The organism is Pseudoalteromonas sp. PAB 2.2, assembly GCF_001938575.1.
GTDB classification, from domain to species: domain Bacteria; phylum Pseudomonadota; class Gammaproteobacteria; order Enterobacterales; family Alteromonadaceae; genus Pseudoalteromonas; species Pseudoalteromonas lipolytica.
In genome coordinates, this window is the sequence record NZ_LYPI01000017.1 from 57,672 (window position 1) to 115,342 (window position 57,671).

44 protein-coding genes, 1 other RNA gene and 1 pseudogene (2 of these 46 cut by a window edge) are annotated in these 57,671 nt (G+C 39.9%); 28 read left to right on the forward strand and 18 right to left on the reverse strand.

The genetic code is table 11. The features are described from left to right. On the reverse strand, positions 1–949 hold the 5' portion of the coding sequence (locus BWD47_RS15520; protein WP_036971648.1) for a patatin-like phospholipase family protein. 197 nt of this gene lie to the left of the window's left edge; 949 of the gene's 1,146 nt are visible here — the first part of the coding sequence; the start codon lies at positions 947–949; its stop codon lies off the left edge, out of view. Between the two features lie 139 nt (positions 950–1,088). On the opposite strand from BWD47_RS15520, the gene BWD47_RS15525 reads away from it, so the two are divergent. From BWD47_RS15525 to BWD47_RS15560, 7 genes are all read left to right on the forward strand, one after another. Beyond that, entirely contained in the window at positions 1,089–1,952 is an 864-nt protein-coding gene (locus BWD47_RS15525) for a DUF3014 domain-containing protein (RefSeq protein ID WP_075594267.1), read from the forward strand. A gap of 136 nt (positions 1,953–2,088) precedes the next feature. Continuing rightward, positions 2,089–2,185: signal recognition particle sRNA small type (gene ffs / locus BWD47_RS15530), an RNA gene on the forward strand. A gap of 615 nt (positions 2,186–2,800) precedes the next feature. Next, complete coding sequence (locus BWD47_RS15540) at positions 2,801–5,749, forward strand: SusC/RagA family TonB-linked outer membrane protein (RefSeq protein ID WP_075594269.1); 2,949 nt, start codon at positions 2,801–2,803, stop codon at positions 5,747–5,749. A gap of 27 nt (positions 5,750–5,776) precedes the next feature. Then, a complete protein-coding gene (locus BWD47_RS15545; RefSeq protein ID WP_075594270.1) occupies positions 5,777–7,489 on the forward strand; it encodes a RagB/SusD family nutrient uptake outer membrane protein in 1,713 nt (570 codons plus the stop codon). Between the two features lie 51 nt (positions 7,490–7,540). Continuing rightward, on the forward strand, positions 7,541–8,878 hold the full coding sequence (locus BWD47_RS15550) for a sugar porter family MFS transporter (RefSeq protein ID WP_075594271.1): 1,338 nt from the start codon (positions 7,541–7,543) through the stop codon (positions 8,876–8,878). Continuing rightward, the gene (locus BWD47_RS15555) at positions 8,865–10,874 is read left to right on the forward strand and encodes a glycoside hydrolase family 32 protein (RefSeq protein ID WP_075594272.1); all 2,010 of its coding nucleotides are present in this window, start codon (positions 8,865–8,867) and stop codon (positions 10,872–10,874) included. The genes BWD47_RS15550 and BWD47_RS15555 overlap by 14 nt, the downstream gene beginning before the upstream one ends. Before the next feature lie 62 nt (positions 10,875–10,936). Next, positions 10,937–12,142, forward strand: coding sequence for an oligosaccharide MFS transporter (locus BWD47_RS15560; protein ID WP_075594273.1), 1,206 nt, complete (start codon positions 10,937–10,939; stop codon positions 12,140–12,142). On the opposite strand, the gene BWD47_RS15565 is transcribed toward BWD47_RS15560, so the two are convergent. After that, on the reverse strand, positions 12,123–13,118 hold the full coding sequence (locus tag BWD47_RS15565) for a LacI family DNA-binding transcriptional regulator (RefSeq protein ID WP_075594274.1): 996 nt from the start codon (positions 13,116–13,118) through the stop codon (positions 12,123–12,125). The genes BWD47_RS15560 and BWD47_RS15565 overlap by 20 nt on opposite strands. A gap of 1,352 nt (positions 13,119–14,470) precedes the next feature. Between BWD47_RS15565 and BWD47_RS15575 the strand changes: the two are divergent. Beyond that, positions 14,471–15,034: pseudogene (locus BWD47_RS15575) on the forward strand (cytochrome b); the annotation flags it as partial. 371 nt (positions 15,035–15,405) lie between these two features. Here BWD47_RS15575 and BWD47_RS15580 read toward each other — a convergent pair. Continuing rightward, a complete protein-coding gene (locus BWD47_RS15580) occupies positions 15,406–16,785 on the reverse strand; it encodes an alpha-amylase family glycosyl hydrolase (protein ID WP_075594277.1) in 1,380 nt (459 codons plus the stop codon). 272 nt (positions 16,786–17,057) lie between these two features. Beyond that, positions 17,058–17,258 carry a hypothetical protein gene (locus BWD47_RS15585; protein WP_075594278.1) on the reverse strand — a complete coding sequence of 67 codons (201 nt, stop codon included), beginning with the start codon at positions 17,256–17,258 and terminating at the stop codon, positions 17,058–17,060. Positions 17,259–18,262: 1,004 nt separating this feature from the next. Between BWD47_RS15585 and BWD47_RS15590 the strand changes: the two genes are divergently transcribed. From BWD47_RS15590 to BWD47_RS15605, 4 genes are all read left to right on the forward strand, one after another. Beyond that, the gene (locus BWD47_RS15590; RefSeq protein WP_036969673.1) at positions 18,263–20,902 is read left to right on the forward strand and encodes a TonB-dependent receptor; all 2,640 of its coding nucleotides are present in this window, start codon (positions 18,263–18,265) and stop codon (positions 20,900–20,902) included. A 77-nt stretch (positions 20,903–20,979) separates the two neighbouring features. Further along, positions 20,980–22,497 carry a glycoside hydrolase family 10 protein gene (locus tag BWD47_RS15595; RefSeq protein ID WP_075594279.1) on the forward strand — a complete coding sequence of 506 codons (1,518 nt, stop codon included), beginning with the start codon at positions 20,980–20,982 and terminating at the stop codon, positions 22,495–22,497. Between the two features lie 62 nt (positions 22,498–22,559). Then, positions 22,560–23,312, forward strand: a complete 753-nt coding sequence (locus BWD47_RS15600; protein WP_083633678.1) for a hypothetical protein — start codon at positions 22,560–22,562, stop codon at positions 23,310–23,312. A 49-nt stretch (positions 23,313–23,361) separates the two neighbouring features. Then, entirely contained in the window at positions 23,362–23,595 is a 234-nt protein-coding gene (locus tag BWD47_RS15605) for a hypothetical protein (RefSeq protein WP_075594280.1), read from the forward strand. Here BWD47_RS15605 and BWD47_RS15610 read toward each other — a convergent pair. From BWD47_RS15610 to BWD47_RS15620, 3 genes are read right to left on the reverse strand one after another with little or no spacing between them, the layout of a single operon-like run. Further along, positions 23,592–23,972, reverse strand: a complete 381-nt coding sequence (locus tag BWD47_RS15610; protein WP_075594281.1) for a diacylglycerol kinase — start codon at positions 23,970–23,972, stop codon at positions 23,592–23,594. The two genes, BWD47_RS15605 and BWD47_RS15610, sit on opposite strands and share 4 nt — an antisense overlap. Before the next feature lie 20 nt (positions 23,973–23,992). Continuing rightward, a complete protein-coding gene (locus tag BWD47_RS15615; RefSeq protein WP_075594282.1) occupies positions 23,993–25,618 on the reverse strand; it encodes a phosphoethanolamine transferase in 1,626 nt (541 codons plus the stop codon). 15 nt (positions 25,619–25,633) lie between these two features. After that, entirely contained in the window at positions 25,634–27,577 is a 1,944-nt protein-coding gene (locus BWD47_RS15620; protein WP_065979770.1) for an LTA synthase family protein, read from the reverse strand. 174 nt (positions 27,578–27,751) lie between these two features. On the opposite strand from BWD47_RS15620, the gene BWD47_RS15625 reads away from it, so the two are divergent. From BWD47_RS15625 to BWD47_RS20280, 5 genes are all read left to right on the forward strand, one after another. Then, positions 27,752–28,426, forward strand: a complete 675-nt coding sequence (locus BWD47_RS15625) for a response regulator transcription factor (protein ID WP_036969661.1) — start codon at positions 27,752–27,754, stop codon at positions 28,424–28,426. After that, positions 28,426–29,835 carry a cell wall metabolism sensor histidine kinase WalK gene (locus tag BWD47_RS15630; protein ID WP_075594283.1) on the forward strand — a complete coding sequence of 470 codons (1,410 nt, stop codon included), beginning with the start codon at positions 28,426–28,428 and terminating at the stop codon, positions 29,833–29,835. The genes BWD47_RS15625 and BWD47_RS15630 overlap by 1 nt, the downstream gene beginning before the upstream one ends. A 63-nt stretch (positions 29,836–29,898) precedes the next feature. Next, a complete protein-coding gene (locus tag BWD47_RS15635) occupies positions 29,899–30,087 on the forward strand; it encodes a DUF3185 family protein (protein WP_065979772.1) in 189 nt (62 codons plus the stop codon). Between the two features lie 68 nt (positions 30,088–30,155). Next, positions 30,156–31,145: a hypothetical protein gene (locus BWD47_RS20275; protein ID WP_256719388.1), complete on the forward strand. Its 990-nt coding sequence runs from the start codon at positions 30,156–30,158 to the stop codon at positions 31,143–31,145. A 39-nt stretch (positions 31,146–31,184) separates the two neighbouring features. Continuing rightward, a complete protein-coding gene (locus BWD47_RS20280; protein WP_256719389.1) occupies positions 31,185–32,330 on the forward strand; it encodes an exonuclease domain-containing protein in 1,146 nt (381 codons plus the stop codon). A 29-nt stretch (positions 32,331–32,359) separates the two neighbouring features. Here the strand turns inward: BWD47_RS20280 and queC are convergent, their stop codons facing one another. Continuing rightward, positions 32,360–33,031: a 7-cyano-7-deazaguanine synthase QueC gene (gene queC, locus BWD47_RS15645; protein WP_141687275.1), complete on the reverse strand. Its 672-nt coding sequence runs from the start codon at positions 33,029–33,031 to the stop codon at positions 32,360–32,362. 131 nt (positions 33,032–33,162) lie between these two features. Here queC and queE point away from each other — a divergent pair, with 131 nt between their 5' ends. Next, entirely contained in the window at positions 33,163–33,828 is a 666-nt protein-coding gene (queE, locus tag BWD47_RS15650; protein ID WP_036969649.1) for a 7-carboxy-7-deazaguanine synthase QueE, read from the forward strand. A gap of 90 nt (positions 33,829–33,918) precedes the next feature. On the opposite strand, the gene bcp is transcribed toward queE, so the two are convergent. Together bcp and BWD47_RS15660 are read right to left on the reverse strand one after the other, a co-directional pair. After that, complete coding sequence (bcp, locus tag BWD47_RS15655; RefSeq protein ID WP_036969646.1) at positions 33,919–34,401, reverse strand: thioredoxin-dependent thiol peroxidase; 483 nt, start codon at positions 34,399–34,401, stop codon at positions 33,919–33,921. A gap of 10 nt (positions 34,402–34,411) precedes the next feature. Beyond that, the gene (locus BWD47_RS15660; protein ID WP_036969643.1) at positions 34,412–34,945 is read right to left on the reverse strand and encodes a glycine cleavage system protein R; all 534 of its coding nucleotides are present in this window, start codon (positions 34,943–34,945) and stop codon (positions 34,412–34,414) included. A 367-nt stretch (positions 34,946–35,312) separates the two neighbouring features. Between BWD47_RS15660 and bamC the strand changes: the two genes are divergently transcribed. Next, positions 35,313–36,374, forward strand: coding sequence for an outer membrane protein assembly factor BamC (gene bamC, locus BWD47_RS15665; protein WP_036969641.1), 1,062 nt, complete (start codon positions 35,313–35,315; stop codon positions 36,372–36,374). A 71-nt stretch (positions 36,375–36,445) separates the two neighbouring features. Next, positions 36,446–37,813: a YjiH family protein gene (locus tag BWD47_RS15670; protein WP_036969639.1), complete on the forward strand. Its 1,368-nt coding sequence runs from the start codon at positions 36,446–36,448 to the stop codon at positions 37,811–37,813. Between the two features lie 30 nt (positions 37,814–37,843). On the opposite strand, the gene BWD47_RS15675 is transcribed toward BWD47_RS15670, so the two are convergent. Then, the gene (locus BWD47_RS15675) at positions 37,844–37,987 is read right to left on the reverse strand and encodes a DUF2897 family protein (RefSeq protein WP_074988602.1); all 144 of its coding nucleotides are present in this window, start codon (positions 37,985–37,987) and stop codon (positions 37,844–37,846) included. 249 nt (positions 37,988–38,236) lie between these two features. Further along, entirely contained in the window at positions 38,237–38,773 is a 537-nt protein-coding gene (locus tag BWD47_RS15680) for an acyloxyacyl hydrolase (protein WP_036969637.1), read from the reverse strand. Positions 38,774–39,010: 237 nt separating this feature from the next. Here BWD47_RS15680 and BWD47_RS15685 point away from each other — a divergent pair, with 237 nt between their 5' ends. Continuing rightward, a complete protein-coding gene (locus BWD47_RS15685; RefSeq protein ID WP_036969635.1) occupies positions 39,011–39,604 on the forward strand; it encodes a phospholipid-binding protein MlaC in 594 nt (197 codons plus the stop codon). Positions 39,605–39,860: 256 nt separating this feature from the next. Beyond that, positions 39,861–41,198 (forward strand): ankyrin repeat domain-containing protein, encoded by a 1,338-nt coding sequence (locus tag BWD47_RS15690; protein ID WP_036969633.1) that lies wholly within the window; start codon positions 39,861–39,863, stop codon positions 41,196–41,198. Between the two features lie 281 nt (positions 41,199–41,479). On the opposite strand, the gene BWD47_RS15695 is transcribed toward BWD47_RS15690, so the two are convergent. Genes BWD47_RS15695 through BWD47_RS15715 form a run of 5 tightly spaced genes read right to left on the reverse strand, consistent with a single transcriptional unit; the run spans position 41,480 to position 45,019 of the window. Further along, positions 41,480–41,941 carry a DUF2069 domain-containing protein gene (locus BWD47_RS15695; protein WP_036969630.1) on the reverse strand — a complete coding sequence of 154 codons (462 nt, stop codon included), beginning with the start codon at positions 41,939–41,941 and terminating at the stop codon, positions 41,480–41,482. Continuing rightward, positions 41,938–42,492: an NAD(P)H:quinone oxidoreductase gene (wrbA, locus tag BWD47_RS15700; protein WP_065979779.1), complete on the reverse strand. Its 555-nt coding sequence runs from the start codon at positions 42,490–42,492 to the stop codon at positions 41,938–41,940. Before wrbA ends, BWD47_RS15695 begins: the two co-directional genes overlap by 4 nt. After that, positions 42,492–42,839 (reverse strand): arsenate reductase (glutaredoxin), encoded by a 348-nt coding sequence (gene arsC, locus BWD47_RS15705; RefSeq protein ID WP_065979780.1) that lies wholly within the window; start codon positions 42,837–42,839, stop codon positions 42,492–42,494. The genes wrbA and arsC overlap by 1 nt, the downstream gene beginning before the upstream one ends. Before the next feature lie 55 nt (positions 42,840–42,894). Continuing rightward, positions 42,895–44,352: a M48 family metalloprotease gene (locus tag BWD47_RS15710; protein WP_075594284.1), complete on the reverse strand. Its 1,458-nt coding sequence runs from the start codon at positions 44,350–44,352 to the stop codon at positions 42,895–42,897. Between the two features lies 1 nt (position 44,353). Next, positions 44,354–45,019, reverse strand: coding sequence for a hypothetical protein (locus BWD47_RS15715; protein WP_036969618.1), 666 nt, complete (start codon positions 45,017–45,019; stop codon positions 44,354–44,356). Positions 45,020–45,387: 368 nt separating this feature from the next. Here BWD47_RS15715 and BWD47_RS15725 point away from each other — a divergent pair, with 368 nt between their 5' ends. Both BWD47_RS15725 and BWD47_RS15730 read left to right on the forward strand, forming a co-directional pair. Further along, on the forward strand, positions 45,388–46,455 hold the full coding sequence (locus BWD47_RS15725) for an AI-2E family transporter (protein ID WP_036969615.1): 1,068 nt from the start codon (positions 45,388–45,390) through the stop codon (positions 46,453–46,455). 118 nt (positions 46,456–46,573) lie between these two features. Further along, positions 46,574–48,844 (forward strand): aminotransferase class V-fold PLP-dependent enzyme, encoded by a 2,271-nt coding sequence (locus BWD47_RS15730; RefSeq protein WP_075594285.1) that lies wholly within the window; start codon positions 46,574–46,576, stop codon positions 48,842–48,844. A gap of 262 nt (positions 48,845–49,106) precedes the next feature. Here BWD47_RS15730 and BWD47_RS15735 read toward each other — a convergent pair whose 3' ends face one another. Next, complete coding sequence (locus BWD47_RS15735) at positions 49,107–50,141, reverse strand: LacI family DNA-binding transcriptional regulator (RefSeq protein ID WP_074988595.1); 1,035 nt, start codon at positions 50,139–50,141, stop codon at positions 49,107–49,109. Between the two features lie 349 nt (positions 50,142–50,490). Here BWD47_RS15735 and pgi point away from each other — a divergent pair, with 349 nt between their 5' ends. The 4 genes from pgi to BWD47_RS15755 form a co-directional block, all read left to right on the forward strand. Further along, positions 50,491–52,137: a glucose-6-phosphate isomerase gene (gene pgi, locus BWD47_RS15740; protein WP_075594288.1), complete on the forward strand. Its 1,647-nt coding sequence runs from the start codon at positions 50,491–50,493 to the stop codon at positions 52,135–52,137. Between the two features lie 268 nt (positions 52,138–52,405). Continuing rightward, positions 52,406–53,878 (forward strand): glucose-6-phosphate dehydrogenase, encoded by a 1,473-nt coding sequence (gene zwf, locus BWD47_RS15745; protein ID WP_036969609.1) that lies wholly within the window; start codon positions 52,406–52,408, stop codon positions 53,876–53,878. A 5-nt stretch (positions 53,879–53,883) separates the two neighbouring features. Next, the gene (gene pgl, locus BWD47_RS15750; protein ID WP_036969607.1) at positions 53,884–54,594 is read left to right on the forward strand and encodes a 6-phosphogluconolactonase; all 711 of its coding nucleotides are present in this window, start codon (positions 53,884–53,886) and stop codon (positions 54,592–54,594) included. 609 nt (positions 54,595–55,203) lie between these two features. Then, a protein-coding gene (locus tag BWD47_RS15755) for a TonB-dependent receptor (protein WP_036969601.1) crosses the window boundary here: on the forward strand, positions 55,204–57,671 show its 5' portion. 181 nt of this gene lie beyond the right edge of the window; 2,468 of the gene's 2,649 nt are visible here — the first part of the coding sequence; the start codon lies at positions 55,204–55,206; its stop codon lies beyond the right edge, outside the window.

Genomic DNA, 57,671 nt, shown 5'->3' on the forward strand with positions numbered 1-57,671 from the left:
CAATCATATTAAAGTTTTGCGATGGATTGATAATACAGGTTTCAATTTGTTTCAGTTCTTGGTGCTTGTCACGCGCTGGTAATAACCCAAGCGTACGATTAATACGCTGTAAACGTTCTAAATCAGACTGCAATGTGTCGGTAAAAACACTATCTAACAGGTGACCTGCAATATTAGACAGCCCCGGATAGTGGGGTTGATAACCAGGTGGGTGCAACTCTTTGGGTGCATCGACACCAATAATAAATATTTTTTCAGCCCCTAAATGCACAGAAGGACTTAACGGCGACAATTGGTGAATTGAACCATCGCCAAAGTAATGGTTGTACACATTAACACTTGGAAACACCATTGGAATGGCACTGGATGCCATTAAGTGTTCAACATTAATGCGGGTCGCTTGTCCCTCGCGTTTGGCTCGCTGCCAAGGCTGTTGGGTTAACGACTGAAAAAACGCCACAGAGTCACCCGTTGTATAACTAGAGGCTGTGATTGATACCGCATCAAGGTAGTTTTTGTGAAGATTACGCTCAATGCGTGCTAAATCGAGTATCTCGTTAAGCAGCTTTCTTAACGGTTGATTATTTAACAAGCTTGCGGGTGGGTGGTTAATATGTTCAGACTGAAAGCTCGTTAAAATATTGCGAGTGAGGTGTGAAAATACACTTAAAAAATCACTTTTATAAACTTGCGAGGTGGAAAAGTTGCGCCATACCCATTCAAGCTTTTTACTTGCTAAGTGAGCACAAGAAGCATAACAGGCAAGCGCAGCGGAATTAATTGCGCCGGCTGATGTCCCATTAATAATGGTAAAAGGTAAAGGCGCAGTACGAGGCATACTTTGTGTGATGGCTTTAAGCACACCCACTTGATAAGCCGCTCGGGCACCACCACCTGTTAATAATAAAGCGATTTTTGAGTGTTGTGTTTTTTTTAACTTACTGCTCATGGTTGCATTTAAATCGTTGTGCGTCTTTACTTTATTTATCAACTGTAAGTCTTTAAGCTAGAAGAAGCAAAGTTTACCTTACTGGTAATATTAATTTTGTCGTGTTTTTTTGTCTGTTTTTTATATTAAGGGAGTGTGTATGTCAGAGCATTCGTCAGATACCGAATTAGAAAAGCGTCCTGGGAATAACAACCTCATTTTTGCAGTTGTTATTGTTATTATTGTAGCCTGTGTTGCGGCGTTTATTTTTTTACAGCCAGACGACAAACCGACGCAAGTAGTCGAAGACGTTGTTATCGAAGAAACGCCAATGGCTGAATATAACGAGCCAGCGCCAGAACCCGTAGTAACAGAGCCAACCCCAGAGCCTGTTGCGGTTGAACGCCCAGAGCAACGAGCTGTTGAACCTGAGCCAGAGGTTAAGCCTTTGCCTACATTAAACGACAGTGATGAGGTCGTGGTGGCTCGTATGGATGAATTATTAACAGATCAAGTCATGAGTTTAATGGTGACCGATGATCTTATTCGCCGTGGTGTGGTTTATGTTGATAACCTAGCCAAAGGCAAAGTTGCATTGAGCCATGCGCCCGTTGAGCGCCCTAAAGAGTCATTCATGGTTATCGAAGGGGATATTTTAACGATTGACCCAAATAGTTATGAGCGTTACACCCCGTATGTAAAATTATTTACCAGCTTAAGTGCTGCACAAGCGATTCGTATTTATGACGAATACAAACCGCTTATTAATGAAGCATACGCAGAAATTGGTTATCAAGGTGATGCCTTCACGCAAACACTTGAAGAAGCGATTGATGTACTACTCGATACCCCAGAACCCAAAGGTGATATGCCGTTAGTGCGTAACTCAGTGACTTATCAATATGCTTATTCAGAATGGGAAAACTTACCCGATGCGCAAAAACAATTATTGCGTATGGGCCCAGAAAATATGAAAAAAGTAAAAGCAGCATTGCGTAACATAAAAGCTGAACTTGAAAAGTAAGCATAAAAGCCCCTAAATACAGTGCGATTGTATACCAAGTATGCAATCGCACTTTCTTTTTCGAATACCCCTTGAATAACGAGCCAAAAGTAGAGATAATCCCTCCCGCGCCAAACAAGGCCCTCAATGGTAGTCTTATTGGTCCTCTCGCAACACTAGCAGGTGAACCTGGTCAGGCCCGGAAGGGAGCAGCCACAGCGTGTGACGTGTGTGCCGAGATGTGGCTGGTAAGACTGCCACCCAAATTCTTCTTGGGTGTCGTTTTAATAAAAGATGACATAAATTGAAAGTATAAAGTGACATGGCTTTGTACCTAACTAAGTACTAAATAACTCATTCACATGTACAGAAAAAATAAACACCGCCTGTTAAATCCTCCAGTAGTTATAAACAAAAAATAAATCTAGCTGTTTAGTTGAATCACTTTTAGAGTTTGATACGTTTTTTAATTATGAGTTTTCGTTATCAACACCCGAAATTGAAGCCCAACTCTCAAACTCCACTGTTGCCCGCTAGTGTGTATCACTCATCATGATATTTTTAAAAATATATTTAAATCAATCTATTATATAAATAGAAAGCTGATCTTCGAGACTTTTTTACTCAATGTGCACTGTTTTGTCAGCCAACTTAAACATATTTCTTTCAATTAAGAGTGTAAAAAAAATGTTGATCAACGTAATTTTTTTAGCTATAAAGACAACGTTGTTTAAATCGTTTTCAACATAATAATTAACATTACACATTGTGACTGCAATAAGCCTAGCTAATAAGCTGGGCTTTAAAATAAAACAAAAAGACAACGTTGTTTATTTGCAGGAGCCTTTCATCTATAACGAGGACACACCATGCGGAGATACCATAAAAGTCAGCTCGCGCTATGTATTCAGGCACTTTTGTTCGGTTCAATATTATTACCTAAAGTGACAATAGCGGCTGAAGAAGCCCAAGAAGATGTAGCAAAAAAAAGTAGCGGCATTGAAGTAATCGAAGTTTCTTACGGTTACGGTAGCGTCAAAAAAGAAGATCTTACAGGTGCTGTAAGTACTGTGGAACTTGAAGATGTTGCTGATTTACCAGCTGGTAACATCATGCAAAACCTTCAGGGTCGAGTTCCAGGTCTTCAAATAACAACCAATGGTTCTCCCGAATCGACGGCGACAGTTAGAATTCGAGGTCAAGGACTAGGCCCGCTTGGTAATAATGACCCTTTATACGTAGTAGATGGTATTCCAACTAAATCGGGAATGCATGAATTGAATTCGCATGATATTGCCGATATTCAGGTTTTAAGAGATGCTGCAGCGGCTAGTATTTTTGGCGCGAGATCGGGCAATGGTGTCATCGTTATTACAACAAAAAAAGGCCAAGAAGGACTGAATTTTGATTTCTCATTCAATCAGTCATACGATGATTTTGACTATGATTTAAATCCTTTAAATACTCAGCAGCGTGGTGAAGCAGTGTGGAGAGCAGCAGTAAATGATGGCTCTGATCCAAATGCCGCAAGCCCGCTATATAGCTTTGATTGGAACGGTGATTTTAATAATCCACAATTAAATGGCATTTCTCTTCCAACATATACCGATCCCAATCAAGTCCAGCGTCCTGCAGATACAAATTGGTTCAACGAGGTAACTCGTTCGGCAAAGGTTACGGATATTAACTTTTCCTTATCTGGTGGGTCAGATCGTGCGTCTGTATATAGCTCATTAGGTTACTTCAATTCTGAAGGTGTTGTAGATGGCTCTGAGTTCGAACGTATTAATTTTCGTGTAAATTCAGAATTTCAAGTCACTGATAAGCTAAGAATAGGTGAAAACTTCACAATCACCAATCAGGAATCAAATTTAGTTAACACATTGGCGGGACAAATCTTGGGCTTAGCTATTGAGCAACAATCAATAGTACCAGTTTATAACGATGAAGGCGGTTGGGGTGGTCCTGTTCCAGGTGTAACGGATCGTGATAATCCCGTTCGCATTATTGAAATGAATCGAGATAATGTCAGTCGCTTTAATAAAGTGATGGGTAATATCTTTGTAGAGTATGAGCCGGTCGAAGATCTAACTTTGAAAAGCTCATTAGGCATCGATTATGGCCAGTATTATTTTAGAAACTTCACGCGTGCATTTCAGGCCGGCTCTTTAAATTTTGGTGATCAGTTATCTGTTACAGATAATTGGAATAGAAGTATTACTTGGACTAATACGGCTGAATATAAGTTCGATATTAATGACCTACACCAATTTACGGTGCTAGCAGGTACTGAACAAATAGATTATGAGTATGAGGGTGTAGTTGGTTTTGGCTCTGGTTTTGCTTCAGATGAACGAAACTATGCTCATTTATCCCAAGCAACAGGTGATGTGCGTGTTGAGGGTGATGGTGATAAATGGTCTTTAAATTCATATTTTGCACGATTGGATTATAACTACGATAATCGATATCTTGCTGGATTGACTATTCGTAGAGATGGCTCTTCTCGCTTCGGTAGTAATAATCGGTATGGTAATTTCCCTGCTATTTCAGCAGGTTGGGTGGTAAGCAATGAATCATTTTATGATTTAGAGTTTTTATCAACACTTAAGTTTCGTGCCAGTTGGGGTAAAACAGGTAATCAAGAAATCCCTACAGATGCGACATATACAACCTATTTAAGTCGCTATGCAACTCAATCTTTATTTACAGACCGCCAAGATGAAGGTACTGCGTACGATATAACTGGTGCAAATGGCGGCAATTTACCATCTGGGTTTGTCAAAGCGCAAACTGGTAATCCTGATTTGAAGTGGGAGACATCGACTCAAACTAACTTTGGTATCGATTTTGGTATGCGGTATGACACCATCTACGGAAGTCTAGATTGGTTTGAGAAAACAACCGATGACATTTTAACCCTAACTAATCCGATTGCTACGCTAGGTGAAGGTGCCCAAAAATGGGTTAATGGTGGGACAATTGAGAACTCAGGTATCGAGTTTATCGTTGGATATGCAGATTATTTGACGTTTGACAGTTTAGACGGTGATATTGATGTTGATGTTAGTTTTAATGTGTCATCAGCTAAAAATAAAGTGGTGTCTCTTCCTGAAGATGTTGTGAATTCTTTTGGTGGTAATGGAACGGATAAAACTATTTTAGGGCACTCAATTAACTCTATTTATGGGTATGTAGCTGATGGCTTATTTCAAAGTCAAGCGGAAATAGATGCGCATGCTACTCAAGCTGGAGCTGGTTTAGGCCGTGTTCGTTGGAAAGACCTTGATGGAAATGGGGTCATTGATGAAGATGACCAAATGTTCTTTGCAGATACAGATCCAGATTATACCTACGGCTTTAATTTAAGTCTTAAATATAAAAATTGGGACTTCAACATGTTTTGGCAAGGCGTTGAAGGCGGTCAAATCCGTAACGGTTGGAGAGGGTTTACGGACTTCACATCATTAAATATCGGTTCAAATTACGGTGACCGTGTACTAAATGCTTGGACAGTCGATAACACAGACTCAAATGTACCCGCTCTCACGCTTATTGATAATAACGGTGAAGGACGTCAATCAAGTTTATTTTGGGAAGAGGGGACTTATTTAAAGCTGCGTAACCTGTCGATTGGTTACACCCCTGACGAGCAGTGGTTAAACCAATACGGTATATCTTCTGCCCGTATATATCTGCAGGGAAGTAATTTAATCACTATTACGCCTTCAGGTACGTTAAGTCAGGATCCTGAAACACCTGATGGCAATTTCCCTATTCCAAGACGTATCACACTTGGCGTGAACCTTTCATTTTAATTACTGGCAACAATAAGAGTACAAACTATGAATAAATTAACCACCATGTTTGCTGCCACAGCATTTACTCTCGCTCTCGCCTCATGTGGAGGAGCCGATTTAGACACTCCTCCTTCTGGGGTTTTGACTGAAGATCAAGTCTCGACAACAGATAACGTTGACTCTTTGATCATCGCAGCGTATTCGTATTTAGGAAATGACCATTATACCGCGCCAAATTTCTTATGGCCTACTGGCAACTTACGAGCTGGAGATGCGCATAAAGGAGGGAATGGCCCAGGTGATATTTTTGCTTATCACGCATTATCATTATATCAACCGATAGTACCTGATATGGAGTCTTTCCCGCCTGATTTGATTGATTTAAATAATAAAAAATGGACACGTAATTATACCGGTATTTCACGGACAAACGCAGCACTGCAGGTGATTGCTAATGCTGCTGCTGATGCTGTTGATAATCGAGAAGCAAAGCAGGCTGAGTTGCGTTTTATCCGCGGTATTTTTTATTTTGACTTAAAGATTCACCATAAGTTTATTCCTTGGATTGATGAGTCGATGACTCAAGAACAGATATTAACAGCGACTAACCGTGACTTTAGTGATCAAGAGTTATGGGACAAAATTGCTGCTGATTTCGAATTTGCAGCGAACAACTTACCAAACATTCAAGAGGATGTTGGTCGTGCTTCCGCACTCTCTGCAAAAGCGTATTTAGCAAAAACTCTTTTATATCAAGCGTATGAGCAAAATGAAAAACATCAAGTAGTCAAAATAAATCAGCAAAAGTTAGAACGAGTTGTGAACTTAGTTGATGAAATTGAGCAGTCTGGTGTTTACGGCTTATTTGATGATTATGCAGATAATTTTTTATTTGAAAGTGAAAATGGTATTGAATCTGTATTTGCCATCCAACGCTCTTTAAATGACGGCTCTCCTGATGGTCGTGGTAGTTGGCCTAGTGCGTTGAATGCGCCAATGGCCGGTGGTTTTGGTTGTTGTGGTTTTCATGTGCCAACAGAAAACTTCGTTAATGTATTTAAAACAGATCAGCAAGGCTTGCCTATGTTCGATACATACAATGACATGAACTATGACATGACCCTTGATGCTGTAGACCCTCGTCTTGATCATACGGTCGCGATGGAAGGAAAACCATTCAAATATGATGAAGACCTGATTCATGGTGGTGATAGCTGGGCTAGAGCGCCAGGGATTTATGGAAACTTCACTGCTATGAAAGACCTTGAGCATCCACAGTGTAGCTGTCGTGGTGAAAATGGTCCATTTCCAATATTTTCATTGAATACACCGCTAATTCGATACTCTGATGTTTTGCTTTGGAAAGCTGAGGCATTAATTGAATTAAACCGTCTTGATGAAGCATTAGTGATTATTAATCGTATCCGATCTCGCGCTAAGCAAAGTACTGCAAAGCTGCACAACGCGAGCATTTATAACATTGGCCTATATGACGAGTTTTTAACCCAAGAGCAGGCCCGTAAAGCATTACGTTTTGAACGTCGCTTGGAATTAGGGTTGGAAGGACATCGATTCTTTGATCTTGTTCGATGGGGAATTGCTAAAGAAACGATAGATAAGTACTTATCTGTTGAGGCTGTTCGTAAGCCATATTTAGTTGAAGCGTTATTCACAGCAGGAAAGCATGAGTATCTACCTATTCCAAATCAGCAAATGATTTTGAGTGGTGGTTTATACGTTCAAAACTCAGGGTATTAACGTGAGTGGGCGAAAGCCCACTTAACTGTTGATTCATAAGAAGAAGTTGTTATGAAAAAAATTATTTATTGGTCTATTACTGTTGCTGTAGCTGGTTTTTTATTCGGTTTTGATACCGCTGTAATTTCAGGTGCAGATAAACCTATCCAAGCACTGTGGGAAACGAGTTCGCTGTTTCATGGTTTATTTATTATGTCTTCGGCATTGTGGGGCACTTTACTAGGTGCACTGATGGGTAATTACCCATGTGATAAGTTAGGGCGTAAGCCAACACTTGTTTTGGTGGGAATACTATTCTTTATTTCTGCTTTAGGTTCTGCTGTCGCGCCTGATCCATATAGCTTTGCGTTGTTGCGTTTTATTGGTGGTGTGGGAGTGGGAATTTCCTCTATTGTTGTCCCTGCCTATATTTCTGAAATTGCCCCTGCAAAATTTAGAGGACGTCTTGTTGCGCTCTATCAGTTTCAAATTGTATTTGGGATATTGATTGCGTTTGTTTCAAATTTTTTAATATCGGGTACATCATCAATTGATTGGCGATTAATGTTGGGTGTTGAGGCTATTCCAGCATTGATCTACTTAGTCATGATATTAAAAGCGCCTGAAAGCCCTCGTTGGCTTGTGCAAAAAAAGCGTGAGAACGACAAAGCACGTCAAATTTTGGTGAATCTTGGTGAAGAGAATCCCGATATAGTTTTGAATGCTATTGAGCAAGATCACAAACAGCACAAAGAAACAAAACTGTTTGGTGGAACTTATAATAAAGCAGCATGTTTTGCGTTTCTATTTGCGGCTTTTAATCAACTTTCAGGTATTAACTTTATTATCTATTATGCTCCACGAGTATTTGAATTAGCAGGTTTAGATGTCGATCAATCACTACTTTCGGGTGCAGGGATCGGGATTGTTAATTTGTGTTTTACGATGTTAGGTTTGTCATTGATCGATAAGTTTGGTCGTAGAGCACTTATGTTTATAGGCTCATTTGGCTACGTTATATCTCTTTCTGTAGTTGCATGGGCATTTAGCTCTGGTTCAGGTGGTTTTACAGTCGTTGCATTTGTCTTCATTTTTATTGCTGCTCATGCAATTGGACAGGGGACAGTTATTTGGGTTTTTATTGCAGAAATATTTCCAAATAAAGTTCGGTCAAAAGGGCAATCACTCGGCTCAGGAACGCACTGGTTCTTCGCTGCAGCTATCACATTATTAATGCCTTTCTTTTTGGAGCAATTCACTGCATCTGAAGTATTTACTTTTTTCACCGTCATGATGCTAGGTCAGCTCATTTTTGTTACTTGGTTTATGCCTGAAACAAAAGGGCGTGCTTTAGAAGCTATTTCAATTGATACAGATAATAAACACGGAGTTTTAAATGCGAGTCGTTAACTTAATCGTAATTTCATCATTTATGGCAGCATGCGGCATGACAGATAAAGTACAAAAAACGGGCGTTGATCTAGTGGCAAATTCAGCTGCAGAAGCATTTCGCCCCGCCTATCACTTTACACCTCCTCAAAATTGGATGAACGATCCGAATGGAATGGTGTACTACAAAGGCGAATATCACTTATTTTATCAGCATAACCCAAATGACACTGTATGGGGGCCTATGTATTGGGGCCATGCTATAAGTAAAGATATGGTTAATTGGGAACATCAGCCAATTAAACTATTTCCTGATGAGCATGGCACTATTTTCTCAGGCAGTGCAGTCATTGATTGGCAAAATACAAGTGGTTTAGGCAGTAAAGAAAATCCACCAATGGTTGCAATTTTTACCTACCATAACGAGGAAAAAGCCAAAGCAGGTGATATCGATTTTCAAACTCAAGGTATTGCCTATAGTTTAGATAAAGGCCGAACTTGGACTAAGTATGAAGATAATCCAGTATTAAAAAATCCAGGCATTCGTGATTTTCGCGATCCTAAAGTGAGCTGGGACCTACAGACAAATAGCTGGATAATGGTATTAGCACAAGACGATCATATTGGTTTTTATTCATCGAAAGATTTAAAAAATTGGCAGCAGGAAAGTACTTTCGGCGCTGATTGGGGAAGTCATGCTGGTGTATGGGAGTGTCCTGATCTAATACGAGTTAGAATTGAAGGAACGGATAAATATAAATATGTTTTACTTGTAAGCATAAACCCTGGGGCACCAAACGGAGGTTCTGGTACACAGTACTTTGTCGGTGACTTTGATGGTAAAAAGTTTGTTTTGGATAAACAGTACCAATCGATGCTGAAATCAACTCCAGCGACATTCCCAGAAGGTCTGAGTTTTAGTGATTTCGAAAAGGGAATTGAAAGTTGGAACGTAACAGGTGATGCATTTCACGTTGAACAAGGAGAGCAATCTATAGTTAGCTCATTTAATGGCACGGACGAATCAACAGGGAGCATGTTATCACCAGCTTTTGACATTAATAAACCATTTATAAATTTTAAAATTGCAGGCGGTAAACACCATAATAGAACAGCGGCACAACTGATTATTGATAATAAAGTTGTTCGCACTTCAACTGGAAATAACTCCGGAAATTTATTAGAGAAATCTTGGAGTGTCAGTGAATTCGAAGGTAAGAGCGCTCAAATTAAAATTGTAGATAATGAAATATCTCATTGGGGACATATTAAAGTCTCTGACATTATATTTTCAGAACACGCAGCAAATACTAAAATCGAACCATCCGTATGGTTGGATTATGGTACAGATAACTATGCTGGCGTAACATTTGCTGATGTGAAGGATGGTCGTCATTTGTTCATGGGATGGATGAGTAATTGGCAATACGCTAATACTGTACCTACAGAGTCATGGAGAGGTGCAATGACAATCCCAAGAGAGTTGAAGCTTTTACAAACAAATGAAGGACTACGAGTGGCGTCTGTTCCTGTTAAAGAGCTTGATACATTATTAAGTGGTGAACAAAAACAAGCTATCCTTGAAGGGCGAAAAAGTTATGCTTTACATGAGCTTTTTAAAATCGCTTCTGGGCAGTTTAGGGCGCAATTCGGTGCAAATAGCAAAAACCAAGAGCTTATAGAAATTAAGTTAAGTTCGATTAACCAAGAAAGTGTAAGCATACTGCTGAATCCAAAAACAGGCCTCGTTTCTCTAGATAGAAGTAAATCGGGTTTAAGTGATTTTGATCAAGAATTTACGCGTTTACAAAAAGCGCCGGTGATTGCTAATCTTGAGAATTATCAATTTGATATTTGGGTTGATAAAGGCTCAATAGAGGTGTTTATCAATGATGGACAGACAACATTGACATCTGTTGTGTTTCCAACTGAACCATATAGTCAGCTGTCCATTTTGAGCTCACAAGAACTTACTTTAAATGATGTAAGCGTCACTAATATTTCAGTCACCAAGTAACTTAACCATTCCATCGACCTTATAGTAACATAAGGTCGATAGATTTTAAGGCGTAATAAGTTATGGGTCGCAATTACGGGCTACTAAGTGCCATATTTTTCGTTTATTTTATAGCGTGGTCGTTTTCCTTTTCTTTGTACCCAATTTGGTTGAGTCAAGAAGTAGGCCTCAATGGCGAGCAGGTAGGGATCGTGTTTAGTGTGAATGCGCTTACTGCTTTAGCTATTATGCCTTGGTACGGTTATATTCAAGATAAGCTTGGATTAAAAAAAGGTTTATTGTATTTCATAGCAATCGCAATGATTTTACTTGGGCCATTTGTTAGCTTAATTTACGAACCTTTCCTTAAATCTCATTTTTACTTGGCTGTTTTTATTGGAGGGGCTTTTTTTTCCCTCATATTTCTTGCAGGTGTGGGGGCATTAGAAAGTTATATAGATAAACAGAGCCGAATTGTTCAATTCGAGTTTGGTAAAGCTCGTATGTGGGGGTCATTAGGATGGGCCTTCGCAAGCTACTTTGCCGGACTGTCGTTTAATATCACGCCAAGTTTAAATTACTGGTTAACAAGCATTGCTGCAGTCTGCTTTTTAGTTTTGCTAAAATTCGTAAAAGTAACAACAGATGATGGGCAATTAAATAGTTCTCCGAGTCTTTTAGAAAACAAAAGGATTTTGTCGTTTTTTAAAGTACCGGGGCTTTGGCGGTTGAGTACGTTTGTTATTGGGGTAACGTGTATTTACGCTGTTTTTGACCAGCAATTTGCTATTTATTTTACAACATTTTTTGAGGACCGTAACACAGGAAGAGAATACTACGGCTATTTGATGTCTGCGCAAGTTGTCTTTGAAGCACTCTTTATGTTTCTAGGGGTGAAATGGGTTAATCGTTTAGGAATTAAACGTGCTTTGTTATGCAGTGGTGTACTTATGGCTATCCGTATCTTCCTTTCAGGAATTGTTGCTGATAGTTATAGTATAAGCCTGCTTAAATTATTGCATGCCGTCGAACTTCCATTGATGATTATAGCGATATTTAAGTATATTAATATGCATTTCGAAGCTCGATATTCTGCTATGATTTATATGATTGGTTTTCAGTTTACGACTCAGTTTATGGCCTCAATTCTTGCAATAGTAGTTGGGGTGCTCTATGACCAAATAGGATATGCTCAAACTTATCGTTATTTGGGCTTCCTTGTAACACTATTTCTAATAATCTCTTACTTTACTCTTGCACATGATAAACCTAAAAAGAGTTGCGACTAATTAGCTCAAAGGGCAAGTGGTGATGCACAATATCGCTACGCTGATCTATTAAATATTCCATTGCCCATTTACCCATTGCGTAGTGAGGTAATGCCATTGTTGTTAAGGTTGGCTTCAATAATTCAGGGATATCACCCCAGTTATCGAAACTAGCGATACCAATGTCTTTGCCTATTTCCATACCTTTGTCATGTACAATAAAGTAAATCTCAATAGCCATAGGGTCTTGGCCACAGATAATTGCATCTGGTTTAAATTCATCAATAATCCTTGACGCGGCAACTCTAGAATTTGAAACTTCACTTCCATCGGGCTGACAGTGAATAACAGATTCAATAAGTAAATTAGATAAAGGCAGGTTATGACTTTTGAATGCACTAATAACGCCTTCTTTACGGCCTTTTGCAGCTACAATATCTTCGTTTAAGTTTAGAAATGCGATACGCTTATATCCCTTACGAATCAGAGCGGAAGTAATCTCTTCACCTGCTTGTTTTTCATCTGGTACTACACAAGGAAAAGTTGATGTTTTAGGGAAGCAATTAGCTAAAATTGTAGGTATCCCCTTTAGTTCATCCGCCATCGAAACTTCGCGGTGATACATTGCAGAGTAAATAACACCTTCAACCCTGTATTCAAACAAACTTTCTATCGCCTTATTTATACTTGCTTGGGTTTCATTGACATTGAGTATCAGCAATTCTTTATTCTGCTGCCAAGCAACCTCTTGAGCACCACGAATCATATCGAAAGTGTAAGGAATATTTAGTAATTCATCCGCAATAATGGCGTAAATGTTAGATTTTTTTCGGCGTGTTAAGCTTGCAGCTCTATTTGGCCTGTAACCTAACTCTTTAATGGATTTTAATACTTTCTCTCGGTTGATACTTTTCACAGTAGGATCATTGTTCACTACCCTAGAAACTGTCTTAAATGATACACCTGCATGAGTAGCAACTTGTTTGATAGTAACCATCGTAACTAGTTTATTCCTTTTGTACTAAAATATCTTTTGTAAATCTCAGGGGGTATGATCTTACTACATTTATAGAACTTACCATCGTAGTAAACTAATGGATTAACGTTATTTTTGACATAATTTATTTCTTCAGTATACCTAATAAATCACTATTTTGAAGCTGTTGTATTCAGATCTAAAGTGAATGATAGCGTTTATTTATAGAAGTAAATCATATCTTAAGTGATTACTAGGCTATCTAGCTTTAAAGTTAACTTAGAATACAACGTTCACTATTTTAGCGTAAGAGGGTCTTAATGTTTGTCCCTTTTGTAAGTTTGTTAGCTCATTCTCTTAATTTAAGGTGGAAATTTTGAGAGTGTAAAAAGAACAACATTAGTTTTTCAACAGATTAAAGGCTGGAGGGGTATAAGAATCTAGTAAACCTTGGGGGATATTTATATGAAAAACTGAATAATAATCTTAGTGTCATTCACCTTTTTGTGTACATGCTCTTTAAGGGTAGGGTGTTGGTTTTAAGGAATAATATGTCTTGGTTTATCTGCTTACAAGTCGAGTTAGTTTTAGGTTTTATCTGGTACGCAACTAAGAGCGAATTTGAGACTTTTGACTAAAGTCAAAAAAGTGGCAACAACTTATATTATTTGATACATGTACATCAATCACTAAAAGTGAGCACGAGTGTGTAGAAAAATACATTACCTGCTCGCTATAAACATGACATTTTTTAGCGCATATGAGTAACTACAAAATACTTTTTGAATTTCAGCGACCTTGGTTTGTCAGCGATTTAACAACTAGAAAAAACAGCCTTGAAGGGGAGTTGGCACTCTGTTTTCAAGTTGAGTGTGATAATGAATCCAAGACTATAGAAATAGAGGGCTTGGATGATCTAGATCTAGTTTCTAACCTACTTCAATCTGAGAAAGTAATCATATCCCAAGCACTAAACTCACAAAGAGAGTATGGAACGATTCGTGTTGAGTGTTGGATTGATGGTAGTTATTCAGAATTTTGGTGCAATAAAATAAAGTAGATCTGACATCTTTGTTTGCTTCAACCTCAGTTGTTTATAGCCCTTAAACGCACGTTATTTTTTTAAAACGGTCACTTAAGGTTATCGTTTTTATCCTCGATATTTAATTTTAATAACATACATAAGGTTATTTTAAGTTTAATAAATTACAGTTAAGTGCCAGCAAAGTAGTAAGCAAGAAAGTAGTAAACAAAAAAGTTAAAAGTAACTCATTTTATGTTTTAGAACATGAAAACAAGGATGAGTATACGCTAGGCTAATTCTGCACATTTATTACGCATAAAAAGAGCACTTATCTGAATGCGTTTTTTACACAAGAGGCATTATGAATTTTAAAAATACAACAACTCATTACAATACACTCTCTATTGCCTTGCACTGGCTAATGTTTATATTAATTGTCACTGTTTTTGGCAGTATTGAACTACGTGAGTTATTTGAAAAAGGCACTGAAGCCCGTGATGCCTTTAAAATGTGGCATTTTATGTTGGGTTTATCGGTTTTAGTTTTAGTGTGTGTGAGGGTAATTGTGCGTTTGGCGAGTGGCTCGTTACCTGCTATTCAGCCTGAACCTGCAAAGTGGCAAAGCACACTCGCTAAATGTGTACACGTTTTGCTGTATATCTTTATGTTTACTATGCCGATAGCGGGTTGGTTAATATTGAGTATGGCAGGTAAACCTGTGCCATTTTTTGGGGTAGAGCTCCCCCCATTGGCAAGTGAAAACAAAGAGCTTGGTAAAACCATAAAAGAAATACACGAAACAGCAGGTGAGGTTGGTTATTACTTAATAGGCTTACATGCTGCGGCTGCATTATTTCACCATTACGTTTTGGCAGATAACACTTTTAAACGTATGTTGTTTTCTAAAAAATAAACACATTACAAAAGCCAAAAAGGTGGAGCTTTAAGGTCTGGTATCACAATTATCAAGGTCTGCTCATGCGTGTGAGCTTAATTTAACGACGCAATAAGTCGTTTAAGTCGGCCCGTTGGCTCGCTCTACATTGCCAACGTTTACAAATTATAGTTGGCCTTTTTAGTCACTTTATCGTTGATTTTATTGCGAAACCGCTGTGCTTTAATTTGTTTTTAGCACGGCTAAATCAGCGATGCATAACAGCCAAGCCATAACAGCCAAGCTATGAGAACCAAGTTTTAAAGAGCGAAACTTATTTTATCAACACCTTGTTTTTGAACCTTAAAACAGCCCTCTTAATTAAGAGAGCTGTTATGTACCTAAGGTCATTATTTTTCGAATACCTTAAATCCCCAAGCGGGCAAACTTAACGTTGTGTCGTTGGTAAAGTTAACCGTTTTCCCCGATAGCGCCTCTTTATATTCACCGATAAATAATGGTTCTTTAAAGTTCACTGTTTGCGGTTCTTTGGATAGGTTAAATACTGCAAAGACTTTATCATCGCCTTTTGCGCGTACAAAGCTAAGAACGTGTTTTGGAGCCGTGTTTGGTACGTGTACCATACGCCCACCAAATTGGCCATTCCACAGCGCTTCGTTACGATGTTTGAGTGCAAATAGTGATTTATATAAATCACCGATTGGGTGGGGTTGCCACTTAATCGGATCGCGTTCAAAAAAGGCGAGTCGTCTATCGTTTCCTGCTTCTTGTCCGTTATAAATCATTGGGAAACCTTCACCTACGACCGATAACGTAATGACCGCTTCAAGTGCGTCACCGTAGGTTTCAAACATAGTTCCTTCCCATGCATTCGAGTCGTGATTGGCAACCCCTACAAGCCGATAAGCCTCTACAGGGAATGCGCTTTCGTTCCAAGAATAGTAAACAAATAGAGCGCTGACATCGGCATGGCCATTAACTATTTTGTGCATGTGTTCTGACCATGACCACGCATAGGTCATATCAAAGGCTTCAGCGTGTAAATCACGAGATTCCCATTCTGCTAGCATTAATACGGGTTTTATTTCATCGAGTTCGCGACGTACATTATTCCAAAAATCAACGGGAACGAAACCGGCTACGTCACAACGATAGCCATCTACACCGACTTCTTTTACCCAGAACTTCATAGACTCTGTCATGTATTCACGCAGCGCAGGTTTTGAGTAATCGAAGTCGATTATGTCAGACCAATCCCACCAAGGCGTTGGTCTAAATTGTCCTTGGTAGTCACGCTCGTACCAATCAGGGTGCTCATAGCGCAGCCAGTTATCCCATGCACTGTGATTCGCCACCCAATCTAAAATAACGTACATGCCCATGTTATGCGCTTCACTTACAAAGGTTTTTAAGTCATCAAGGGTGCCCAGTTCAGGGTTTACTTTTCTGTAGTCTTTGACTGAATATGGGCTGCCGAGAGTGCCTTTACGGTTTTCTTCGCCAATTGGGTGTACGGGCATTAACCAGATTATGTCGACACCTAACTCTTTTAAACGAGGTAACTGCTTTTTAGCTGCGTTAAAGGTGCCTTCGGGCGTAAATTGACGGGTGTTTAGTTGATACATTACCGCATTTTTTGACCAGTCGGGGTGAGTGATCTTTACATAGGGCTTTGGCTCGTAAACATGGGATGTTGACGTGGTTTGCGTACAGGCAGTGAGCACACACAGTGTGAGTATTAGTAAACTTTTTTGCAGAAATGAATTCATGTGATTCCTTAAACACAGTTGAATAACAGCATGTGATTAAAATATATACTTCAAATCGCGGTGCAACAATAAAGTGCATACGTATTCACTTTTAATTTACATAATCGATTAAGTGATATATTTGCTGTGTTTTCGTAGTTATTTTTTGATGTTTTCTGGAATGGTTAAGTTTATTTAGGGGTGCCTTTATCAATAAACAATACGGGTAGTATCAATAAATAAAACGGCTAGCTAACATTAAGCACTGCTAGCCGTTATGTGATCTTGGGAAATTAAGCAGAGATGAAAAATGCAGATTTATTGGGATCCCAGCTGACGAGCTGTTTGATTTCAAGCTCTTTCATAATGGTTAATAATTCAAACTCGCTCAGGCAGCAATCTTGTTTGAGTTTTTCCAGTGAAATTTCTTTGTTACGGCTACGAAGTTTAGAGGCCAACATAATACGGTAAATTAATTTTGATTTACGGCTCATAACATTCTCCCTCCTTATTTTTTTATGCAATGACACTGCTTATTGAGAGTGTTTTACTGTTTTGGATTAAAGCATGGGTTGAATGACTATGGCTCATCATTTTTATCTCGTCAATTTATGTCTAAATGTTAATGCGTCAGTGGTAAAAAACGTTCAAAAACCTGTTTTATATTCGCAAAATAATGCATTGAAAAATAAGCTGTTATTTATCTAAAAACAGTAATAGGTAGGCTGCATATTTAATTGAATTAACTAACAAGCTTAGTATCTCATTGTTTTAGCTTGATTTTTACTAAAAGATTTGTTCAATGCGTTTTGTGTATTTAATGGCTATGTGTTTAGTGAATGGCATACAGAGTAAGCTAGCAAGCGTTTTAAAAGAGGCGGTTGCAACTATGTTATCGGGCATTTTTTAAGGCTGATAAAACGCTTTTTGTAATCGAACAAAAAGTTAAAGTTTATGTTTAGGTATTTATACATTACGGCGAGCACAGAGAGCGAAAGCCGATAAGTGCCGAAGTAAAGGGGCGGTACTATGGTGACAACGGCCCTTGCAATCAGTTTTCTGTGTACTGTATTTACTGAGTTATGAGTTAAGCATACTCTTTTTAGGAGGTGTGTATACCCACTGTCTCATCAGCACTTTTTGGTTACCCAATAACAGCAACCCGAGCGCGAATTTCTCTGTTTTAGGCGTTATAAAGGCGTATTCATCAGGGGGTGTTAAGCGATATAGCCTTTTCTCGTTTTCTATAACGTTGATTAATGGATAAAAAATAATGTGGCAAAAATTCAGCTAAACACTTTTAGTCCCTTTTATAGAATTTTATATTTTTAAAAAAATAAATATAAAGAATAAAATATCTTGATTTTAAAGTTTATTACGAATATTGTAGCCGCAATGTAACAATAAAGTTGTTACCGTTTGTTGTTCTAAAGAGCATTTATGTAGTTTGTAGTCACAAAATCTCTCACTTTATAAAAAACGATAGGGTTACAGTTTCATGAATAAAAAATTCTCTGCGTTAGCTATTTGTATTAAAAAAGCGCTCGTTCCATCACTTGTTTTAGGGGCTTCAGCATCGGTTTTCGCAGCCGATGAACAAGCTGATAAAAAGAAAGTCACCAAAGAAGACATTGAACAAATAGAAGTTCGTGGGTATGCGGCTTCCGTTGAAAAAAGTATCAATATGAAGCGCTTTTCAAATAGCGTAGTTGATGCTGTGTCTGCAGAAGACATCGGTAAGTTTCCAGATCAAACGGTCGCAGACGCACTTCAGCGTATTCCAGGTGTTCAGGTTGAAAAAGACTTGGGTGGCGAAAGCGACAGAGTAAGTATCCGTGGTACTGCACCTCATTTAAATATTACGTTGTTGAACGGGCAAAACGTGGCATCAGCGACAGCTTCAGCCTCAATTACGCGCCCATCACGAGGTTTTAACTATTCGTTATTACCTGCAGAGCTTGTTGATACGCTTGAAGTATATAAATCGGCTGAAGCTGACATTGACGAAGGCTCAATTGGTGGAACCGTTGTTGTTAAAACACGTAAGCCGTTGGATAGCGAGGCAAATTATGCCGCGTTATCAGTAAAGGCTTTCCATTTTGAAAATGCTGATGAAACAAAACCGTATTTATCGGGTTTATACTCGTGGAAAAATGAAGCACAAGACTTTGGCTTCAATGTGGGTTTTATTCACAAAGAAACAGCGACGCAACGTGACAGTAAAGAAGTACGTTTTGGCTACCGTAGTACTGATGCAAACCAAGACGGCAATGCTGAGTTTTATCCGGGTGCTGTGGGTTACAACCGTTATGCTAGTGACAGTGATTTAGACACCGCAACCGTGACGCTGCAATATGCTGCAAATGATAATCTGGATTTTGTATTTAACAATTTATATTCATCGTCGGAGCACAAGTCGTTTGGCACTTACTCCAGTGGTTTTATTTTACAAAACATCAGTAATGTAGAAAATCCTGTTATTGTTGATGGTACGTTAGTGGCGGGTGATTTACCGGCTCATAATAATTTAGGTTATTACGGTAATGCAGGTTACGAGGGCGAATTTAAGACTCAAGCGCATGATTTAAAAGTAACTTACAAAGCTGATAATTACACCGTAACGGGGCAATTAGGTTACAGCAAAGCGGATGGTGAGGTCAGCGATGTGTATTCAGAATATTATGCTAATACAGATGCCTCATTTACACTTGAAAATGGTACACCCGATGTCACTTTATCAGCGGACTTAAGTCCACAAGATTACCGCTTAGACTATAACCATAAAAACGATATTTTTAATGACTCAAAAGAAATTTATGGTCAATTAGACGTTGAATATTTACTTGATGGTGGTTTTTTTACCGCTATCAAAGCGGGTGTTAAGTACAGAGAGCACTCAAAAGCAGCTAGTTTAATGAAAGCTAATTACCCTAAAGTGTCAGCAGATGGTGAAACTTATCACTTGGGTATGTTTGCAAGCGACTCGGCCTCTGACTTTATGGGCGAGGGGGCAAATGCAATTTTATGGCAGTTTGATAACGCTAAGTACGCCGATTGGATTTCATCAACCACGCCGACTAGTGGCCCATACGAGCACTTAGATTACACCTTTGATTTAGAAGAGACCGTGACCGCTGGGTATGTAAAGGCTGTGTTCGATTACAATAAATGGCGCGGTAACATGGGTGTTCGAGCGGTGAAAACTGAGCTTGATTCGCGTTCAGTTGAGTACACAGGTCGCAGCTTTGCACCTGAAAATATTCAAGATGTCGAAAGCACAAATAGTTACGATGACTTTTTACCAAGTGTAAATATTAATTATGATTTAGCCGATGATGTTGTTGTGCGTTTTGCTGCAGCAAAAGTGATGTCTCGCCCTGATTATGACTTTTTATCTGCACGCAAAAGTGGTTACTGTGCAGCTGCCACAGGGTGTAAAGGCACCGAAGGGAATCCTTATTTAAAACCATATCGTGCGACTCAATATGACCTTTCGGCAGAGTGGTACTTTAATGAATCGTCAATTCTATCATTTGCTTACTTCTACAAAGATATCGACTCGTATATTACCAATGCGACTGTTGAAAAACAGTGGACATGGACAGACCCAGATACCGGTATTGAAGAAGTGCGTGATTTCTTAGTGACGCAGCCACAAAATGGTTTAGGTGGCGAAAATGCGGGCTTCGAAGTGAACTATACCCAAAAACTACCGTATGGTTTTGGTATTCAAACAAACTATACCTATTCTGATGCTGAGCTTGAGCAAACCGCTGAGCAAAAAGAAGCAGGTGAAGAAGCCGTATTACCAAATAACTCTGAAGATACGTTTAATGCCACGGTTTATTACGAAAACAGCGCATTCTCTGCACGTGTTTCATACACTTATCGCTCTGAGTACTTCTACACAAACTACTTAGGTTTAAACCAGTATAAAGATGGCTTTGGTCAATATGATTTGAACATGAGTTACAACGTGACAGAAAATCTTAATCTTATTTTCCAAGCGATTAACCTCACAAACGAAGAGCAAAAAGCGACGTCGGGTAACAGCACAGGTATGCCTGATAACAATCGTCCGTTGGCTATTCATGACTACGGTCGCCGTTTCTTACTGGGCGCACAAATGAAATTCTAATCAGATTGATTCGACGTTTACTCATTTAATTAAGGCACAGCATATTTATGCTGTGCCTTTTTAATAATAGGTTAGCTATGCATTTTAAAAATTTACTTATCTTGTTGATGTTTTCTGGTTTGATTGGATGTAGCTTTTTGCCCAGTTCTGAGCCCAGTAGTGCTGAAAAGCAGATGCTTGGCAAAATTCACCAACAGGTCGTCGCGCGAGAATTTCGCGCAGCGTGGGTTGCGACAGTGGCCAATATAAATTGGCCCCTGGAGCCGGGGTTACCTGTTGCAGAGCAAAAAGAACACGCAATTAGAATACTGGATACGCTGCAACAACATAATTTTAATACGGTGATTTTTCAGGTGAGGCCCCAAGCTGATGCCCTTTATCAAAGTAGTTATGAGCCGTGGTCTTACTATTTAACGAAAGAGCAGGGAAAAGCCCCAGAGCCTTATTATGATCCCTTACAATTTTGGATAGAAAACGCGCATAAACGTGGCTTAAAGCTTCACGCATGGATCAATCCATATCGAGCACATCATCATGTAGGCGGGCCATTATCGTCGCAGTCGGTCGTGAATACCCAGCCTGATAAGGTGGTTAAATTAAAAAATGGTACTTTTTGGTTTTTGCCGACAGATAAAGATGTGGTCACTCATACATTAAATACATTAACAGAGCTGGTAACGCGCTATGATTTAGATGGCATTCATTATGATGATTATTTTTACCCGTATCCGTCGTATAACGAAGGAGACGATTTTCCAGATGCTGAGCAATATCAGGCATATATTCAAGCAGGTGGGACGCTAAGTGTGTCAGACTGGCGACGCAATGCGGTGAACACATTTGTGCAGCGTCTTTACAGTACGGTGAAAGAAATTAAACCACATGTGTTAGTCGGGATCAGCCCATTCGGTATATACAGACCAACACAGCCTAGTACCATTCGTGGCATGGATCAGTACGAAACGCTTTTTGCAGATGCCAAGTTATGGCTAAACGAAGGGTGGTTAGATTACTTTTCACCTCAGCTTTATTGGCCAATAAACCAATACGCACAAAGCTACCCGCTCTTATTAAGCTGGTGGCAGTCACAAAACACGCAAGGTCGTCATTTATGGCCGGGTATTAATGCGCTGCGATCATTCGACGAAGCAGGTGTTGATGAAGTGGTTAATCAAATAATGATCAACCGTGGATTTTTGACTGCATCGCCAGGGACCGTTTTTTGGAATGTTGCCGCACTAGATGGGAGCCAATTAATGCGTGACGTCATTGCAGATGGCGTATTTCAGCATCAAGCTTTAATTCCTGAAACGCCTTGGATAGACATGCCCGCTCTATCACCGTTTAAACTTGAGTATCAACAACAGGCTGAATCTATAGTGTTACGCTGGCAACATACAACCCCCGAACACGTCGCGCACAGCTTAGTGTACACGCAATATGGTGATGATTGGCACTATCAAATTTACACGCCTGATGTTAATTGGCTTAAGGTCAATAAAACAAAAGAGGGGCAGTCGCTCAATGCTGTAAAAGTGATTGCGGTGGATAGACTAGGAAATCAAAGCCCTGCCACAGAAATCGCCTTTAAGTAGAGCCTGTACGCAGTATCCCTTTATCTGTTACGCTTATGAAAATCAATAAAGTAGGCATCAGAGTGAACGCAATTAAGGTATTTGCAGTATTGCTGCTGGGATGTATTTTTTCGACAAAAAATATGGCCGCAACTCAACATATAAATCTTGTTAAGCCAGTGGTTGCGGCATTTAAAGCGGGTGATAAAGACACCATCGCAGAGCGTGTTCATTATCCGCTAAAGCGTAAAGCCCCCTTAGAAGCTATTAAAAACAAGCACATGCTGATAGCGCGCTTTGATGAGGTTTTTGATAAAGCGTTCGTTGAAAAAATCACGACCTCCAATATTCGCCACGATTGGCAAATGATGGGCTGGCGGGGCATTATGTTTGACTCGGGTAAATTGTGGCTTGATTTTGATGGTTCAATTTGGGCTGTTCCCTATGAATCAGAAGCAGAAAAAACACGGCGTGAAGCGCTTATTGCAAAGCAAAAACAACGCCTGCATGAAAGTCTTCGCGAATTTACACAGCCGATACTAACTTGGAAGACAAAAAAGCATTTAATACGTATTGATGAATTGGCAGAAAATCAATACCGCTATGCAGCATGGGACATCACGCAAACAATGGCGGATGAACCACGCATTGTGATAACAAATGGCACGTTAAGCTTTGATGGCAGTGGCGGTAACCATTTTTATACGTTTATGAATAACGGCTACCGCTATGTGTGTCATGTTATTGTGCTAGGTACTGAGCAATCACCAGCGGGGCAATTAGAAGTATTTAAAAATGGTGCACAGGTTTTGTCTGAGCCTGCTTTGGATTTTTAGGTGTTTTTGCTTATTTTGCACTACGCTTACTCTTTTAAAGGAGTAAGTTATGAGTACAAAATTTTGGATTTTAAGAGCCATTAGAGTTTTCACGCTGGTGGCTATTTTATTATTTATGGTAGAAATCCTTAAAGGTCACGACACACAAAGTGCATTAAGTTTTGCGCTACTTTGGTCATTTATTGCAACGGCAATTTTTATCGCAACCCGTTTATATCACTCATCAAAAGGGCGACATTGTGCATTGTGTAATGACACCCCAGATGATAAAAAAGCGAATTAACCTAGGTTGTTAACAAATACACCGCCCCATACCAGCGCACAAATCGTAAGAGCAATAAGTACAGCTGCTGACCCCAAGTCTTTGGCTAGGCCTGATAATGGATGAATTTCAAGGCCTATGCGGTCTATTGCAGCTTCAATTGCCGTATTGACCACTTCAGCAAACATCACAAATAACACAGATACAAGCAGCATGATTTTCTCATACAGGGTAATTTGCCAGACAAAAACCACGGCTATGGCAAGGACTAACAGTATCAGCTCTTGTTTAAAAGCAGACTCATGCTTTGCTAACCACGTGAATGCACGTTGGGAATTTTTAAATGCTAGGCGAATACGTTTAATGCCTATTGGTTTGTTAGTGCTATCAAATTGCATCGTATGAAATCTCTATTTCGTTAGCTTTGTTTTGAGCAAGTATAAAAAATGTCTTGCTCAGGGTTATATTTAGTACTTCCGACATGAGTTAAGCCAAGTAGGGTGTCAAAAATGTTATCGTGCGAAAAAGCATGGTTACGCTGTTGTTCAATACATTGGTTAAAGCGGCTATCGGCTAGTTTATTACTCCAAAATAGCATAGGCACTTGGGTTTGCTCTTTAGGCGCTAATGCGTATGGGAAGCCATGTAAATACAAACCTTTTTCACCTAACGACTCACCATGATCAGAGACATATAACAGTGATTTATCATCCGCCTTACTGTCTTTAAGCAAGTTGATTAGTTTACTCAGCACTAAGTCGGTATAAGCAATGGTATTGTCATAGGTGTTTGTGAGTTGCTCGCTGCTACAATTTTGGATATCGCTACGTGGGCAGTCAGGCAAAAATTTAGTCTCTTTTTCTGGATAGCGGCGATAGTAGGTTGGCCCATGCGAGCCAATCATGTGTAGCACGACTAGTTGGTGCGTCGCATGACTCTTGGCAAGTGTTGCAGCTAACTCTTCAACGAGTACTTCATCAAAACAGTAATGGCCATCACACTGTGTATTTATTTTATTTGGTTCGATAGTCTTAGACTTAACGCGAACACAAACGCCTTTACAGCTGCTGTTATTGTCAATCCAAGTGACTTCAACACCACTTCGCTGGATTAGATCAAGCACATTTTCTTGGCTCTGCGCAAGCCGGGAATCGTATTCATTTCTATCTAAACGCGAGAACATACAAGGCACAGAAATGGCTGTTGCGGTGCCACATGAGCTGACATCGCTGAAGTATTTCACACCGAGTTTTGGTGTATATGGATTCGTTTTCTTGTCATAACCTTGCAGTGAAAAGTTAGCTGCTCTGGCTGTTTCGCCTACCACCATAATGGTGAGTGAGCTTTGCTGCTCAGCCAATAAATGCGGTGTTTTATCTAATACTTTAAATGGTAAAGGCGGGTAAAAATAATTATCGCGCAAGTACTTATAGCTTGCGGTGTAAAATGCAAAGGGAGTTATGTAACTTGTTAGCTGGCGGTTATTACGCCCTACAGAGGCATAATCTTTATAAAATGGCACAGCAATAACGGCTACAGCAATAAACGCTGTGACGTTAAGAAACGCAAAGCTTTTTAGGCGAACACGAAAGTTTCCGACAATTTTAAAGCGAGAAAACAAATAGGCTGGGAGCACCCCAAGCACACCAATAAAAGCGATGACTTGTACATTTAGGTATGAAAATGCCTCACCTGAATTTGTTTCTAAGACATTTTGCAACATGCTTTTATCAAAGATAACACCGTAATTTAAGGTTGCATAAAACAACAGCGACGAAACTACGATGCTTGTTAAAAGCACGGGTTTTACAAAGGTGATTAACGATAACCAACTCAATACCATTGCCGTCAGTGCTAATAAGAAAAAAGGTACGCTTGCTATAAATAACCAATTGATATGTTCAGGTTTGCTGGCAGCTTCAAGCATGTTAAATAAAAACAGGCCATTAAATGCTATAACCAAGTAAAACGACACCAGCCAGACAAATTGGCTGTAGCTAACGTGCCATTTTTTAGTAAGGAGTTGTTTAATTTGCATGCTCATAATCATTCCTCATCGCTACGGTTTATTTGGTAAGCGATACAACTGTTCGGTATAAGCTAAATTGCTAAATAAGACGTGAGCTAAGGCTTTTTTGGCAAGCTCAACGCTGCTATCTGCGTTATCGATGGCAACTTGGGTTTTACTAGCAGGGTCATAGCGCCAATAGCTCACTTTTTGGTTTGGCATCAGGATCACGGCTTCACCATTTTCTACGTAAGCAAAGTTGTCGTAGTACTGCATCATGGCGCGCTCTACGGGGTATTGTTTTGTTAAGTCGTAGCCGATCATTGGGGTCGCTTGTTCAACACCTAATAACGATAACAAGGTTACCGGTAAATCCATTTGGCTTACTAAGCGAGTATCACGCTTTGCTTTCATATCACTGTTTAAAATGACCGCAGGAATATGGAAAGATTTAAGCGGCACAGGCTCTGAGCCAAACACGCGCACATCATGATCAGCAACCACTAAAAATACCGTGTCTTGCCAGTAATCTTGTGTTTTGGCTTTTGTGATGAATTTACCTAGCGCGTAGTCAGCGTATTTAATTGCGAGATCGCGTTTGTAGTTTTGAGGGTCGTGGCCTTCAGGCAGCGTTACCTTACCTTCTGGAATATCAAAGGGATCGTGATTACTTGAAGTAAACACAAGGCTGAAAAAAGGTTTGCCCGCTTTATTTAGCTCGTTTAGCTCTTTATCAGCTTGATTGAATAAGTCTTCGTCGCTTACTCCCCAAGATGAGATAAACTCTGGGCTTTGTATGTCATTAATATCTACAATATCGCTAAAGCCATTGCCTAAGAAAAAGCTTTTCATGTTATCGAAGTGACTTTCTCCGCCATAAATAAATTGGGTGGTATAACCTGTGCGTGCCAGTACATCGGCAAGTGAAAAGAAGTTATGCTGTGACTTTGATAGCTTTACTACTGAGCGAGAAGGTGAGGGGATAAAACCGGTTGTTACAGCTTCAATTCCTCGGACAGAACGTGTACCCGTTGCATATAAATTGTTAAATCCCCAACCTTCTTTATACAGCTTATCAAGGTGTGGTGTAACACCAATGCCACCTAACTCCCCGACAAAACGAGCACCTAAGCTCTCTTCTAAAATGATCACTAAGTTCTTTTTACTTTTATGGTTAAACGCTGTGTTAGCAGCAAGCGTTGGGATTGCCTCAATGGTGAACTGTGAGCGATATGATGCTTTTTTAACGGTGTCGATAATGTCACTGCGTGGCATGGTGCCATATAGACTACTGGCATTCTTTTCATTACCCATATTTTTTAACGCAAACGCTACACTGTAGGGTGAGTTGAGCACCAGTGAATTAACCAGCGAGTCACCCGAAAAATACACTAATGCCGGATTTAGAGGGCGATGACTTACAGTACCTCTTGCGCTAATTAAACAAATTATTAAGGTGGTAACGAGTATTACCACTTGGCTAGCCTTTTTAGTGTTTTGTTGTTTACTAAATGCTGCATTTATAAAGCGATACGCAAACACACAACTTAGTGTTGCAATAATTAAGGTGCTTATCATAGCCAGCTGATGGCCATTTAACAGCATAGAGAATACTTCTTGAGGGTAATCTAGGTATTCGACAAACAAGCGATTTGGTCGCACATCGTATTGGTTAATAAATGCGGGTGTCGAAGCCTCAACAACCACGATTAAAGTTACGACTAGGCTGCTATAAAGAGTAAAAGCATGTTGAAATAAAGCGGTTTTACTGCGCAAAAACACGTTAGCAAGTAACATCAAAACGGCTAAAGCTGATAGGTAACCTAGGCTACTCAAATCGATTCTCAGGCCACCAATTAGCACAGCTATGCTATCACCATCAACAAGCCGTTGCTGCTGCCATAACAGTAAGCCAATTCTCGACAGCATAAAAACTGTCATTAATAATAAGGTAAAACGAAACAAAGGTTTTAAAACGGAGAGTTTTGCTGTCATAGTCGTACTTTCTTAATCGAAACTACGGCAATAGTAGGAAGCAAAACTTAAGAAATCCTTATGGTAATCTTAATATTTTCTAAACCAGAAAAACTTCAGTAAATCTTAAGTGAATCTTAAGTTTGGTGCTGTAACCTGATGAGGTAGAAGAGTTTTTACTTATTTGAGTAACATATGAAATTGTTAATTATTGAAGATTCAGTGTCATTAAGACGTAGTCTACGAGTTGGTCTTGAAAACTTAGGTTTTACCATTGATGAAACTGGCGATGGCGCTGAAGGACTTAGTATGGCAATGACAGGAGAGTACGAATTAATAGTACTCGACATTATGTTACCCAGTATTGATGGTATTACGTTATTACAAACCATAAGAGCAAAGCAGCTCGATGTGCGTGTGCTCATTTTATCTGCCAAGCAAGAACCTGAAGACAAAGTGAAAGGGCTGCTGACTGGGGCCGATGACTACCTAACAAAACCATTTTCGTTTGATGAGCTTCATGCAAGGTTATTAAACTTGATGCGTCGCGGTGGCTTGAAAACAATCAGTGATGTGATCCGCATCGATAACTTGGCTTTGAACTTACAATTAAAACTGTTGCAAGTCGGTGACACTGTAATCGACCTTACGCCCAACGAATACAAAATTGTTGAGTGCTTATTTAGTAATCAAAATAAAGTGATTACATCAGAAAAGTTAAGTACTTATATTGCAGGGCAATATGACTTAGTTTCGAAAAACTCTATTGAGGCGCATTTATCATCAGCACGTAAAAAGGTCAGAGCGGCAGGTGGTGAGTTACCTATTCAAACCAAGCGTGGTTTTGGTTACATAATTCAAGGAAGGTGATGAAATCAATTCGCAGTAAATTAGTTTTTACTCTATCCATAGCGATAACTGGGCTTGTTTTAGGTATTTTATTAGCCACAGATATTGCAGTCGATAATTGGATTGATAATGAGTTTAACCGTGGCTTACACTCAAAAGCTGGCATGCTGATGACTTTGGTACATGAAGATGAAGAAGGGGTGGCTTTTAATTTCTCGAGTGAATTTATGCCAGAGTTTGATGGGCAGTTTGAGCCTGAGTATTTTCAGATTTGGACTGAGGAGGGAGTGTTTACACGCTCACAAAGCCTTAATTTATTTGCTTTGAAGAACCTTAAGTTTGAAGAGTTAAAATTGGGTGAAGCGAAAATAATGACCACCCAGCTACCGGATGGTCGTGACGGACGAATCATTTATACTCGTTTTCAGCCGCAACTTGACTCGCACTCACATAGGAATTTTTATAATGGAGTGAGTAGACCACATCACAGCACGCTTACTTTGGCCTATGCCGCGTCTTCTGAAGAAGTTGATTTTATTTTGTGGTTAATTGACGTTATTTTTATTGTAACCACAGTGACAGTCATTGTTTTTATTCGGCTCTTTGTACGTAAATCGGTCGACAGTTCTTTAGCGCCACTGAATAAACTCAATCGTGATATTAGTCGGCTTAGTATCGCAGATAAAAATGCAATAATTGTCGTTGAAGAACCAGTTAAAGAGCTGCAGCCGATTGTAAATAGCTTGAATGCCTTTATTAAAGAAAATAGGCAGCTGTACTTTCGCGAAAAACGTTTAACGTCAGACATCGCTCACGAACTAAAAACCCCCATTGCTGAGCTAATCAACATGGCCGAAGTGGCCATTCGTTTTCCTGATGAAAAAGAATTTGAAGCCGATTTTAAACCCGAGGTACTGAAAATTAGCCAACGGTTAAAAAGCATTGTGTCGAACCTATTGCTACTGCATAAATACAGTAATGAAGCCTTACCAAAACAAGATGCTTGCGATTTAAATCAGGTCATAATGCGTACCTTAGAAAGGTGCGTTCTAGAGCGAGTTGAATTTGCACTTCAAGAAGATATCCCAGCTATTGTTAGTAACCTATTTGCACTTGAATCAATCATCATCAATCTTGTGAATAACGCTAAACAATACAGCCCAGAAAAGAGTGTAGTGACTGTAAGTACGCTCCTTAATAAAGAGGGTAAGTTGCAATTATCTGTTTCTAATGAATTAAAAATACCCTTAACCGATGAAGATATTAGCCAGTTATTTGATCCACTGTGGCAAAAAGACAGTGCCAGAACATCCAGCGATAATTTTGGTCTTGGATTATCGATTGCCAAAGCGTTAAGCACATCGATAAACGCCGAACTTAACGTTGAGTTAAATGATGAAATTATTACCTTTAGTTTGAAATTAAAGTGAAATTTTGCAGCGTGTGTATTTATGTGCAACACTGAAAGTGAACAACAATAAGGAATAATAACTATGGGTAAAATTATTGGTATCGCACTTATCGTGATTGGTGTTGCACTTGCTGTATGGGGTTATAACGTTTATGACTCGGCCAGTGCTCAAGTAAGTCGTACGTTTAGTGGCGACACACCAATCGAAGCATGGCTTGGTATGGTGGGTGGGGCAATCTGCGCCATTGTGGGAATTTATAAAGTAAAATAAGCAACCACATGTTGAAATAAGCAAGCTAATACCTGATACTGTATTTATATACAGTTGTGGTGTTAGCTATGCAAAAACAATTACCGCTAAAATATTATTTAAATCACTTTTTTGAATTAGCTGAGTTTATTCAGGCGCAATGCAAAACGTTGCTAACTCCTGAACAACAGCAATTTATCGTTAAGTTAACCCAGCTCGACGAACAAAGCTTGTGTACTTTGTTACGTATCTATTCGCGAAAACCAAGACTCGTCGCGCTTTCATCGCTTAATTACGAAGAAATCCCAAACCTACACGGCGCTATTTTTAAACTTAAGCAGTTTGCGCTGGTGGCTCACCCTACGGTTGATGATCTTGATTTGGTACTTGCTCATTTAACGAAACCTGAGCTTGTTGCATTGCTTGCCGATGACGCACTTTTTAAAACCCCTGTTACGTTTAAAAAGTCGGCCAGTAAAGGGGTTTTACTGGCACTGTGTAAACAACATATTGACCGAGAGGCGAATGCGCTTGAGCAGTTATGTGGAGAGTTTGTTGTTAATAGCCGAGCAGAATATTACGAGTACTTTGAATTTTTATACAGCGGTCGCTTAAGTGCAGGTGATATAAACCATCAAAACCGCTTTGTTATGCGTGATTTAGGGATAGCGAAGGTGCGTAATGATGTTGGTGAAACGCGGTCACGTTTTAATACTCTTGAAGAAGCACAGACTCATTACCAATTAAATCAATGCCGCATGCAGTTTAAGGCATGCGAGATGCCTGAACAATATCGTCATTTAGCCAATGAACTGTTACAGATAAACTGTACTGACGATTTAGCGCACAGTATTAAAAATAAACTGCTTATTCGCTTATTTAAGCAATTTAAAGAGGCCGATTTGGCTTATGCATGCACACTTTTAGATAATTGCACTGGTAGCAGTGAGGCACAAGAGCTGGCTATTCGTGTACGTTATAAACAAGGTGATACTGAATGGGTACAGCAAACGTTAGAAGCAATTATTAACGACCCCATCGACGACGGCATTTTGTATTTTGCTGAAGATTTCTTATAACGAAAATACAATAAGCAGCAGCGCTCTCGGTTAACGCAAATGCTCAGTGATACTGAGTGTCAGTTAGAGATTGACGATATTTATCGTGGCGATGTTGAGCAAGGAGTCTGTGAGTATTATCAACAGCAGGGATATACGGTATTTTTTACTGAAAATAATCTGTGGTTGAGTTTATTCGCGCTGACGTTTTGGCAAGAACTGTTTGTGGATACACCGTACCCACCGTGCAATGAATTTGATATTTACCCGCATGTTTTATTAGCCGATTGTTTTTACGCTTCGCAGCAGGCAGATATTGAGCAAAAACTGGCAACGTTCACCCATAATGATTGTATTTATAAGCAGGTTTGCAAAAGTGCAGCGCAGTTTTACGATACGCCAACGGGGTTGTTTCAATGGCACAGTGATATTCTTGAGCCTTTAAAAGTGCTTATTCAGCACAGTGAACTTGAGAGTTTAAAAGCGCATTTATTGCAAATGACAAAAACTTTTAAACAACTCAAAGATGGCTACCCAGACTTAATGGTACTGAAAGACACTGGCTTGTGCTTTGAAGAAGTGAAAGCGCCTGGTGATAAACTCAGACGCAATCAGCTGGTGAGTATTGATATATTAAAACAGCATGGCTTTACCGTGAATATTGTTGCGGTAAATTGGTTTAATGATCCTAACCGTATATACAGTGTGGTTGACATTGAAACCACGGGTGGAGTGCAAGGTAATAATAAAATAACCGAAATTGCCGTGGTGCAGCTACAAGCCGGCGAAGTGATTAAGCAGTGGGCAAGTTTAATTAATCCAGAGCGAAGTATACCGCCATTTATCACCAAGTTGACCGGCATTAATGCCGCCATGGTGCGCGATGCCCCTTGTTTTGCTGATATAGCCGATACGCTCAGAGGGCTCTTAAAAGGGTCGGTATTTGTGGCTCATAATGTGAATTTTGATTACAGTTTTATTCGTAAAGAATACGCCGCAATCGCCCAGACCTTTAAAATGCCTAAATTGTGTACGGTGGTTGAGTCGCGAAAAGCATTTCCGAAACTTCCCTCATACTCGCTTGGTAATTTAGCTGCGCATTTTGAACTGAATTTAACGAATCATCACCGTGCGCTGGCTGATGCTACCGCCACAGCCCAGTTGTTAAAACTTATTCAGCAAACACAATCAAAAAAGGCGAGTTAAACTCGCCTTTTATCATTTTGCGTTTGCGGTTATTCGTACTCAATAGGGTCTGTTACGTTATTAAGTGCGAAGGCTTCTAAACGCTCTTGGCATGCACCACATTTACCACAGGCTTTGTCGCGGCCGTTGTAGCAGGTCCATGTTTGGCTGTAATCAAGGCCCATTTTTAAACCATCTGTCAAAATATCGATTTTCGTATTGTTTAAATAAGGGCTGAAAATTTCAACGGCGTCGTAGTTTGCAATACGGCATACATCATCCATTTTTTTAACGAACTCTGGACGACAATCTGGGTAAATTGCATGGTCACCTGAATGAGCACCGTAATACACTTTGCTGGCTTTTAGCGACACTGCGTAGCCAACAGCCAGAGATAATAAAATCATGTTACGGTTTGGCACGATCGTGCTCTTCATGCTCTCTTCTTCGTAATGACCTTCTGGCACGTCTATATCGTCGGTTAACGACGAGCCGCCAATCAGTTGATTAATCGCAGAAATATCAACGATTTTATGAGGAACACCAAGCTTTTCACATACTTGTGCCGCCACTTTAAGCTCTTTGACATGACGCTGGCCGTAGTCGAACGACAGGGCATACACTTCGTGGCCTTGCTGCAGGGCTTTATTTAATACGGTAAATGAGTCCATACCGCCGGAATAAATAACAACTACTTTTTGCGTCATAACTGTTTTGCTCATACTTTTGATAGAGGTTTACTTCAGGGCGCGATATACTACACGGCTCGGGCCTAAATAACAATTTTTGCCCGCGATTTTGGTTTTTAGGCGGTCAATTTTTACTGTCCGTCGCGTCGTAAGTGAGATGTCTTTTGTACAAAATTAACGAAGTGTTTGAAACAATTCAAGGTGAAGCAAGTTTTACGGGTACACCTTCAATCTTTTTACGTTTGCAAGGCTGCCCTGTGGGCTGTGCTTGGTGTGATACAAAACAAACATGGGACGTTGATAATGTGTATAGGGTGTCGCTTGATGACACGGTCGAAAAAAAAGCGGACTCTGATCATTGGGCCGAAGCCTCTGCAGAGCAAATATTAGCGCTATTTAAAGAACGCGGTTACAACGCAAAGCATGTGGTGATAACCGGTGGTGAACCTTGCATGTATGACTTAAACCCAGTGTGTGAGCTATTACATGCAAACGGTTATTCTACGCAAATAGAAACCAGCGGCACATTCGAGATTTTAGTCCCTGAGCAAACGTGGGTAACGGTTTCACCAAAAATTAATATGCGCGGCGGTTACAAAGTACTGCGAAGTGCAATGCAACGCGCCGATGAAATTAAACACCCAGTGGCCATGCAAAAGCATGTCGAAGAGCTTGAAGATTTGTTCTTAAAAACAGGCGTGAATCCGCGTTTAGTTTACCTTCAACCCATCAGCCAAAAAACATCAGCGACTAAACTGGCCATTGAGACCTGTATTGCAAAGAACTGGCGTTTATCAGTGCAAGTGCATAAGTATTTGGGAATTAGCTAAACACATAATTTTTGTGTACAGAAACAAAAAAAGCGTTGCACTGAAGTGACCCCCAATAGTTGGCAACGCTTTTTTACTATGTTCTCGTAACTATTTATTTTGCGCTAAATAATCAAGCACAACCTGATGATGATCTTTGGTTTTAAACTTATCAAACACGTGCTTGATTTTACCATCTTGACCAACTAAAAAGCTGATGCGGTGAATACCTTCGTACTCTTTACCCATAAACTTTTTGTAACCCCAAATACCGAATGCATCGGCAATGGCGTGATCTTCATCGGCTAACAGATCAAAATTAAGCTCTTTCTTTGTTTCAAAATTCTTTAGTCGTTTGATTGGATCAGGGCTAATACCAACAACGTGCGTATTGAACTTAGCAAGCTCTGCTTTTTCATCACGAAGGTTTTCAGCTTGCACTGTGCAACCAGGAGTTGATGCTTTAGGGTAAAAATAAACCAGTACTTGCTGCTCTTTTAAAAGATCAGCTAAGACAACGGTTTCGTCGTTTTGGTTTTGTAAACTAAAAGCAGGGGCTGTGTCGCCAGCTTGTAGTGGATTAATTTTCTTCATGCTTTGCTCCTTAGCGAATGCGTCTGAATATATAGTCTACGTTCAAACTACGAGAAAGATCTTCAAAGCTCACTTTAAAGTGATCAATATCGACTTCTACAGGGATATTAAACTCTAGTTCGCAGCGCATTTTAAGTTCGTCATTCTCTTCATAGGTGTCTGATTTAAGAGAACAAATACTGATATGATTGTCAGCAAAAAAGCGCGTTACTTTGCTTAGTGTTCCCGGTGTGTCAATACCTGTGTATTCGAGGGTGTAACCAGCACAAAATTCACACGCAACATGACTTGCTGTGCGTTTCATCATGGTTAATAAGCCAAGCTCCATGCCTTTTGTAGGCAATGTATGCTCAATGCGGCTAATTGCTGACATATCGCCAGCCAATAACATGATAAAGGTAAATTCGTTGCCCAAAATAGCAATGCGACTGTCAATTATATTGCAATGGCAATCACTCACTAACTGAGTCAATTCGCTAACGATACCGGGTCTATCTTCGCCAATCGCAGTGAGCACTATCTGATGATTTGTAAAAACAGTCATGGAATTTTAAGTACCTAGTAATTAATAATACCAATAGATATAAGCCAGAATAAGCCTTGATTTCACGTGAGTTTAATAACGCACGGCGGCAAAGTTTAACATAATTTACTCAGTTAACGATAGCGACGATTAATTAAGCCGTGAATAAAGTGCGCTCTTTCTTGTTTTTAGGGGCATCAGAAAGTACCATAGTTAAAATTTTGCAAGGTGATAAGCAAACACATACGTTACGCTAACCCAAACCATTCGGGTTTTTTGCATAAAATAAAAAATGTAAAGTTAAAAGTGATTTTACAGTGAACCAAATCGGCATTACCCACTCATATATTTGTTAAAAAAATTAAGGGTTTGCTAAGGAGAAATATCTGTGCAGTATTGGATCTCAAAGGCGCTTGCTGTAAGCGTATTGGTAAGTTTAACTGGGTGCGGTGTATTTACCGATGAAGCACACCATAAACGTAATTATCGTGCTAACGAACCGGTTAAAGCGCCTGAAGGACTTGCGCAACCAGCTCAAGATCCGACTTATAAAATGGAAGTGGCTCAGTACGACAATAATCCTGAAGCGAAAAATTATCGTCCACCGGCGCAAGTGATCACCATTGCACAAGGTAGCTGGGTTGAAGAAGGCGATAAAGACGCACGTGTTTATTTTGATAAAAATGACGGTATCGTTGATTTAGATGAGTTTATTTGGGATTCCGTTCACGCGGTACTGAATGAGAGTAATACCCGTGCCGTTAAAGAAGATAAGTTATTAGGCAGCATAGAAACTGATTGGTACACAATCATCAAGCCTGAAGATAGCTGGTTTTGGGAAAGCGAAACGGAAGTGTCACAGCAGCGTTTTCTTTTTACAATTGAAGAGAAATCGCATCAACGTACTGCATCTTTAAATGCAAAACTGGTTGATTATAAAAGTGACTCACAAGAATTAACACCGCTTCTACAACAACAATTAGAAGTGCGTGCTTTAAACCAAGTAATCGCTGAGTTTGACTATCGTTATCGTCAACTTGAGGTTGAAATGCGTAAACAACAAGGCATTATTTCGCTTGAAATGGGCTTTGATAACAAAGGCAACGCCGCATTAGTTACTGAGCAAGATTACTTTGTTGTGTTTGATCGCTTTTCTGGTTTCTTAGAGCGTTTGTCTTTCACCATTGTTGAAATTGATCAAGAGCGCGGTTTGATCACGGCTGATTACAAAAAGCCAGAGTCAAGCGTGTGGGATTCTATTTGGGGTGAAGAGCTTGCAGAACTGCCTATTGAAGATGGCCAATACCAAATTCTTGTTAGTCGTACCAATGAAGGTGGCACAAGCCTGACTTGGATGGACTCAGAAGGCAATACACTTGAGCCGGGTACAATGAATGACCTACAACAAGCATTAGAAAATGCGCTGCGCCAACGCGGCATCAATATTTAATAATTAAAAAAGTTAAAACCACCACAAAAAGAGCCTAGCCGCTCTTTTTGTGGTTTTTACAGGTTGAAAATATGTCTAACTTAAACGCTGCAAACCGCAGTAACTTGCGAACTTTGTTTACCTTTTTCGTTCCTTCACTTATAGGTGTCTTCTTGTTTATGACGCCGGTACCCATAGGTGAAGCAATGACAATTCCAATTGCTGTTATGGCAAAAGCTGTGCAGGAGTGGATTGCGCCATTTGCATTGGGGTTAATTACCACAATTGTGTGTATCACAGGTGTTATGTCGTTAATAATAAAGTTTTTTAAGCCAAGAGCGCTGTTAAAAATATTTATTATTAAACATTTGTTTGATGTAAGTTGGCTGTGGTTGACTGTGCGTTTGCTCGGTATGATATTTATTATATTAACGTACACGAAGCAAGGTCCCGAAATGATTATTTCGGGTGATACAGGGGCATTAGTTTTAAACGACCTCCTGCCGGTACTTTTTTCGGTGTTTATTTTAGCGGGTTTACTGCTGCCATTATTACTCAACTTTGGTTTGTTGGAGCTTGTTGGTACGTTACTGACAAAGGTGATGCGCCCTTTATTTGGTGTACCAGGACGAAGCGCAGTTAACTGCGTAGCGTCGTGGCTTGGTGATGGTAGTGTCGGTATTTTAATGACCGCACGCCAATATGAAGACAAGCATTATACACAACGTGAAGCTGCGATTATTGGTACCACATTTTCTGCTGTATCAATTACTTTTTGTTTGGTTGTTATTGGCCAAGTAAAATTAGAACACTTGTTTGCTCCATTCTATTTGACCGTGTGTTTAGCGGGTTTTGTTGCCGCTTTAATTGTTCCGCGTTTACCGCCTTTACGTTTTAAGAAAGATTTGTATGTTGACGGCACAGAACCCGACAAGCACGCAGAGTCAGTGCCAGAAGGGAAAACTCTTATTACGCATTCTCTCGATGTTGCTTTAGCTAAAGCACGCACAGCTCCAGGCGTTGTAGGTACGCTTAAAGAAGGCTTACACAACGCATTTGACATGGTTTTTGCTGTATTACCCGTGGTGATGGCTGTGGGTACATTTGCCCTGATTATCGCTGAATACACTGCCATTTTTGAATACATGGGCAAACCATTTGTGCCATTTTTAGAATTACTGCAGGTCCCTGAAGCAGAAGCAGCGGCGCAAACTATTATGGTGGGTTTTGCCGATATGTTTATACCGTCAATATTAGCGGCGGGAAACATTGAGAGCGATGTCACCCGTTTCATTATTGCTGCTATGAGTGTCACGCAGTTAATTTACATGTCAGAAGTAGGGGCATTGTTATTAGGCAGCAAAATCCCGGTGAATATCGTTGAATTGTTTTTAATTTTTATTTTAAGAACATTGGTGACGCTGCCGGTCATTGTATTGATGGCGCATTGGTTAGTGTAAACTCGTTAGCGCATAATCAAAAAGCCCTGATTAATCAGGGCTTTTTTGATCATTTTCGTCTTTTTTTTCGGGCTTTTTAAAGTCCATTTTTGCTGCATGTTTTAATAAAGCAAGGTTGCCAATGACAACCCCAAACACGGCCACGACGATTGCAATTTTTTGCCAGGTTTCCATAGGTACACTCAGCTAATTCACCAATCTAGATAGTAGCACTTATATCAATCCGCAAAAATACTTAATCATTTTGAGTGTTCAAACCAGTCGCTACCTGCGTTAAAAATGTCTGATTTACGACTGCATGGATGCAGGAGGTAGAACAATGCAGGAGCAATTGCCGAGAACAACTAAATAACTAAATTTTTGCCTTGTTATCAACGCGGTTTTATTACCTCAAAATAGGCCTCTTAATTAAGCACAATGGTATTAAAAGCGTTTTGCATAAGAAAGAGAAATAAAATCAAGTCCAGGGTTTGGGCTTTTGAATCCTGCGTTAGAGTAGTGTAAATAGCGTAGTGCTAACGAACGGTTGTCACCTAAATCAGCAACCAAGCCTAACCTATCTTCAAACTGGTAGTGAGTGCTAACATTTTTTCCTGCAAAGTGGGTGTCATCTAAAATTGAGACGCCTATACCAAACTCAACTGACACCGGTATACCTTTAACATTGAACACGGGGTATTGAATCACGGGTGACATTGCTAACACTACGTTAGTTTGATGATTGTTTTCTTTACCGTATTGCCAAATGTTAAAACTCGATTCGAAGTATAAACGGCCGTACTTGAGTGGTAATTTCTCGCTCGGGATATGATATTGGTAGGCTAATTTAATGCCTTTCACGTCGCCTTCACCTTGAATATAATCAATTGCATAACCATGATTTGAAGCTGCATAAAGCGGGCCTGCGAACAAAGCCGTTGCGCAAAGTATGAGGGTTTTTAATTGATGCATTTTTTTCATATCGGTACTTCTCTTTGTGACTGTGAGAATGTAGATAAGGGCAGGGGGGAGCCGTTTTCAATGTGCGAAAATACACAGACGCTGTGCAGGCTCGTGGTTTTAGAAGTAATTATATGAAAATGCTAATAAAAACTGATTGGTGTCATTTTGGCATTAAAAAGGTGTCGTATTGGTTCTTTTTCTTTGGGGTAGTAATCGGTATATTAGCGAAAATTTTTTGATCCAGAAGCACACACAATGACCAGATTAGTTAATTCATTCTTGCTAATTGCAACACTCTTTACGGCCAGTGTAAGCGCCAGTAATGTGAGTTCGCCAAAGCAGTTATTAGAATCAGTAACAGCCGATTTATTTGTTGATATCGCCAATGTGAATGCCAAAGGTGATGCAAGCCCTGAAGCAATGAGCAGTATTGTAGAGCAACGTTTACTGCCACACATGGATATTAAATTTGTATCTTACAAACTGCTAGGTAAGCATATTAAAGGTTTACGCCGCGAACAGGCTGTTGAGTTTATTGCTGCTGTTGAGCATTATTTAACGGTGACTTATGCGGGTGCGCTTATGAAGTACACCGGCCAAAAAGTTATTTTCGATCAATCTCAGTTAGTCGATGGTGATTATGCAACAGTGAAAACGCAAATTGTTGACGATAATGCCCCAGCCATTGATTTACACTTTAAGTTGCGTCAAGGCAAAGACAAGCAATGGAAAGTTTACGATATCGTTGCTGAAGGTATTTCGCTCTTAAGTGCAAAGCAAAAAGAAGTATTGCAACGCATTAGCCAAGTAGGCATCGACCAAGTAACACACGAATTAGCCAGTAAATAAGTTTATATAGTCTCCAACCAAGCAGTGTGCTCCGTGTGTGTGCCACTGCTTTTCTATTTTCTTTAAAAATCACCTACTTTGCGCTAGCACCTCGTACCCTCTGTGGTAGAATCAAGCTACTTTTCTTATTAACCTAAGTATCTGTCAAGATACTCGTTTTTTGGTCGCAATATTAAGCTCAGTGTCAGTTATATTTTGTTATAACTGAGTGCTTAATAAGACCTCGAATAATGTGCAGCGGAGTTGTGTTTTTTTAATGGAAAATGTACTGATTTGGCCGAAGGAATACCCGTTACTGATCAAAGGATTAGCTGAGCAAAACGGGGCTTATATTTTAGATGCTTTAGAAGCTTGGCCTGCATGTCGTTCAACAAATGAAGATGACGGTGTGTGCACGACGGTTCTGCCACCTATTTATTACCTTACTTGGTTAACACCGCTTGAGCCTTTTGAAGAGTGCTACTTTCAGCATATTTCTGAGTTTGATGAATCTGCGCAGCACTATATAAATGCAATGAAAACGCATTTTCTAGACAACGATTACACCCCAGAAAGCCTTGTACTTATGCTCTGCCAGCGTCTTGAAAAATACGCCAGTGCATTTGCGCAATCAGCGGTTAAAACACCGATTACACTTATTCACCAGCTATTCAATCGTCGCTATTTTACGGTGATTGAGCATGTGCTGAATCAAGGTGCAAAAATGTCTGCACAAGACGTGCTTGAGCTGTGGACTGAAGTGGATTTTAGAGATCGTCTTAGTGGCTTTATCCCTGAAACGGTTGCTGACCTGGAACATTTAACCAGCCTTGCAGCAGATAAAGTCGCGCAAGGGGAAGACTACTTTACGTTATTGAAGTTGGTCTCGCCAGACGTTGATTCTGTCGCGTTACTTGAGCAAGCGCTGTTAGCGCATTTAAGTCATGAAAGTGCAAAGCAAACAATGGCAAAGCGCTTTATTGAGCAAGGGGCAACAGGCACACTTGCTGACGAAAACGGTAAAACTGCGTTTATGTGGGCGATAGAAAAAGGCTACGTAAATGTTGTTGAAACGATACTCGAACATCAAGATAAAACACGACAAGATAACAAAGGTAATACCGCATTACATTATGCCGTGTTTGCCCAAAGTGAACCTTTGTTAGTGTTTTTGTTAAAATCGGGGTTTGATTTTCGTGTCCGTAATAACGAAGGTTTAAGTTGTTATCGCTTAGCCGTCAGTATAAAAGCAGATAACTTGGTAAAATGCCTAGAGCGCGATTTTGGGATTAAAGAACTTTCACCAGAAGGGCAGTTCGAACGTGTGAAAAAAGTGCATTTGCTGCATGCCATCGTCACTTTGCTTTTCCCTGTGCAGTTGTTCTTCTTTTTTGATGATAGCATTGCTATAAAAAGTGAATTAACGCTGAGCTTTACCTTGCTTGCCATCATGTGCTTTTTCTTTGCAACGAGCTTAAAGCGTTGCGCGCTTTACCCACATTTACGCCACCCTTGGGGACTCTTTCTACTGCGTATGTTTTCGTTGTTTAGTTTGGTCGCACAAGTTGGTTTGGCAAGCATTGTGGCATTAGCGACACTTTCAGAGCTTGTTTAATACCATTAATTCGTAATAATACTTAATCATTTTGAGGGTTTAACCTGTCGCTATCTGCGTTAAAAATTGCTGATTTACGACTGCATGGATGCAGGAGGTAGAGCAATGCAGGAGCCATTGCCGAGAACAACTAAATAACGATTTTTTTGCTTTGTTATCAGCGACGTTTTAGCCTCAACACTGCTCATTTAATTAACCGAATTGAATTGGGATAAGTATAGAAGTGTGGAGTTTCCGCTTTTATTTCAATAAAAAAACGGCAACCTTGGTTGCCGTTTTTGCTATTTTTTAGACTCGCTTTCGTGGGCGGCTTTTTCTTCTGCTAACTCTTCTTTGAGCTTACGAATTTTCAATCCTAACTCTTGCCCTCTATGGCGTGCATAATAAGTGCAACCAATAAACATGAGGCTTGCAAAGGTTAACTCAAGTAACACCCAAATAAGCTGATCTTGGGCTACCCAAAGCAAGGTAAAGCCATGAATAAAATAGAACATGACAATAAAGTTAGCCCATGCGTAGGTGTAGGGCTTGTCTTGAATAATTCCTTTTAATGGCAATAGCAATGGGACAATATAAACAACAAATATAAATGCGTTGCTGTGGCCTTCTCGTGGTGCAATTAAAAACAACCAAATTGGCATTAAAATTAATAAACCAATGTAACCAATTAATGCAAAACGTTGAAAACGCTTTGTAATCGGCTTTTTGGCTACAGGGTGGTTTAACTCAGACTCTGAGCTCATTGTAATTTACTCGCAATCAGTGCCAGACGTTTTCCAACACTCTGACAAATTTTTATTTCGTCTTTACTTAGAACATTGCTGTTATTACTACCCGCGACATGTGTTGCGCCATAAGGCGTACCCCCTGTTTCGGTGCCAAGCAGTTCAGGTACGTCATAGGGAACACCAAGCAACATCATACCGTGATGTAATAGTGGTAATGATAAATTAAGCAGTGTGGCTTCGTTTCCGCCATGCATACTACTTGATGACGAGAAGACACAAGCAGGTTTATCAATCAGCTGGCCTTTAAGCCATATATCGCTGGTTGTTTCCCAAAAGCTTTTTGCTTGCGAGGCCATCATACCAAAGCGTGTAGGAGTGCCAAACGCAAGGCCATCACAGTTAATCAAATCCTCTTTACTGATCACGATGTCGTGCGGTTGACGTTGTACAAACGTACGCAATAAGGCGTTTGCCCCTTGCTGCTCAATGGCATCGCAAATCTCATGGGCCATGGCTTCTAAAGAACCATGGCTTGAGTGGTATAAAACAACAATATTGGTTGTCATTAAAGCACGCTTAATACGTTTTCAGGTGGACGACCTAGGGCTGCTTTGTTGTTATTTACAACAATTGGACGCTCAATTAATTTAGGATTAGCAACCATTGCAGCACGCAGTTTGCTTTCATCTTGCTCGTTCTTTAAATCAAGTTCTTTATAGATATCTTCTTTGGTGCGCATTAATTCTCGCACAGAAGAAAAACCAAGCTGGTCTACAAGCGTTGCGATTTGCGCTTCATCTAGTGGCGTTTTTAAGTATTCAACCACGGTAGGTTGTACGTTATTGCTTTCGAGTAGGGCAAGTGTCTCACGTGACTTTGAACAACGTGGGTTATGATAAATAGTAACAGACATGGTGTGTTCTCTAAATTTATGAATTTGGTTTATTTTAGGGCAAGCGTGGCGAGACTTAAAGTCTCGCTAGTTCTTTTTGCAGTTGACGATATTGTGTTAGAAGTGCTTTTAAGCGTTGTTGCTTAACGAGCTCTTCAGGCTCAACAAAATTAAGCGCTTTTTGAATTTCGTCAGCGGCTTTTAAATAGGCTCCATACTGGGCAAGTACATCGGCATTTGCTTCATGATATGACGCCATATTTTCTTGTTTTTTATAAACAGAGGCAATTAATTGCTTCCCTAAGTTATGTTCTGGCTTTGCTAATAAAAACGATTTTAAAATACGCTCAGCGAGTTCGTACTGTTCTGCTTCAATTGCTGCATTTGCGTAGTTTAGGGTAATTACTTGATTGTTTGGCCTATCAACATCCAGTTTTGCTAAATACGTCACAGCCTCAGCGGCTTTGCCTTGCGCAATAAGTAAATCAGTGTGGGTGTCGATATAAAATAGGTTTTTAGGGTCTTCCTTCAGTAAAGGCTCAAGAATACTGGCCGCTTCATCCAGCTTTTTTTGATCTAACAAACTAATGCCTAATCCGTATTTCAGTGCGGTGTTGTGTACGGTATTTTCACGCATTAACTTACGAAATAAGTCTTCAGCAGCTTTTGATTTCTGGTAATAGCGAGCAATAACTCGGCTTTTTGCTAAATTGAACTCGAGGCTGTCTTCGAAATGTTTTTTTGGATATTGCTCGGCACGTAGGCGAACATCAGACACCCTGCTTTCAGGTAATGGGTGAGTTAACAAAAACGCCGGTGGCTTATATTTGTAACGAATTTGTGCAGCCAGTTTAGTTAAAAATTCACTCGATTGGCGCGGATCGAAGCCGGCATTATTGAGTGTTTGCATACCAATACGGTCAGCCTCTTGTTCTGCAGCTCGGCTGTGTGTTAGTTGGCTAAATGCCGCTTGTGTTTGGTTAGCTGAAATAATAGCAATACCGGCATCGGGAGCAACGACGGTTGCTAAAATACCAGCAATCATACCGGCAATGGTTAAAGCATTATTGTCTTGTTGTTGTTGAATACGACGCGCTAAGTGGCGTTGTGTTACGTGTGCAATCTCGTGACCTAGTACTGAGGCAAATTGACTTTCATTATCGGCTTGTGCAATGAGACCCGTGTGTACACCAACATGACCACCGTAAAAAGCAAACGCATTTATTTCGGGGTTGTCGATCCAAAAAAATGAAAAGGGGAAACGCACATCATTGGCATTGGCCACCAATCGACGGCCTAAAGTGGTGAGGTATTCATCAAGTACCGGATCAGATACGACAGGGGATGAGCCGCGAATTTGCATCATCATAACTTCGCCGATTGCTTGCTCTTTTTCAATCGGCAATGCTTGCAGTGCTGAGGTACCTAAATCTGGAAGCTTAAAATTTGTTTGTGCCTTCAACGGCTCACTATGCAGTATCGAAAACGTTAATAATGCACTGCATAGTGTAATAAAGGCTGATTTTATTCGCATTTTATTCCTTGTTGATTTGTTCACCTAGCATGACTTTGGCTATATCAATTTCGTCGCTGCATGCACGGCTATCTTTTTCGCACAATTGATAGAAATCTTTTATTGTGACTCCATCTAGCTTAACAACGTTCAACTCCCGTTGTAAAAAAGTTATGATTTTATGCACAACTTTATGAGCATGAAGGATCAGTGCTTTATCTGCTTTATCGCCTCGTTCAAAGTAAAATGCAATAAATTTATGTAGCTGATTGATACGAATCAGATTTTTCATAGTATGTGGATCCCACACACGAAACTCCATAAAGCGATTATCTTTAATATACTGATCGACCGTGACATCTTTTGCATAAGGATAAGCCCACAGCTCGAACCCTCGGTCCGTGAAGCTTTGGTGCAAAGCAAGGCGCGGCTTATTATTACACACTATTTCGCCTAATTCTGTTTCGTGTCCATCAAGTATATCAAGATTCCAATTTCGCGGGTCGATAAGCCGCTTTACTGCATTGTCAAAACCATGATCTAAAATACCTTCCGATTCGCTGACCGAAGATGCCACCATGTGATAAAATGGAGGCAATTCCCCCCAGTTTATTTGTTTTTTAAACCAATTAATCTCTTTAAGAGTTGGATTCGCTGGTAATTGCGCTTTATTATGCGAGCCAGGCATCGTGTTTCCTTTACTATCCGGTATCCGATAAGGATAAACTATTGCTTTGCGTGTTTTAAGAAAAAAAATGATTTATTACTCATTATAAAGACTTATTTTTTAATGAGTGCTGTGATCTAATACTTATTATTCATATAAATTACGTAGTTGATTCGTTATGTTGATGTGTGATTTGCGGCCATTTAAATGCCCGCAACAGTTTATTCAGTTTAAATTAGGGTTAAATAAGGCAGTATCTGCCAATCAATCAGTTACTTTTACATTTAATGCTGCTGAGTCGAGTGAGGATATGCAGCGATTTTTAGAAAAACATCATTACCATTTTAAAATTGACCTAAAATTAGGTGTACTCATTGTGGAGCCAATTCGTGTTTGAATATGTAAAAGCTTGGTACGAAAATAAATTTTCCGACCCCCATTCGGTCACCTTATTGTTGCTGCTAATTGCAACGGTGGCGCTGTTTTACTTTTTTGGCTCTCTTATTGTGCCGGTGCTGGTTGCGCTGGTCATTGCATATTTACTTGATTGGCCTGTTGTTCATTTAGAAAAGTTAGGTATGAAGCGCTTTACGGCCTCTATTTTAGTGATGCTGTTATTTAGCGGTTTGATGATCATGATTTTAATTGGAATGGGGCCTGTACTTTGGCAGCAAACCAGTAATTTAGTGCAAGAAACCCCCTACATGATAGAAAAAGGGAAAGCACTGCTACTACATTTACCTGAAGATTACCCCAGTTTAATTACCTCTGAACAAGTTAAGTCGATAGTCAGTAGCGTTGAAGCAAAAGTGATTGAATTTGGTCAACTTGCGCTGTCGGTTTCGTTAACGTCGTTAAAAGATGTGGCTGCTTGGCTTATTTATCTGATTTTGGTGCCACTGTTAGTTTTCTTTATGCTTAAAGACAAGCAAGAATTAACACAAAGTGCTGAACGATTAATTCCAAAACAACGCCGCCTTATCATCCAAGTATGGCAAGAGATGAATCAGCAAATCATGAATTACATTCGTGGCAAGGTGTTTGAAATTTTAATTGTCGGTACTGCTTCATTTATTGCATTTGCGGTGCTTGATTTACGTTATGCAGCATTACTTGGCGTTTTAGTGGGCTTATCGGTGCTTATTCCATTTGTTGGCGCTGCTTTGGTAACGATTCCGGTTGCGGCTGTTGCGCTATTCCAATTTGGTTTAGAGACCCAGTTTTGGACAATCCTTATTATTTATGGGGTTATTCAGGCGCTCGATGGCAATGTGTTAGTTCCGCTGTTATTTTCGGAAGCTGTTGATTTGAATCCTGTATTTATAATCGTTGCGGTTTTATTTTTTGGTGGCTTATGGGGATTCTGGGGCGTGTTTTTTGCGATACCGCTGGCATCGCTTGTTAAAGCACTAATTAATGCCTGGTCATCGAAGCAGGTCGACCTTACTCCTAGCTAGCTTAGTATTAAAAGCTATATAAAACGCACTTTACTGACTAATTGATTATTATAATTTACACGTGAAAAATGTAAAATAGGTTATAAGATATATCTTTTAGTAATATGGTGCGTTTTTCATGGCAAATTTTTTTCTTCCAGACGATGCTAATCAGCAGATTTATTTAGATGCAAACGCAACGACACCGGTACTTCCACAAATTGCAGATGTAGTGTCTCATACAATGCAAGTCTGTTTTGGTAACCCATCGAGTTCACACATCACAGGTATTCAAGCAAAATATCTATTAGAACAAACACGAAGTAAAGCACGTGATGTGATTGGGGCGTCTGATGGCGACATATTGTTTACCTCGGGAGCAACCGAAGGTATTCAGACTGCTGTTGTATCGACATTAATAGCGGCAAAAAATCATCAAATTGAAAATCCAGTGTTGCTTTATGGCGCCACAGAGCACAAAGCGGTTCCAAATACACTAAAGCACTGGAACAATGTGCTGGATATTAATGCGCAAGTGTTGGCTATTCCGGTTGATAAATACGGCATTTTAGATCATGAGTTCATCCGCAAGCATGCTGCAAATGCTCTGATGATCTGCACTATGGCAGTCAATAATGAAACGGGTGTGTTTCAAGACTTAGCGGCTATCGAGCAAGTGATCCGCAGTGAAAACACGCGCGTCGCTTGGATGGTCGATTGTGTTCAAGCTTTAGGTAAAACCCGTTTGGCTTTGAGCCAAACCACAATAGACTATGCGCCTTTTTCTGGCCATAAACTGTATGCACCCAAAGGCATTGGGGTGCTATATATTCGTAAAGGCAGTGCATACACTCCGTTTATTGCCGGTGGTGGTCAAGAAAGCGGCATGCGGTCTGGCACAGAAAACTTACCGGGTATTGCTGGCCTGAACGAGTTGTTTTCGTTATTGCTTGATAAAGATAATCACACCTTTAAACCACTAGAGCAGTTACATGCTTTTCGCAAGCAGCTGCATGAAGCACTGATTGATACGTTTGGCAGTATTACGTTTAATCATGAATTTGAGTATTCAGTGCCAACGACATTAAATTTTGCTGTGAACGAATTAACCAGCAAAGAGGTGATGGACTTATTTGATGCTGCGGGTATTCGTGTTAGTGGCGGTTCTGCGTGTAGCTCTGGTGCGAATCGCAGCTTTGTACTTGATGCAATGGGCGCATCTGATTGGCAGAGTGAAAATGCAATTCGGATGTCATTTGGTCCAGCGGTAACCGAGCAAGAAATTAATTATGCCTGCGATAAGATCCGCTCGCTTAAACCTATTCTTGAAGCAAATTGCTTGGTGGTTTCGGACAGCACTTCACCTCAACAAGAGGTCTGTGCAATTGGTTTGACTCAATTACGTCATCAAGCGGCGTGTTGTTGGTTATACGTTGATAGCAATAAGCACGCAGTTGTGATTGATCCAATTATTGAGCTGATACCGCGAATGGCTAAAATTGTCGCAACACAAGGTTTGTTAGTTAAAGCTATTTTAGATACACACAAACATCAAGAACGCTTATCTGCTCGCTGTTTACTTGCTAAAGAATTAGCAGAGCAGTACGTAGGCAATGAAACAGACGAATTAGGCTGGCCTGTTAATGATGAAACAATACCACTTAATACCGCGCGTTTACGTAAAGTCGCGACACCGGGTCACAGCCAAGACAGTGTGAGCTATTTACTCGAAAATGGCCTAACAAATGATGTTAGCTATTGTTTCTGCGGTGATTTAATTCTTCCTGGTGGGTTAGGTAACACAGTAATTAGTGGCAGTGATACGGCACAAATGGCGCAATCATTAAGATCTCTCGCTACGCTGATTGATGATACTACGCTAATTTGCTCGGGACATGATTACCAGCAATGCTTTGCGATGGATTGGCATGCACAAAAAGCGACGACTCCTTTATTAGCGACGTTGCTTAATGGGCAGTTAAGTGAGGCTGAATTTATTGAATTAAAGCAGCAAGCCGATCAACAAAAGCAGCACCCAAGTCACCCATTGTGTGGTTACGTTGATGTGCTTGAAAGCACGCCAATGAAACAGCTTACATCAACGGATGCCAAAGCTATGTTAGGCGATCAAGCAACCTATTTGATTGATACCCGTGAACCTTACGAACATGGTGTGGCTAATCTTGCTGAGGTATTTAATGTTGAGAACGCGAAAGTTATCAATATTCCATTGAGCCGTATGGCAAATGCGATAGTGCAAGGACAACTCGATAAAGCGAAAAATTATATTTTAGTGTGCCGCAGCGGTAATCGCTCAAAGCAGGCTGCAAATAATTTATCGCAATTAGGGTTTGAACATGTTTATAACTTAAATGGCGGACTCGCACTGATCAATTCCAATCAGCAATAATACTTAATTTTTGAGGAATTAAACCTGTCGCGACCTGCGTTAAAAATGCCTGATTTACGACTGCATGTATGCAGAGCAATGCAGAAGCAATTGCCGAGAACATCTAAATAACAACATTTTTGCCTTGTTATCAACGCGGTTTTATTGCCTCAAAATAGGCCACTGAATTAAGCGAATAGGTATTAGCGCGACACAGCACTATTGAGTTATAAAAAAACAAAGCCGCTATTTATAGCGGCTTTTGTATAGTTGATGTGTTTTATCAGGAGGCGCTGTTAGGCCCTGAGCTTTCACGTATCACCAACGAAGGGGTGAATGTGGTAATAATGTCTTTATCTTGATTGCGCGCACCACGTGTTTTTCTGAATAACAGGCGCGCTGCATGTTGTGAAATCACATCATTAGCCTGATGCGCGGTTGTTAGTTTAGGCCATGTTTGGCGCGAGAATGGTGAATCCTCGAACCCGGTGATTGATAATTGCTCTGGAATTTCAATTCCCATTAGTCGAGACGCGAACAACGCACCGGCTGCCATTTCATCGTTTCCGCCTAAAAGCGCAGTAATTTTCAGTGGGTTGTTCTCACCAAGTAACGCTTTGGCTCCTTCAACGCCTGATTCAAATGAATATTGGCCTTCATAAACCAGTGCATTGTTGATCGCGATGTTGTGATCTTTTAGCGCAGCTTGATAGCCTTCTAAGCGCTCAGTGGTTGACTTATGCTCTTTGTCGCCGCATAAAAAGCCAATGTTTTTATGACCAAGCGATAATAAATGAGCAGTAATTTCATACGCAGCTGCATAATCGTTCACATAAATACACGTATCTTGGTCTTCGTCTGAAGGGCGGCCAGATAATACACGCACATAATGGATACCCATTTCATCGAGCATATCAATAATACTATTTTGCTCGGATAGTGGGGGAGTGAGGACTAAACCAGCTAAGCGAGAGCGTTTTATCATGGTCTTAAAATCTGCTTCCATATTGCTGTCTGTGTAGCTACATGGGTGGATTACAAGTTCATAGCCCTCTTCTTTACAACGAGATAAAACCCCATTTTGCATATCGATAACGTAATAGGCATTCGGGTTGTCATACACTAAGCCGACAGTGAAAGAAGATGTACCCGCAAGATTTCGAGCTGCAAGATTAGGTTGGTAGTTAAGCGTATTAACAGCGTCCATCACGATGTCATACGTTTTTTTTCTGACCGATGGCTCTTTATTGATCACTCGCGAAACGGTTTTCATAGAAACACCCGCAAGTTTAGCTACATCATTTATGGTTACTTTCATACGGTTACTTTATAGTTCGTTATAATTGTATTATAATATTACTCGAAAGATGTGCTCCTGCACGCTTTTCTTACTTAAGTACATTAATATTTAATATAAGTTGTTTAGTGTATCTAATGTTCTACCAAATTAGCAGTAAAATAATTGAGATAATTTTTATGATACCGGTGTCAAAAGAGAAAAATTGCGCTATTATCTCGACTATAAAATGTAAAAGTAGAGCATTGACAGCGTTGTCATTTTAACTTAGTGTTATTTTACTTCGTGTTTTTAGTTGCTGTCTTTATTCTAAATTAATAAAAAGATAGTTTTAAATCAGTTTGTTGCAAGTTTTTAGGGGATTATGTTTATGAGCAGCCGTTCGCAATTAGCTAGTTGGCAAGCACTGTCAGAAAGTGCAAAGAAGATGAAACAAATTCATCTTAAAAATTTATTTGCCGAAGATAGTGCGCGTTTCGAACAATTCTCTACTCAAATCCCAGGCGTATTATTTGATTATTCAAAGCAACATATTGATAAAACGGTTTTTGAGCAGCTCATTTCATTAGCCAAAGAGTGCAATGTGAGTGCATGGCGTGAAAAAATGTTCAGTGGTGAAAAAATTAATATCACTGAAGATCGTGCCGTACTTCATACCGCTCTTCGTAATCGTGCAAACACGGCTATTGTGGTTGATGGTGAGAATGTGACCGATGCAGTCAACGCAGAACTGGCTAAAATGAAGACCTTTGTAAATAAGGTGCGCAGCGGTGAGTGGCGTGGTTACACTGGCAAAGCAGTGAAAGATGTTGTTGCGATTGGTGTCGGGGGTTCTAACTTAGGACCGCAAATGACAACTGAAGCATTGGCCGCTTACGCTGACGATACGTTAAACGTGCATTATGTATCGAATGTTGATGGTGTACAGATTGCATCTGTTTTAAAAGAATTAGACGCAGAAACCACGCTTTTTGTGATTTCTTCGAAAACATTTACTACGTCAGAAACGATGACGAATGCTAAAACGGCTGTTGAGTGGTTTTTACAAACGGCAGAGGCACAAGCGCATATCGCTAAGCACTTTGTAGCAGTGAGCACAAATTTAGAAAAAACAGCTGCATTTGGTATTGCTGATGAAAACGTATTCACAATGTGGGATTGGGTCGGTGGTCGCTTTTCTTTATGGAGTGCGATAGGATTACCAATCGCGTTGTACCTAGGCTTCGACGCGTTTGAAGCGATATTAGAAGGTGCGTTTGAAGTTGATGAGCATTTTAAAAATGCTGACTTTGAAACTAATATTCCTTTATTAATGGCACTTTTAAGTGTGTGGAATACAAGCTTTTTAGGTCATACGTCGCACGCTATTTTACCGTATGATCAAGCACTGCATATGCTACCTGCGTACTTACAGCAAGGCGAAATGGAAAGTAACGGTAAGCATGTTAACTTTGCAGGGGACACTGTACCGTATACAACAGTTCCAATCATTTGGGGTATGACAGGTATTAATGGCCAACACGCATTTTACCAATGTTTACACCAAGGTAATGTGATTGTGCCAGCTGACTTTATTGCGTCAATTGAGCCGCAAGTGAATGTTGGCAAACACCATGATATTTTATTATCAAACTTCTTTGCACAAACAGAAGCCATGATGGCCGGTGTCGATGCAGAGCAAGTAACAGCAGATTTGACCGCGAAAGGTAAATCTGAAGCCGAAATTGCAGAATTACTGAATCATAAGATTCATCAAGGCAATCGCCCAACAACGTCAATGCTACTAGACAAAGTAGATGCAAAAACAGTGGGTCGTTTAATTGCGCTTTATGAGCATAAGATTTTCTGCCAAGGCATTATTTTAGAAATTTGTTCATTTGACCAATGGGGCGTTGAACTAGGTAAAGGACTTGCCTCTAAAATTGAAGCTGAATTATGTGATGACTCAGTGAGCCATCCTCATGACAGCTCAACCAATGGATTGATCGCTTACTACAAAACACATCGTAAGCAGTAACAGATTCGCAGCATTGCTGCAAAAAAAATACCTTTGAACGGGTAGCGCTGGAGTTCTTAGGGCCTGTATTTTTGTGAGAGGATTTACAGAGCCCCTAAGACTCATTTACTTCAGCACACTATAAGAATAATGAGTAAGCTACTTACAAAAAATTCAACAGGCTTTGTTAAGGGAACCTGCTAACACGGCCAAATCATCCGTATAACAATACGCACTGCCATACAACATGAAGTGAACTAAATGGCATTGCCAATGTAGAGAGTGATATATGCTAAATCCATTTGATATCGTAATTTTTGGGGGCGGTGGTGATCTTGCGTTACGCAAATTACTTCCTGCCATGTATCGCGCTTATCAAGAGGGCAACCTTCCTCAAGGTTCACGTATCCTTCCTACCGTACGTGAGCAAAGCAAATGTGAAGAATACATAGAAACTGCGCACAAAGCATTACAAGACTTCTTAGGAAAAGGCGAGTTTAACGCAAAAGACTGGAAAGCCTTTTCAGCATATTTAGTACCCGTTGTCTCTAATGTGACAGAAGCCGATGATGACTGGGATAAATTAAGAGATATTTTAGATGAACACGATACCGACAAGTCTCGTGTTTTTTATCTTTCGCTTCCTCCTGCCGTGTACGGTAGTTGTTGTGAAATTTTATCTAAAAAAGGGCTTATCACGGAAACTTCACGTGTTGTTGTAGAAAAGCCAATTGGTTATTGCGGTGCGTCTGCAGAAGAAATTAATGCCAAAATCGCTGAGTATTTTACTGAAGAGCAAATTTTCCGTATCGATCATTATTTAGGTAAAGAAACCGTACAAAACTTAATGGCGCTGCGTTTTTCAAATTCATTATTTGAAAATATGTGGGATGCAAAGTCTATCGACAATATTCAAATTAGCTTATCTGAAACTGTGGGTCTTGAAAGCCGAGCTGGTTTTTATGATAAAGCAGGTGCTTTGCGTGACATGGTACAAAACCACTTGTTGCAGTTACTTTGCTTAGTGGCGATGGAGTCACCAAATAAATTAACAGCGAATAGCATTCGTACTGAAAAATTAAAAGTACTTGAATCACTGCGTCCACTGGTTGCAGAAGATGTTGATGCAAATATTGTTCGAGGACAATATGTACCAGGTAACCTTGACGGTAAAATCGTCCCTGGTTATTTAGAAGAGTTAAACGAAGGGGCAAGTAAAACAGAAACTTTCGTTGCTATTCGTGCACACATTGACAACTGGCGTTGGGCGGGTGTGCCATTTTATCTTCGTACAGGTAAACGCATGAAGAAGCGTTGTGCTGAAATTGTCGTTGAATACAAAAAAGTATCGCACAATGTGTACAGCGATAAAGTCGGAAATATTGAGCCGAACCGCTTAGTGATCCGACTACAACCTGAAGAAACAATTCAGTTAACCTTGATGTCGAAGCGTCTTGATAACCTTGAAATGCAATTAGAGCCTGTGACAATGAACATTGAATTATCACAAGCTTACAGCAATGGTTTCCATTCTGATGCCTATAAACGTTTAATGTTAGATGCAGCAGCAAATAATCCATCACTTTTCATCCATCGTGATGAAGTTCGTCAAGCGTGGAAATGGATTGATCCAATTATCGAACGCTGGCAAGAAAAAGGGGCACCATCGTTATACCGTGCAGGTAGCTGGGGCCCAGAAGATGCAGATGAGCTACTCGAAGAAAATAACCATGTATGGTTTAACACTGGCGACAAGGCATAATTAAGATGGCTACAATTGTTGAAAAATTCTTTGCAAGCAAAGACGAATTAACAGCTGAGCTTTCAGCAAGTTTAGAGCAACGTTTAGTTGCAGGCATTAAAGATGATGGCCGTGCTGTATTAATGGTATCGGGTGGTTCTTCACCTGCACCTGCGTATAAGCATTTATCTAACCTTGATCTTGATTGGCAAAATATTGATGTTGCAATGGTCGATGAGCGCTGGGTTGATGCCTCACATGACAAAAGTAACGAAGCATTTATCAACAGCACCTTATTGCAAAACAAAGGCGCAGCCGCTAATTTCATTACAATGAAAAATGATGCGTTAACGGCACACAATGGTGTTGCTCAATGTGAAGCTGCTTATCAGACATTAAAGCGCCCATTTGATGTAACCATTTTGGGAATGGGGCCAGATGGCCATACTGCATCGTTGTTTCCTCACGCTGATGGATTAGAGCATGGGCTTGCCACTGATGATTTGGTGTGTGCAATAAATGCGATTGAAAGTGATGTGACAGGTAAAATTACTGAAAGAATGACATTAACGCTTGCAGCGATTGCTCATTCAAAAGTGGTTAAGCTGTTGATCAGTGGTGAAGAAAAACTGGCTGTATACAAACAAGCGAAAGAGGGTGGTGATGTTGCAGACATGCCACTTCGAGCAGTTCTTAACCATCCAACAATTAATATTGAAGTTTATTGGGCACCTTAGTTTCTAATCAACATCTCTGTATTTAAAGCGAGCTTAGGCTCGCTTTTTTGTTTCAATAACAAAATATAAAAACGATAGACATCGTAAGAATGACTCGTTATACTTAAAAATGACAACGCTGTCATTGATATTGATTTTTATTATCATAACCCTTGACTCTTTCTGCCCTGAAAAAAGTTAACATTTCATTTCCAGTGACAGTGCTGTTCCAAAATAGTACGTTTTTTTAATTCTAACATATTGTAAAAACAGTGGTTTATTATAACTTTTTGTTATGGTTAATAAGTGGTCACTGGCAAGTAAAGCTTACAAAAAAGTCCAAAAAATGATGTCAATTTCACAAAGTTATCATTTGTGACTTGTCATCAGCCTCATTACTCATGTTATATTTGCGCCGTTTAAATGTAACAATTCTTAAATATCTAATAATTAATTTTCTTCTATATCAATAACTTTGTTTATTTGTTGCCAATTTTTTGCACAAATTCACCAAAAAGATGTAGCACAAATGTAATTTAGAGTGTATGGTTTGTTACTAGATGACAGCGTTGTCATCATCACTGGGCAGAAGTGATATAAAAACCAACAAAATGATTCAAGGGGAATCCTGTGTTAGCTAAAAATTTTAAGAAAAGCTTATTAGCAGTTAATATCGGTCTTGTAATGAGTGCCGGGTTCACTGGCGCTGCATATGCAGCTGATGAAACAAAAGTTCAAGAAGACGTTGAAGTTATTGAAGTACGTGGTATTCGTGCTTCAGCTAAATCTGATATTAATAACAAACGCTTTGCCAATGCTGTAGTAGATTCAATCACGGCTGAAGATATTGGTAAATTTCCAGACAAAAATGTTGCCGAGTCACTTTCACGCATTACTGGCGTAGGTGTAAGCCGTGAGTTTGGTGAAGGTGAAAAAATTACGGTACGTGGTTCAGATCCAACTAAAAACCGTACGTTATTAAATGGTCAAAACGTTGGTACTGCAGATTGGTTTATTCTAGATAATCCTTCGCGTAGCTTTAACTTTACTATGCTTCCTTCCTCGCTTGTTAGCAACTTAGAAGTATATAAGTCACCAGAAGCGCGTTTAGACGAAGGTTCAATCGGTGGTACAGTTATTCTTCATACTCGTAAACCTCTAGACTTAGATGCAAATACGACCTATATAAATCTTCAGAGTCAATATTCAGAAACATCTGAAAAACATGACCCTTTAATTGAAGGTTTATTTTCTTGGAAAAATGAAGATGAAAAGTTTGGTATCTTAGTTTCGGGTTCTAAATCAGATCGTACTGTGCGCCGTGAAGGTTTTGAAGTTCTTGGTTGGGATGCGCAAGATGATGGTACGTATACACCACGTACCATGGGTGTACCAGTATTCCGTCAAGATCGTGAAAGAACAACATTTTTTAGTGCAATTCAATTTGCGCCATCCGATTCATTTAGTGCGACTCTAAATATTTTAGATTCAAATATGGATGTGAATAACACAAACTCAAACTACTTACTTATGAATCCAGCATCTAACGCTACTTTGAGTTACGAAGGAGCTAATGCTGTATATGGTAGTGGTGGTACTGATGTTCGCTGGAATCATATAAACCGTATTTCAAGCACCGACACTAACTCAATTCATTTAGATATTGATTTTGCGACCGATTCTTTCAATATGAACGTTGAATTAGGTACTACTGAAGCAGAAGGTGGTACTTTGAATGAAACGTCTTGGGAGTATGGTGGGCAAGGTAATTACAATTTCGATTTAACGGGAAGCACACCTACAGTTAATGCAGGCATCGATGGTACAGATCCTTCTAAATTTAACGGTGGTTGGATTTGGGGGGGGAATAAACCTACTACAGATGAAGAATCATATGCTCAAGTAGACTTTGATATTCCAGTAGATATGGGGGCATTTACTGCTGTTAAAGTGGGTGTTAAGTATCGTGATCAGAAGCGTACTCAAGATAGAGAAGCTTACAGTTGGCATTGGGGTTATGCAAATGATGGTGTAAGCCCTAACTACATGACTCAAATCATTAGCACTGATTGTCCTACTTTGGCTAAGTGTGATCTTGCTTTAGGATCTGATAGTGTAGGTGCTGATGTTGTTAATGGTGATATTACACAGCAATTAACACATAACAGCGCTAAAATGCTTGAACTTGGCTTAGGTCCAGACGCATCATATGCTGCACATAAAGTGCTAGGTGAAATATTTGAGGTTGAAGAGAAGAAAACATCATTCTATTTACAGGGTGATTTCTCTGGTGATGATTATCGTGGTAACCTAGGTGTTCGTGTCGCGAAGACAGATCAAGACTCTTCGGGCTACTTATTCTCTTCGGATTCATCTGGCCTATTAACAGTTGATAACCCAGGGTTAAACCCAGATTTAGTTCCGTCAACGCTTGAATGGGTAACTGAATCTCGCAGTTATACGGAAATTCTTCCTAACTTTAACTTGTCATATGATCTAGCGGAAGACCAAATTGTGCGTCTATCAGCGGCAAGAACGATGGCTCGTCCTAACTTCTTTGATATTTCACCAATTACCGCACCTGGCGATTTAGAGGAAGATAACCCAACAGCACAAGCGGGTAACCCTAATTTAGACCCTCAATTAGCAAATCAGTTTGATGCTGCATGGGAATATTATTTTGATGATGCATCACTTTTTGCCATTACGCTATTCTACAAAGATATTGAAAGCTATCAGACATCAGGTACATACAATCAAGATTTTTATGACCAAAAAACTGATAAATGGGTTACTGCTAGAGTTACACGTCCTGAAAATGGCCCAGGTGGTACAACAACAGGTTTAGAAGCTACATTGCAGTATGATTTAGGAAGTGGTTTTGGTATATCAGCTAACTATACTTACACAGATGCAAATAATGATGGCGAACGTGATGTTAATAACCCAGGTTCAGGCTTAGTTTTGGGGGCATCTGAAAATATGTTAAATGCTTCGGCATACTATGAAAGTGACTTATTCTCAGTTCGCGCGATGTATAACTACCGCACTGAATGGTACAAAGGTTTACACTCTTCAGGCGCAGAGCTATGGAATGA

Excerpts from the sequence above, each read along its gene's own strand:
- BWD47_RS15525 (WP_075594267.1), top strand. The coding sequence starts at position 1,089 with ATGTCAGAGCATTCGTCAGATACCGAATTAGAAAAGCGTCCTGGGAAT.
- BWD47_RS15540 (WP_075594269.1), top strand. The coding sequence starts at position 2,801 with ATGCGGAGATACCATAAAAGTCAGCTCGCGCTATGTATTCAGGCACTT.
- BWD47_RS15545 (WP_075594270.1), top strand. The coding sequence starts at position 5,777 with ATGAATAAATTAACCACCATGTTTGCTGCCACAGCATTTACTCTCGCT.
- BWD47_RS15550 (WP_075594271.1), top strand. The coding sequence starts at position 7,541 with ATGAAAAAAATTATTTATTGGTCTATTACTGTTGCTGTAGCTGGTTTT.
- BWD47_RS15555 (WP_075594272.1), top strand. The coding sequence starts at position 8,865 with ATGCGAGTCGTTAACTTAATCGTAATTTCATCATTTATGGCAGCATGC.
- BWD47_RS15560 (WP_075594273.1), top strand. The coding sequence starts at position 10,937 with ATGGGTCGCAATTACGGGCTACTAAGTGCCATATTTTTCGTTTATTTT.
- BWD47_RS15565 (WP_075594274.1), bottom strand. The coding sequence starts at position 13,118 with ATGGTTACTATCAAACAAGTTGCTACTCATGCAGGTGTATCATTTAAG.
- BWD47_RS15580 (WP_075594277.1), bottom strand. The coding sequence starts at position 16,785 with ATGAATTCATTTCTGCAAAAAAGTTTACTAATACTCACACTGTGTGTG.
- BWD47_RS15585 (WP_075594278.1), bottom strand. The coding sequence starts at position 17,258 with ATGAGCCGTAAATCAAAATTAATTTACCGTATTATGTTGGCCTCTAAA.
- BWD47_RS15590 (WP_036969673.1), top strand. The coding sequence starts at position 18,263 with ATGAATAAAAAATTCTCTGCGTTAGCTATTTGTATTAAAAAAGCGCTC.
- BWD47_RS15595 (WP_075594279.1), top strand. The coding sequence starts at position 20,980 with ATGCATTTTAAAAATTTACTTATCTTGTTGATGTTTTCTGGTTTGATT.
- BWD47_RS15605 (WP_075594280.1), top strand. The coding sequence starts at position 23,362 with ATGAGTACAAAATTTTGGATTTTAAGAGCCATTAGAGTTTTCACGCTG.
- BWD47_RS15610 (WP_075594281.1), bottom strand. The coding sequence starts at position 23,972 with ATGCAATTTGATAGCACTAACAAACCAATAGGCATTAAACGTATTCGC.
- BWD47_RS15615 (WP_075594282.1), bottom strand. The coding sequence starts at position 25,618 with ATGAGCATGCAAATTAAACAACTCCTTACTAAAAAATGGCACGTTAGC.
- BWD47_RS15620 (WP_065979770.1), bottom strand. The coding sequence starts at position 27,577 with ATGACAGCAAAACTCTCCGTTTTAAAACCTTTGTTTCGTTTTACCTTA.
- BWD47_RS15625 (WP_036969661.1), top strand. The coding sequence starts at position 27,752 with ATGAAATTGTTAATTATTGAAGATTCAGTGTCATTAAGACGTAGTCTA.
- BWD47_RS15630 (WP_075594283.1), top strand. The coding sequence starts at position 28,426 with ATGAAATCAATTCGCAGTAAATTAGTTTTTACTCTATCCATAGCGATA.
- BWD47_RS15635 (WP_065979772.1), top strand. The coding sequence starts at position 29,899 with ATGGGTAAAATTATTGGTATCGCACTTATCGTGATTGGTGTTGCACTT.
- BWD47_RS20275 (WP_256719388.1), top strand. The coding sequence starts at position 30,156 with ATGCAAAAACAATTACCGCTAAAATATTATTTAAATCACTTTTTTGAA.
- BWD47_RS20280 (WP_256719389.1), top strand. The coding sequence starts at position 31,185 with ATGCTCAGTGATACTGAGTGTCAGTTAGAGATTGACGATATTTATCGT.
- queC (WP_141687275.1), bottom strand. The coding sequence starts at position 33,031 with ATGAGCAAAACAGTTATGACGCAAAAAGTAGTTGTTATTTATTCCGGC.
- bcp (WP_036969646.1), bottom strand. The coding sequence starts at position 34,401 with ATGAAGAAAATTAATCCACTACAAGCTGGCGACACAGCCCCTGCTTTT.
- BWD47_RS15660 (WP_036969643.1), bottom strand. The coding sequence starts at position 34,945 with ATGACTGTTTTTACAAATCATCAGATAGTGCTCACTGCGATTGGCGAA.
- BWD47_RS15670 (WP_036969639.1), top strand. The coding sequence starts at position 36,446 with ATGTCTAACTTAAACGCTGCAAACCGCAGTAACTTGCGAACTTTGTTT.
- BWD47_RS15675 (WP_074988602.1), bottom strand. The coding sequence starts at position 37,987 with ATGGAAACCTGGCAAAAAATTGCAATCGTCGTGGCCGTGTTTGGGGTT.
- BWD47_RS15680 (WP_036969637.1), bottom strand. The coding sequence starts at position 38,773 with ATGAAAAAAATGCATCAATTAAAAACCCTCATACTTTGCGCAACGGCT.
- BWD47_RS15685 (WP_036969635.1), top strand. The coding sequence starts at position 39,011 with ATGACCAGATTAGTTAATTCATTCTTGCTAATTGCAACACTCTTTACG.
- BWD47_RS15690 (WP_036969633.1), top strand. The coding sequence starts at position 39,861 with ATGGAAAATGTACTGATTTGGCCGAAGGAATACCCGTTACTGATCAAA.
- BWD47_RS15695 (WP_036969630.1), bottom strand. The coding sequence starts at position 41,941 with ATGAGCTCAGAGTCTGAGTTAAACCACCCTGTAGCCAAAAAGCCGATT.
- wrbA (WP_065979779.1), bottom strand. The coding sequence starts at position 42,492 with ATGACAACCAATATTGTTGTTTTATACCACTCAAGCCATGGTTCTTTA.
- arsC (WP_065979780.1), bottom strand. The coding sequence starts at position 42,839 with ATGTCTGTTACTATTTATCATAACCCACGTTGTTCAAAGTCACGTGAG.
- BWD47_RS15710 (WP_075594284.1), bottom strand. The coding sequence starts at position 44,352 with ATGCGAATAAAATCAGCCTTTATTACACTATGCAGTGCATTATTAACG.
- BWD47_RS15715 (WP_036969618.1), bottom strand. The coding sequence starts at position 45,019 with ATGCCTGGCTCGCATAATAAAGCGCAATTACCAGCGAATCCAACTCTT.
- BWD47_RS15730 (WP_075594285.1), top strand. The coding sequence starts at position 46,574 with ATGGCAAATTTTTTTCTTCCAGACGATGCTAATCAGCAGATTTATTTA.
- BWD47_RS15735 (WP_074988595.1), bottom strand. The coding sequence starts at position 50,141 with ATGAAAGTAACCATAAATGATGTAGCTAAACTTGCGGGTGTTTCTATG.
- pgi (WP_075594288.1), top strand. The coding sequence starts at position 50,491 with ATGAGCAGCCGTTCGCAATTAGCTAGTTGGCAAGCACTGTCAGAAAGT.
- zwf (WP_036969609.1), top strand. The coding sequence starts at position 52,406 with ATGCTAAATCCATTTGATATCGTAATTTTTGGGGGCGGTGGTGATCTT.
- pgl (WP_036969607.1), top strand. The coding sequence starts at position 53,884 with ATGGCTACAATTGTTGAAAAATTCTTTGCAAGCAAAGACGAATTAACA.